Below are 57,671 nucleotides of genomic sequence, written 5' to 3' on the forward strand. Positions count from 1 at the left end.
TGGAGTGCAGGAACAAGCCGTTGTCGTATGCGACGGCTCCGTTCGACCCGGAACCGGCCACGTAGGTGTATCGCGTCTCGGTCGCGCTGTCGCCGGGTTCGTAAACGTCGCTCAGATACTCCGCTATGGCGTCGTCCACCGTGTAGACGCGGCACCACGCACCGATGAGGCCGAACTTCTCGCGCGGGTCCTCCATCTTCCGGTTCGGGTCCTGGACGGCGCGGGCCTTTTCCTCGCTCTGGTAGGGGAGTTGTGCGAAGTCGTCCCAGTTGGGGCACTCGGTCAGGAACTCGTCTCGATCCAGCACCTCGCCGTCGTTGCGGCGCAACCAATACTCCTGATCCTTCGAGATCGAAGGTTTGAACATGGTCTGCGTGTATCGGAACGACACCAGGTCGGGGATCTCGATGGCTTCTTCTGGATCGTCTGCCAGTTGCAGGGCCAAGAAGCGGGCAATTGCGTTGAACTGCACCTCGTCCATCCGGCCTTGTACCGGGAAGATCATGCGCACGCGCGGCTTCTCCGGGCAGTGCTTCCGACTCGTGTGCATCAACCACGCGTACTTGTTGATCGCCGCGTTGTGGATGATGTTGTCCAACTGTTCCGGTGTCACCGTGTCGATGTCATAAACGATCATAGTGCGGCCCAGATTGTGGGTCGCTTTGCGTCTGCCTTCCTTGAATAGCGCGGCCAGCCAGTTGCCCGGTGCGCGCTTCTTCTCAAGGGTCTCATCGTCGTTCAACTTGAGATACTGTGCATATGTGCATTCGGTATCCACGAGGATGTTCTCGCGCTCGAAGCGCTCATAGAATCGGTCCCATGTCGTGCACTTGGTCTTCACCTTGCCTAGGCCGGTTCCGACCCCATCGCTGTATTTGACGACATATTCTTCAAGCCCCACTGGGGCTGCGGTGTGCTCTGTCATGTTGGCCTCAAAGAAACAATTGAGCTTCCGAACTTGGGAGACAATTGACCGAGGCGCATCTCCAAAAAAAAGAAATTTTTGGGAGACGTTTACAGCCAGTCAGTTTCGTCGTCGTCAAAGGCTGCTACAACTTCAAGCCCAAAATAGTCGGCCATTTGTCGTCGCTTTTTCTTGTTTGACCAGAGTTTACCGACGGCTAGGGAGTTCATTTCCGGCATGTTGCACCGTAGTGCAGCTTCGGCGACGATTTCGCAGGCTGCGGTTCCAGTGTCGCGACGTTTTGATAAATCCTCTGTCGGCACAGCGCTGCGCGTTGGTTTTATCTCGTATGCCCTCAGCACTGCGCGCATGGCCATTAGAACAATGATATCACGATCCCACTTTTCAGGCCGACCAACGGGTTTTGCGGGTGGCTCTATTTCAACAGAAAGAACCTCATAAACCAGGTCTTTCAGTTGAGTAGGCCAATCAACGTTTGCTTCATGCCTCAACCTCGCAACCTCCAAGGCGAGGCGATATACGCCCCTTTCTCTTCTCGCGCGCGCGCACAGTTCACCAATTGATTCCGGGTTGAGCTTTGGATAGCTCCCGTCTTTGCCCGATAGATCGATGCCGAACTCGTTCATGGCATTCACATAGTTTTGACCATATGAAAGGTGAGAATCCTGCTGAAGCCTCCTGATTTCGTCATATGCAAGCTGAATTGCCTGCTCCCGTTCGGTGGAGCTGAGTTTCATTGATACCGTCTTCACCTTCCGTTCGAGCAACGCACTGCCATTGCAATACAAAGGCCGTGACACCTTAGCGCATTCACGAGGGGTACCTTGCTTGGAACCGCTACCAGCGCAATGAGTGATCGTGCGGCGCTAATTTACCCAACGAGGGCCCTGTTGGCTATCGATCCATCTGTTGGTACGGTTGTTGGTAAAACGATGCAGTTTTCTCTCAAAATTCTGTATTTGCAAAATAAATTATTCCGGTACTCGCCTCCAATTTATGAACTATCGTGTATGGTTTTGTTGGCTCGTCACGGAACTATGTTGCTTAGAACCTGCTCCTACCCTTTGTGGGTTGAACTTGCGATATCCGCGCACCAGCAGCTTTCACGTAGAAGACCGCCACTCTTCCTAAAAAGTCCCACAACAACCCCGGCAGCACTCCTGAGTTAAGCAACTGCAAAAAACTACTGCAAGTCCACCAGTCGCTCAAACAACGCCACCACGTGGTTGAAGCGAAACACAAAGAGCGCTCGCGTCGAGCGACGCTCCGGCAATAAGCGCGTCTTGGGTCAGTTCTGCCACAGCAGCGCGGGGCGTCTGCGCGTCACCAAGCGTGCCGGCAATATCTTCTTGGCTTAACGCAGTCGTCACCCCCGGAGACGCCAGCAGGAAAACGTCCCGCGGTTCCACTTGCCCAATCGCAATGGACGGAGTCGCGGTTTGGCCTGCGCCAAGCGCTTGCGTGACGACCCCGCGCAAGCGTGTGTCGATATGTGGACGGTTCAGCGCATAAAGCGTGCCCTGCCGAAACAGAAAAGCGCTGCAATGCCCCACCCAAAGCACCGCGTAACGTCGCGCTTGCACGAGCAGGACAACCGCTGCGGCGGCCACGGGGTCCTCGGTGGTTGTCGCCATGGCGCGGCGCGCCGCAAGGCGGGTGTTGGCCGACCCGAACTTTCCCTTCGCGACAGAGATCAAATCACTCATGGAAAATGGATCGGCAATGTCTTCGAAAACAGGCACTAGACCCTTGATCTGCGACGCCAACGACGGCGCCGCGCCAATGCCGCTGAGCAAAGAAAATGCCTGCGCGTCTTTGTTGACAGCAACCGTTTCCGTCAATGCGGCACTGCGTGCGCCGCGGAGGCACGCGCTTGCGTGATCAGCTGTCAGCAGTTGGACTGCTGCGCCCCGTTGTGCACGTACTGGTGTTTCGTTGTTCGTTTCTGTCAACTGCAATTGCGCCTGCGGCTCGGGCACATCTGCGGCGGCATCTGGCGGCCCCATGAACATGGCTGCAAAGTCTTGGGGTGCGGGCAAGGCGCGGGTCAAATGCGCGCGCGCACCATCCGTTCCAGTCCACCAATAGGCTGTGGGCGCATCGCCATCGGCATCATCCGGTGCCGCGAGGTTGGGCAAGGGGCCAAAGGGCAAGGCATCGACATCATGCGCGAGGCTGCCCGGAAGGTCGGAGGCCTGCAAACACGACATCACCAACGCCTCGGCTGCGTCAAAAAACAAAGGATCCTCTGTCAGCGCCATGGGATCGCGCCGTCCCAGGTCTGGCCGGGCCGCGGCCACGACAAGCGGGAAGTACCTACCGACGCGGTCAACCGAAGGCATCATGACGCCCGCGACGGGCTCGGACCCGTGGATCCCCGCCTCCAGCACAAATCGCCAGACCGGCGTGACCAGAAAGGCATCTAGCCAATTCCGGCCAAGTTTCATCTGGCTTTCGCGCATGGCCGCGCGCAGCCAGTTGTCGAAAGCCGTCTCGATATCACGCGGCAGGCCCGCGCTTACGAAATCACCAGCCTGCGGTATCTTGCCAAAAAACCCGCGCCAGCCTGTACGGACGGGATCCGGGGCAATCGACATGCTTCAAAAGCCCTCCGGGCATCGAAAAGAGGAAAGCGCGGGCAACATGAACGGGTTGTTCACGCTACCCGACGTGATGCGGAACGTTACAGGCCGCTGATCCACCACAAAGGTCGCGTCGAACCTGTTGTCGTCTCTCGGCGTTGTCCGGGCCATGTCCAAAAGGCGGAACGGCGCCCAGGTGCCTGTTGCAGTCGGTGCTGTCGTCCTGTCCCCCGGCAGAAGCATCACGCTTGCAATGTCACCACCCTTTTCCGGCGGCCATACCAGCCGCGTGCCGTCCGACAGGTTTTGGCGGAACGCGGCGCGCGCGCTTCCGACAAAGAAAAGGGCCACGTTGGCATCGTTCGCGATGTCAATCAGGTCGACAGACAATTCGACCCGCGGCTCTGCGATCCCGTTGGGAAAGAACGCGTTTCGAATTGCCGCCGCGCGCTGGAATTGCTGCAATGCTCCGGCAGTGTCAGTTGGCCCGGCCAGACCGCCGCTGAACGTCCAGGGATCGGTCGTCGTGTCCACGATCTGAGCGAGATGTTCGTCGAAGAACGTCTTGAAAAGCCCGGTCGGTCCAAACATGGCAATAAAATCGCTGCGCGTGACTTCTGCGGAGGCCGCTGCACTGAAAGGGTAACGGTCGCTGACGGCACGGCGGCACGCCGCTGCCCTTTCCGCGCGCCACTGACGGTTGGCTGCTGCACGGGCCTGCCCGACGGAGGCTTCGGCAACGCGCGACGCGATGGTCACGACCCATGTGTCAGCGGGCGCATCCAGTTGCCTGCCTGCGGCCATGAGCGATTGTGCCGCGTCCCGCAAACCACTTTCAGACGCCAGCGCCGTGGCTGCGGCGGGATCCGGCATATCCAGACGATTGAGTTGTTGAAAAACCTCGTCATAAAGCGGCGTGAGCGCCGAAAGCGCATCGACCTCATTTCCGGCCTCGTCCGTTGCGCTTTCGAGTGAGCGGCGCAGCGGACCAAACGGGTCTGGTGCGGCTATGGGGTCAAAGGGCAATTCCGCCAAGTTTACCCCGGCTCCGCTGGCAGCACCGGTCAGGTTCGTCTGCACAACGATGTCCCGCACCATACGTCCCAGAGGATCTGAGGCCGATGCGAGCGCCGACATCATGTCTGCGGCGTCCCCGAGGCTATTGGTTTCTGCCACGGTGGTGTTTGCGATGGCTTCACGCCAGCGCCGTTCGAACTCGCTGTAATAAAGCGCGATCGCATCCAGCGCGATGTCCGTGGGATCGGCGCGCGTCGCCGCACCGGGCCCACGCACCCAGTCTTCGCTCGCTGCGACTTCGGACAGATAACCAAGCTGCGGGATGACGACCTCGCGATATCCCGCTCGCGTATACAGGCCGTCAACGCGTACGCCCGTGATGGCACTCGTAAATACGTCACCGGATTGCGGTCCGGCCACACTTGCCGCGCGCCAATCAGTCAGGCCACGCGTCGCTTCACGCACGGAAAGTAGGTCAATCACCCGACGCGCCGGGCTGCGCTCTGCCACGGTCTCACGCACGTCGGCGACCAGATGATCGTCTATCTCGAGGACGGGCAGCGTTCCCTTATCCAGCATCGCTGTGATGTGATCCTGAAGTGCCACACGCGTCGATTCACGTCCGGCACCGGAATACAGCTCTGCAAAGATGCGCTCCGATTGTGCGAGCAGACCATCGCGATCAATCGGGCCAAGACCTGCCAGTGACAAATAGTGTTTAAGCGTCTCGAAAGCGCGCGCTTCGGATGTCTCGGGGTCTTTCAAGATGTTTTGCAAGGCAACCATGTAGCGGGGCAGCAGATAAGCCCCCAGCGCGCGTGAATAGGCGGTGGAATGTCCCCGTTCGATGCGTGGGCGCCGGTCCATACCCAACCCGGCGCGCTGCAGAGGCAACGGACCGACCTCAACTGTGTCAAAGGCATCTGGACTGCCCGCGAGACGTTCAAGGGCCGGCAGGATACGCAGAAAATCCTGGTCCTCCACCTCGCGCACGGGGATGGCGTTGGTCAGGGTTTCGTACTCCGCAAGGCGCGTGTCGATGGATGCCAAGGCTTGTCTGTTGGCCATGTACCCCAAGGTCCAGCTGGCAAGGAAGAAAGCGCCGATCAGGGCGGCAACCGCGGCACCGACCGTCGTTGCAATCCTTTGGCGCCGTCCCACACGTTCATCTCGGGACACCAGCGCAGCCTCACCCAGAATCACGTCGCGGAACAGTCGCTCGACGAAATAGGTGCGGTTCATGGACGAAGCGGTGCGGGGAACGCCCGGGACCGATGCCGCCTGCATGGCTCGCTCCTGAGTGGCCGACCCGAAGTAGATGCCGCGCAACAGCGGTTCGGATACGGCGCCGGTGCCCGAAGACAACTCTTCAATGATTTCGCGCAGGGCATCGTGCAAGGCCGCCACCTGTGCTGGAAAGCGAAAAATCCGCCCACGCTCTGCAATGTCGGTCTCTTGCTGCAGCCGTTCGATCAGCATCGCGTTCAAGCGGGCAAGCAAGCTGTGAAACTCGCGCGAGAAGACGTCCGCGAGGTTGCCGTTGGCGGATGCCCCGCGCGTTTCCTCCGCCTCTCCATAGGGAAAGGTGATGCCCCAGACCTGCCGCCGCCCTTCTTGCCCGAGGGCATCAAAGAAACGGCCAAACCCGGTGAGACGGTCCGCTTTTGTCAGCACGACATAGACCGGCACGCGGGCCCCCAGCGCCTCTTCCATCTCGGTCAGGCGCTGACGGATGGCACGGATGTCGCGCAGGCGCTCTTCGGGATCCTGTGCCAGAAGGTCGGTCAACGACAGCGTCAGGATCGCGCCGTTGATCGGTTGACGGCGGCGAGTCTTTCGCAGCATTCCAAGAAAACCAAGAAAGCCCTCGCGATCACGGGCGCGCCCCGTCTCCTGCGTGGTATAGCGACCAGCGGTGTCGATCAGCACAGCCCGGTCCGTAAACCACCAATTGCAATTGCGCGTGCCGCCGACGCCTTTGACAGGATCGGCACCCTCGGCATCACCAAGGGGAAACTTCAGGCCCGAATGTGTCAGCAAGGTCGTCTTGCCAGCACCAGGGGCACCCATCATCAGGTACCACGGGTATTCGTAGGCTGCGCCAAATCGCCGTTTTGCCAGCCTGCGCATGGTTTTCAGCGCTGTGCGCAATCGATCTCGGAGGGCGGCGATTTCTTCGCGCGTCTCACCCGCCTCGATCTCTTCGGGACTTTCCGCAATCGCGTCATCTTCGGCCCGCGCCCGACGGCGCTGGCGCAACCAGGTAACTGCGGCATAGATCAGCCAAATGCCAACAACAACAGCGATGGCGATCAGACGCGGACGGAGCGGCGCCAGTGGATATCCGCCTCCGTATGGCAGTCGCGGCCCAAACATCCAGATGATGGCGCAGATGGCACCGACCCAGACCAAAGAGACGAAACGCGGCCCAAGAACAGAGACATAGGACGAGATATTGGACCGGAGCGAGGTCCACATGCCAAGCGGGTTCATTGCAATGCCTCCTCTGGCGCGGTCAGGCTGTCAGGGTCCGGCAATCCTTCGGTCAAGAGACTGTCCGGAACCCGTGCACCGGGCTCAAGCACTAGGATTTCGGTACGTCGGTTCGCCTCCCGCCCGGCCTCGGTCTCGTTCGTGGCGATGGGACGATCGGGCCCAAGACCATCAATGCTGATGCGCTGCTCTTCGACATACGGCAGCAGCAGATCGCGCACGGCGCTCGCCCTTGCTTGACTAAGGAAATAATTGTTTGGAAACGGTGCTGCCCTGATACCCACATTGTCCGTATGACCCAGCACGGTCACATCGAATGTCTCGGCAGCGAGCGCTTGGCCGATCCGGTCAAAGACGTCCAGAAACGCGTCTTCGATGGTTGCACTGCCGGACCCAAAGGCGCCGTTGTTGGCAATACGGACAAGAACAGCATCCTCGGCACGCAAGAGGCGCACAAGCCCCTCGTCCACCTCGGGCTGCAGAAAGGCGACAAACTCTTCGATAGGCGGTGTCTGAGGCACGCTTTCCGGAACTGGCGCTGGGACAATGACCGGTTCCGGTGCTGGCTCCGGCTCCGGCGCCGGAGGCTCAGGCAAAAACAAAGAGGGCGGACCGTCGGGCGGCAAGACCGAAAGCCGCTCCAATGTGTCGTCGGCTGCACGGTTAAGAAGAGATGTGTAAACGATAAACACAATAAGGAGCGCCAGCACCCCTGCCCCACACAGGAGCCAGAGCAAAAGCCCCGCGCGTATGGGGCTATGTGCCGCCTCCTCGCCGCGCCATTGCGGCGACAGATCACGCTCGACGATATCGAACTGTGTGCGCAGGGTACGGAAGAGGTTCTCACGCACCAGGGCCAACTCTGCCAACCCGCGCGAGGACACACGGGCGCGCCCCTCAAAGCCAAGCGACAAGCACAGGTAGATCAGCAGAAGAAGATCGCGGTTGTTGCGTGGGGTCTGTTGGAAATGGTCAAGCAGGGCAAACACCTTATCCCCGCCCAACACATCGTGGTGAAAGGTTGAAACCAGCCCTTCAACGGCCCATTCACTGCCCCAGTCGGTGTTTCGGATCACGTCGTCCAGTGTTGCGCATACGACGTAGTGCGCCGCCCTTGCCTGATCCGGTAGTGTGCCTGCTGCGGCCAGCGCAGCCTCGTACCGGCGCGCGGCTGCAGTCAACTCTCTGCGGAGTTCGGCGATCGCGGGCGGATTTTGGCCTGCACGCAGCGCATGCGCGAGATTCAGGAGCGGTGCCGCTTTTGCGACCATCTCTGGCAAATCGCCGCCCGTGAAACGAAAGCCATCCAGAATGTCGCCGACGGAAAGCTCGGCCTCAGGCGCTGGTGGATCGACATCTACGGCCTGTGGCGCTGGTTCTGCCGGAGGACGTACACCGCCCGGCGTGGGCAATACGATACGTGGCGCCTCGTCATCTTGGTCCGGCAGACGACGCGCAGCCTGATCTTTGTTTTTTCGGGCTTCGTTCGTCACCCTCTGATACCCCACAATTCAAGATCAATACCTGGAATGTCCGCCGCAAGATGGATGGCAAGCGCCCCCCCTTCTGTTGCGGCAGCCCAAAGATCGTCGGACGTTTCAAGCTCGAAATAGACGGATCCGGCGCGGAACGGCAGCTGCCGGGGCGCAACCGGAGAGGGGCGGATCGGGATGCCTGGAAGGGCGACGTTCACCAGTTCGCTGATGCGCTCCACCGGGCCGATCTTGATCTGGTTGGGCAAGGTGCGCCGCAGTTGCTCCACCGGCAATTCCGACCGCGCCGCGAGCACCATCGCCGCATCGGATTTCAGCCCTGCATCTGCCAGCATACCCACCCGTACGCCGTGGCGGCGCATTTCCAGCGGAATGGGTGTCGCCGATTGGTCCAGAACGGCGGACAGAGCCCGCCGCAACTCGTCCATCACAGGAGCGAACGTTGTTTCGGGGTCCATGTGTCCATAGGGTGGCAACTCGGGCGCGAGGCTGTCAGCCGCCGTAAACGTCGCCAGCTCCCCGGCCAGACCAACCAGTGTCGCGAACACCCGTTCCGGATGGATCTGACCAGCCTGCGCGTCGAGATGTGCCAGATGCGGCGTCGCCCGGTTCAGAGTTTGCAGCATCATGTAGTCGCCGATTTCCGCAGCCCCCCGGATCGACGGATCGCCAATTCGGCGGGCGATTGCAGCCGACCGGTGCCGTAGAAGGCCCACCAACTCGGTCAGATACCCTTTTAAACGTGGCATTGCGCCAACCTGAATGGTCGGCGGGATCATCGTTTCGTCCAAAATGACAGAGAGGTCGGCGCCCGTCTCGATCACACGCGCGACAGGCAGGCATTCAAAGCCTTCACGCTCGTCACTGTCGGTCTTGAGGGACAACTCCAGCCTGCCCACCTCAATCGCGGCAGTAAAGGACGTGTCCGCATTTGCATCCTCAGCCTCGTATTCGACACGCTTGTGTCGGGCCGCCCCATCCCCGACCGGGCCATACTCATCCTGCCCGGCCTTCGCCATACGTACCGCCAGATAGACGGTTGTAGAGCCCGACCCCTCGGCCAGCTGAACGGGCGCAGGCAGATCGGCGATGTCCGGCGCGGATACAGGCGTGCCATCTGGCAAAACGCACGACAGCGTCGACAAAGCCACGCGCCCCACACCAAGCGCCGAGCGGTCAATTTCCAAACGGGTAAAACCCCACGAATATGGGCTCATCGCCGCCGTACGGTCGCGCAGCATACGCTCGGTCCATCGGTCAGCCTGCTGAAAATGCTGTACCTTGAGGAACATGCCCTCGGTCCAGGCGACACGGTTGTCAGTCTTCACGAAACGTCTTCTCCTGTCATTTGCGCGGCACACCGCCTGGTGTGGGCAACGGGAACGGGGTGTTATCAGGCGTCCCGTCCTGTTCTGCTGTATGATTGTGCGCGCGTATCGCGGCACTTAGCGCGCGGTCCGAAAGCGGCGGATCATCAGACCCACCAGCAAAGCGTTCTTCGTAAAGCGCCCAGGCGCGGGCGGCTGTCCCGACCCGAAGCGCATTGGTCGCTTGTGCGCGCAGGCTGTCTGGATCAAGCGCCACGCGCGCAGCGGCAGCAAAGGCATATGCACCATCATGCGTGGCCGCGTGCGTTCGCTCCACCGCATCCAGTCGGGCCGTCAGGTCTGACAACGCACCCCCGCCCGCTTGCGCCGCGCCCAGAAGCGTTCGCACCGCATCACGCGGGGTTGACGCGACGGCTTCGCTGTTGTGTTCGGCGCCGCGGTTCAGAGCACCGCGTTCCATGGCGACAAGGCTGTCGAGCGCGATCCGCAACATCGCCCCAAATGTGTGCATTGTGTCCTGTGTCAGATCTTCAAGCTCATTGGCTGACAACCCCGCCCCGCGCAGGAAGGCGACGCCGTCAGGCCCGATGCAACGCTCCTGCTGCGTGCTTTGGCTGACCGCCTTGGCTGCAACCACGTATCCCGTCGCGCGGGATTGGCCGGAGCGTGCGTCCGCATCAGAGGGCACCGCGTCAGCAGCGTCCATGTCCCAATCATCAGGCAAGAAGGCCCCGCCTGAACGCAAGGTGTCGAGCGGGATGTCCCGCTCACCTTTTTCCGCAGTCACCTCGGCGCGGTGTTCGAAGCCCCCTAACCGATCCCAATCGGGGCGTTTGGCCGTGCCTTCGCCCGTCAGCCGGGCAATCCAGTCATCATCAGATCGCGCGGGCACCAGGCTTTCTGCGGTGATACCGCCTGGTGCTACATCGGCGAGGATCGCGCTGATGGTAGGGGCAGCGGTGGCACGCGCATCGGTCAAGTCCTCACGAAAGCGCGCCGCAATTCGATGCGCGCCTAACCCGATCACGGCGCCATCGGCAACCGAACGCGCCTCACCCGCCGACAAGGCCCGTTGATCCAGATGGGCGATACCACGTACGAGAACAATGTTTGCACCGTGACTGTCTGCAGTCACACGCAACTCTCCACCGCCGTCCTTGCCACGGGGCGGCAGAGACCACGTGGCGTCCGGAAACGTGCTGAGGGTAAAGGGCTGCCCCGCCTGCACGATACGTCGGTCGCCCGCATCAAGATGTTCGAGCACCAACGTCATGCACTCATCGCCTCTCTGCCGTCTATGATGGCTTCAGAACTGTCGCGGGTCGCATCTGCATCCCGTGCCCAGCTGTTCCAACCCAACCGGGGTTGTGGCCCACTGCCGCCCAGCTGCGTTCGGGGGATGTCACGCCGGTCCAGAACAACCTGGATGTCAAAATCGAGAACAGGTCCAATCGCAAACCGCACGAGCTTTGCAAAGTCCTGCAAGCGTGGCTGGCCCAGCTCCAACGACATAAAGTCGGCGTAGCGCACCGGCCCCACGACCAACCGGATCTGCCCGGTACGGTCCCGTATCCATGACCCGGTAGTTGCATCCGATCCCAGGCTGCGGCTGCCATCCAAACGGGTCTGTTCCACGTCCGGAACCTGTCGCCAGCGAGGTTGGAACTGCTTGATCTGGACCGGCAGGCCAAGGTGCCTGCGCGCAATCGCACCAAGCGCCACGGCCGAGCGTGTCCGCCCGGCAAGCAGACCCGCATGCACAAGCGTCGCGTCTTGCGTCAACGGGGCGCGCGCCTCTAGTCCCGGCGTTGCAAGGCCAATCAGAGCATGGAGCGCAGTGAGCACCTGGTTGGCTCGGCGCGGTGTCCATTGCAGCAACACCGGTAGATCATATCTTGCCGCAGCTCGGGCAAACAGGATTGCCAGCCGAGCCGAAAACAGGTCAAGAAAGGCACTCAGACCTCCGGCACGGCGCCGACGGTCCGCAGCCGCCAATTCAGTCCAGGCCGGCGGAAGCGGCGACAGCGGACCGACAAGCCCGGCAAAGCTCGCTTCGATCCTTATCTCCCTCGCATCCGCGGAAATGCGCGTGATGGCCGTCGGTGCCAGCGTACCGGTCGGGGGCGCAGTGATCTGCAACGGCACGCCCCGTCGCTTTGCTTCTTTTTGCGCCAACCTGAGCGCCGTGAGGGGCTCAAAGACATGCGGCTCCTGACACAGACGATCAAAAAGTGGATTCGCGGACACCATGTTAGATCAAAGCCCCCTCGCCGGAGCGTGCCGGGAAATGCGCAAGCGTATCGAGCCGGTTCTTCAGCCGGACATGCAGTCTGGTGAAGGTGTTGAGCGTTGTGTAGCACCCAAAGAAACGGTCGAGCACCGAGGCAAACACAACCGCTTGCCCTACCGAAATACGGTTGTCATCAAATGTCAGCGTAATGTCCGTGCCCGTCACGTTCACGCCCTCGATCCGCGCAAGCCCCGTCGTGCTGTCGACACTGTCGATGGCATCGATCATCTGCGTGAACTCGGGTCCGTCACCGGGATCGTAAAGGCGTAAGATCTCGCGCAGCGTGGCGGCTCCGCCCGATTGCACGGACAGGTGGTTTAAGGACAGGTGCGACATCAACTGCCAAGCTCTGTCATCGTCCGACGCAGGCGCACGTGGCGGCGTCGGTGCACGCAGGCAGGTGACACCGGTCACGTGGTCGATGGGCGAGGACAGGGTGAGCCGGGGTTGACCCCCGCCAAAGGGCAGTTTGCGTGACAGCGTGCCGTTGGTCGCCAGAATATCCACACCAGCCGTCCCGGCATCACAGGTTGCGTCGACGCCGCGCCTATCCACGAACGCGAGTGTCGTTCGACCAAGGTGCCCGTCATCTTCCGGCGCGTGGCGACGCAGATGCCAATAGACCTCGCCCGCCCGGCGGTCCGTCAATCGATGAAACAACGGGGGTGCAATCTGGGTTGTGCCATCCGCTGCAGCGATGGTGACGCCTGTCACCGAATGCACCGCGCGCGTTTGCGGGCGCCGTGCGTCAGCAGCCAGCGGGTACGTTGTGCGGCTGCCATCAAGGGCAACCGGTTCCGCGCGCGCTGGGAACAGGTTCACGGCGGGTGTGGCATGCAAGGTGATCGACCCTGGCCCGACACGCGCCAGGGTGTCGTCCAGCGGACGGTCAAAAAAGAGATAGACGTCCAGCCTATCAGTTTCCCTCAAGGGGCCGAGGTCGATGTCGAAAAACAGGAATTTTTCAGGCAGTGCCGCAAACTCAGACAAGGTGCGGTAGCCTGCAAAACTGCCTTCGGGCCAGGGTGTCAAAGCCGTGTCTGCGTCAAAGCCCACCGGCCTTACGGATGTCGCAGGCATGCGGCGTGCGTCGGGGTCTGATGCATGGGCTGCCAGCGTTACCCCCAAAGTTGATTGCAACATCAACCGCGCCAACCCTTGCGCCTGCGCTGTCGGTCCGGACAGGAAAAGACGCAAGCGATCCAGCCCCATCTCGCGCAGTGGGACCGCGCCCATCGGTTCCACGGTGATGCGCAGACAGGCAGCCGCACCAGCTGGCGCAGGTGGCGCCTCAAAGGGCCGAGCGCGCAAACGTGTTTCGGTCAGCCGGATCGGAGCAAGGTCCACAATCTGGGTCGTCACAAATCGAACACGGTCACCGTCAATGGGTTCGGAGACCACCTCTGTTCCGCGCCCGACAGGCAACACGCCGTCCAGTGCCGGATCAGGAGACAGCGACAGGACGGTAAAGGCGGGCTGCGGTGCCAGATAGTGCGGGTAAAGCGTCTCCAGCAATCCATCCGTCAACTCTGGCAGACCATCCTCAAGCTTTTGACGCACGCGCGCAGCGGTATAGGAAAAAGACTGGATCAGCCGCTCGATATTCGGGTCATCCGCGGCATCACTCGACAAACGCAGACGTGCTGCAATCTTGGGATGCGCTGCGGCGAACCGGGCCGCGCGCTGCCGCAACGCCTCAAGCTCTGAGTTGTAAAAATCGAGAAATCTGTCAGCCATAGCGCCCGCCCCTCGCCGCTCCGCCCCCTATTGCGGCATCGCTGACGCTGAAGCGTCCGGCCACCGGGTCCATTGCCGTTTCGAATACGACCGGCGGCAACCCAGGGCGCGCCACGTGCCGCGCCTTGATCCGCAATCTCAAATGACGGCGTGACGGTATCGGGTCCGACGCAAGGTCCACGGTCAGATCAACCAACCGGGGCTCAAACTTCTCGATCCGTTTGCGGATCTCTTCGCAGAATGCGGCGCGCTGTGCCTGGGTCACCAACTCGGCTGAAAAGAAATCGCCCGTCCCGTAGCTCAGCGCACTGTCGCTCAGCGCATCCAGATGCGGCGGCAAATGTCGCGGGACAGTACGGGTGTTTAACAGCATTTCAAGGTCCCTGCGCAGCGCCGCGCGCAGACCGGCAATCGTTTCGGCCTCTGTCATTGCGGGGTCTTCCGACAGATCGGGATCAAGGTCGATCAAGCGATCAAGCAGGGCCGGTGCGACCCGCCTCTTGTGCGCCGTCGCATGTCGCCTCCCATCAGTCATTGAACACCACCGTCGCAGGGTCCAGCAGCCCGCCAAGCGTGTCGTTAAACACGAAGGATCGTTGCCCATATGCACGGGTCAGGCCGGGGGTCAGTTCCGAGAACTCGGTGATCCGTCCCAGTCTTTCGGCCTCCGTACGTGGCGCGTCATAGATCGCGACCAGCCGCAGGTCGCCGGTCGATCCATCGCGCAAGGCAACGCGCGCTCGCCGTGCCAGCACATCGAACGGGGCAACAATCGCTTGAAAATCGATCCTTTTGACCCGAGCGAGGTCGATCCAGAGATAGAACCCACCGGGCGTCAGCGCCTCTACCGCATGTGGTAGACGGTCATCGACATCACGCAAGTCTTCGACCTCAACGTCGTCCCAAACGGCAGGACGGGGCGCGCGGATGTCTTCCAATTTCCCGGCCAGCGCGGACGCCTCGATCAAGTCCCCTGCCCGCACCGCAACATGCAGTGCCATGGCGGCCGCATCGGCCGACGTCGGTTCACCGGGAAAGTCCGGTGCTGCCCCACCCTGCCACCATGCATCACGGGCATGCAAAGCCCGCAGGTACTGGCGAAATTCAGACAACGCCGTCGCACGTTTAACGTCCTGCGCCTGTGCCATTTTGGCGTGGGTTTCCGCCCGTTCCAAATCCCCCGACACGGCCAGCAACTGCGCCAGCGTGACCCGCAGATCGGTGTCCTGAGGCGTGGATTTGATGCCCGATACGGCAGCATCCACAGCCTCTGACACGGCGTCCTGATGCAGCAATTCGCGAACTGAAAGTCTCACGCGATGTTCCTTTCCATGCCAGCCGGAGCCTCGGAGACGAGATGAAAGCTGGTCGAAATGTCGTCGAGTTGAAAATGCGGTTGCAGCCGGATCGTGGCGGCATATGCGCCCGGTCGTCCCGGCAGGGGTGCGACCGTTACGGACGCGTTGCGCAGCGGATACTCCGCCTTGAGGGCCGCATCAGCATCCTCGTTGCCCAGGCAATGGGCCCGCAACCAGTCGTTCAGGCCTTTTTCAATTGCCTCAGGTGGCGCGACCGAACCGATTTCGTCCCGCATCAGGACTTTGAGGTAGTGGGCAAAGCGCGACGTGCAGAGGACGTATTGCAGCATGGCCGAGATGCGCGCGTTTTCGGTTGCGATCCCGGTGTCGAAACGGTTGGGCTGATGCAGCGATGGATTGGCGTTGAAAACAGCCGTTTCACTCAGTGGCAGCGTGCTGAGCGGTATGACACCGCGCGCGATCAACGCGTCCTCTTGCGTGGCTGTAAGGCGCAACGTTGCGGGGGGCTGGCGGGACAAGCCATGACGGTCCACATCCAGATCATGGCCGGGCCAGTTCGGAACGGTGCCACCGCCCTTCGCGTCATCTTCGGCACCACGAATGGCGGCAAACCACCCGGACCGCAGGTAGGCCGCCATGACAGTCGCCGCGAAGCCAAAGGCGCCGTTCACTGTCAGTGGCACACGTCGGTCCTCGTCAAAGGTAAAGCCATCCGCGCGTTCCGGTGACAGCCGGGTTCGCGGTGCACGGATGACAAGATCGGGCGCCACAAGCCCCAGAAAGCGGGTATCCTCCTGCTTGCGAAGCGCGGCCCATCGCATGGCTTGCACCTCTTCTCCACGCCCGGGGCGACGTTCGGACAAATCGGTGTGCGGCGCGATCCGGTCAAACGCCTCAACACCCAGCAGGTCGGCAGCAGCGCCCAACACGATTGGGCAAAAGGCGGCGGCACCGACCGCAGCCAAGCGCGCAAGGGTTTCTACCTGGTCACCACGTGTGCGGTCCGTAGCCGACGATACAGCATAGTCACCGACGATCAGACCGAATGGCACGCCGCCCGGCATCCCAAACTCGGCGTCATGCACAAGCCGGTGCATGTGGGACTGGTCAAATTCCACCGCACGGTCCAGATCGCGTACCAATTCCGGCCAGGCGACATCCAGCACACGCACCACGACCTGCCCGTCAGAGCCCGCATGCGTGACCAAGCGCGCAAGCGCGCGCCAGCGGGCTTCCAACGCACGAACCTCTGGTGCGCCAAGAATCGCGTTAACCTGACGTGTCAGGGCAGCGTCAATCGCAGAAATGAGCCTGTCCACCCGCGCCGCAACATGCGCTGCAGTCGCGTCCGGCTCATCAAACAACGCCGCCCCGGCATCACCCACGCGAGGCGGGGCGATGACGGTAGCGTCTGTCATGTCACTGTTTCTCCGGGATCCGCGCAACCATCCGCAGCGATGTGGTCAGCTCTTCCATCTGCAGCCAGGGCCGCAGCCATGCGACCGCATTGTAGCTGCCCGGTTTGCCCGGGATTTCCTCGACCGAAACGCGCGCATCGCGAAGTGGATAGGCCGCCCGCATCTCTGGGCCGGCATCGTCATTAGCGTTCACGTAGTTGTTGATCCAGCGATTCAGCCAGGCTTCGCAATCCTCGGGCTCCATAAAGGATCCAATCTTGTCGCGCCCAATGACCTTGAGGTAATGCGCAAAGCGCGATGTCGCCATCATGTACGGCAGTCTGGATGAAATCGCAGCGTTTGCCGTGGCCTCGGGCCGGTCGTACTTCTCTGGCTTGTGGGTGGTCTGTGCGCCAAAGAACACGGCGTAATCGTGGTTCTTGTAGTAGCACAGCGGAAGGAAACCCATCGCGCCCAGCTCGGCGTCGCGTCGGTCTGTGATTGCGATTTCAGTTGGACACTTGATGTCCGTATCGCCCCCGTCCGTCGAGAAAAGGTGCATGGGCAGTCCATCGACCTTGCCGCCGTTTTCAGCCCCACGGATGGCCGTGCACCATCCGGTTTGATTGAACGCCTCGGTCAGACTTGCCGCCATCGCATAGGCCGCGTTCATCCAGCAGTAATTGTTGTGCGGAATGCGGTCGCCTTCGTAGGACGCAGCCTCGTCATAACTGAATTCGTCGATGGTGCGTGTGGTCGGACCGTAGGGCATACGGGCAAGCACGCGCGGCATGGTCAGTGTTGCAAAACGGCTTTCGTCCGACGCGCGGAAATTCCGCCATTTCGAGTATTCCGACGCATCGAAGATCTTTGACAGATCGCGCGGCTTTGCCAGCTCGGTATAGTCGTCAAACCCAAAGAGCTGCGGGGCCGCTGCCGAAATAAACGGCGCAAACGCGGCCGCTGACACCTGGCTGATGCCCTGCAGACATTCGAGATCTTCGAAGCTGTTGTCGAACTCAAAGTCACCGATCATTGCGCCCAGCGGTTCACCACCCGGCGTGCCGAACTCGTCCTCGTAGATGGACTTGAACAGGCGGGACTGGTCAAATTCCACCGCCTTGGCCAAATCGCGTCCAATCTCTGTCTTGGAAGCATTGAGCACTCTGATCTTCAGATTGGCAGAGGTGTTCGAGTTCTGCACAAGATGCCACAGGCCGCGCCACGATCCCTCCAGCTTGGAAAACTCCGGGCTGTGCATGATCGCCGCCAGTTGAACTGAGATTTTCTCGTCCAGCGCATCGATCGCCTTGGTCAACGTAATCGTCAGGTTCCGATTGTAGCTGACGGTTCCATCCAACGCGGCGTCAGTGAGCGTCTTGAGCAGTTCCTTGGTGCGGTCCGGTTCGGTCTGCCGCGTCGCGCCAATCACGCTGTCGAGCAGTGACTGGTTTTCAACGGCTTCGGCTGCGCCCGCTTCGGTTTGAAATTCTGTACCCATTACTTATCCCCTTGTTCTGCGGTTTGCGCTTGAAGCTGATCGACCACGTCCTTGATGGCCGCGTCGTCTTGCAGAAGTTTCTCAAGCAACGTTTCAAGTTCTTCGGAGCGGTCGGCTTTGGACAGCAGATCGCGCAGTTGATTGCGGCTTTCGAGCAGGCTGTTCAAAGCGGGCACCTGGCTGACCACCTGCGCCGGTTCAAAATCTTCGAGACGGGAGAAGGACAATTGAACCTTCATCTCTTCGTCTGCATCGCTGAGCGTATTTTCGACCCGGAAGTTCAGGCCAGGCGTCATCTTTGCCATCACATCATCGAAGTTATCCTTGTCGATCTGGACAAATTTGCGCTCGCCAAACGGCTTCAGCTTTTCTGTAGGATCGCCGGAAAAGTCGCCCAGAACGCCGACCACGAAGGGCAATTCCTTTTCGACCATCGTGCCTTCTGTTTCGATCTCGTATTTGATGTGGACGCGCGGTTTGCGCACCTTGTCGAGTTTGTCGTGAATACTTGCCATTTTTTGGCCTCCTTAAATTCGGGTGTTGTTTCGAGGTTGAGCTGCATCTGCAGTTGAAATGCGTTTCGCGGATGTGTTGCGTGATCACGCGGCGGAGGTGCCGCCAGTTGTTTCGGGTCACTCTCCGTTCTGGTTGTTGTCGGGTCGTCGGCCGATGCCAGCCGTTGTCATCACCGCCGTGCGTGCATGCTCGTCCGGGATCAACTCGGCCAGCAGCGTCGCAAAGTCCATGCGTCCGCGCCGCACCAGCGTTTCGAGTGCGTCGGCAATAGGTGAGTGCGGTTCGGCCCGACGAAAGTATGCGGCGATCCGCAGCATCTGGCCGAAGGCGTCTTCGCGAGACGTGATGGCCGAGGACACATGCAGATCTGCGGGCGATGCGTCCGCACTGTCCGGCGTTTCCGTGGCTGGCACCGCGCTGCCAGGTGCACCTTCATTCAGGATGTCGGCGGCCAAGCTGCGTATCGTCCGCGCCGCTTCGTCCAACGCGTCCTCGATCTTGTTGAAGGGCGGGGCTTCCGGACCAAGCAAATCACCCAACAAACTGTCGCATCGCTCAAGGGCGCTGCTGGCCTGTTCTATGGCGCGAAGTTGCTCAGCAATTGCCGCTGATCCCGCCTGCTCCAGAGCAATTGCAACCGCAGCGGCAGCACCGCCGTCGGTCACGTTCCAGACGCCGTGCTCACCATAATTGCCGTCAGGCGCCAGCGGCACGAGGCGCAGCGGAGCGATCAAGGTGCCTTCCCGACCCACGCCGTTTAAGGCTCCTATTATATCGAACGGACGGTCGAGCGCGTCTTCGGGTTGTGGGTGAAGGTCAGCGCCATGCGCCTCAACCATGTCGGCAAGACGCACGAGTGATTCGCCCAGTCCGGAAAATCCGGAAAGGCGCGTCCGCGCCTCAATCAGCCACACGGTGACTTCTATATCCAGGCCAATATGGTCCAGCAGATGCGCTGCCGTATCGGCGACTTCCAGCCAATGTGGCGCGATCTTCAGCACCCGTTTTGCGGGTTCTGCCCCCTCCTGTCGGCGCTCTTCCGCTCGCGCCGCTGACCTTGCGTCCCTGAGGCGGCGATAATCCGCTAACCCCGAATTGGATTCCCGCGGGTTCTCGCCAATCGGGAGGGCCGTTTGAGGAAGCCTACTGTCATCGGGCACCGGGTTTGTCTCCTACGGGCAATCATGTTTTTCCAATAAAAACCGAGACTTAATAGGTAGCTTATCTCGATTCGTATAAAACCGTACCTGAGCAATTCCGGAATTCCGAATGGATAATATGCTTGAAGAATGGCTGACCGGCTGAAAACTTTAAGGGTGTAAGCGGCGCCTGGGCGTCGGGCTTCAGCGGGACAAAATCAGCTTGTTTCCGTCGTCCATGCTTGCAACCTAAAAGTGTGTTTCAACGCGTGAATTCTGGCGCGGTAACTGTGAGCTAGTCGATTTGATTGATGTGTACTGATGTCCGAAATTGATCTGCATGTTTTGATTTCACGGCTGGCCCCCGATGTGGCCGCAACCCTGGAAACAGCTGCGGGAATCGCTGTCCGGAATGGCCACGGAACGATTGAGCCGGAACATTGGATCGTCGCGTTGTGCGACGCGAACAACGCAGCAGCGGCAATCGAAGCGGCCGGCGTAAACCCGGCCGCCGTCCGGGCAGAAGCGCAGCGCACCATCGACGCATTGCCGCGCGGCACAGCCGCGACACCGACGATGGCCGCCTCTGTCGTCGACCTTGCGCGCGAAAGCTGGACGGCCACCAGTCTGAGGTTCGCCCAGCGCATGGTGACAGCCGACATCCTGCTGCATGTGCTCACAAACGACACGGCGTTGAGAGCAGCCGTGCGGCGCGCAGCCCCCTCTCTGCTTCAATTGGACAAATCCGTTCTTGAGGACCGGATTGCAGCAACCGCAGACACAGATGCATCGGGCGACACCCGGCCAGCGACCAGCGGCGAAGACTTCATCGCGCTTTACACCCACGACCTGACGGCACAGGCCCGCGAAGGAAAAATCGACCGCATCGTCGGACGTGATGCCGAGTTGCGCCAGATGGTCGACATCCTGCTGCGGCGGCGACAGAACAACCCGATCCTGCTGGGTGAAGCCGGGGTCGGCAAGACCGCCGTTGTCGAAGCTTTCGCGATGATGATCGCCGACGGAACAGCGCCGAAACCGCTGAAAGAGATGACGCTCTATGCGCTGGACCTCAACCTGCTTCAAGCAGGCGCCGGAGTGAAGGGCGAGTTCGAACGCCGCCTGACCGGCATATTGGATCAGGTCAAGGCTACAGCCAGCCCGGTGATTTTGTTCATCGACGAAGCACACGGTTTGATCGGCGCCGGTGGGCAGGCTGGGCAAGGCGATGCAGCCAATATTCTGAAACCAGCGCTGGCGCGCGGCGAATTGCGCACCATCGCGGCGACCACTTGGGGTGAGTACAAGAAATACTTCGAAAAGGATGCGGCCCTGACGCGTCGGTTCCAACCGATCAAGGTTGACGAGCCGGACATTGAAACGGCCGTGCGGATGATGCGCGCCGTTGCGGTCAAATTCGAGGCACATCATGGGGTGTCTATCCGCGAAAGCGCATTGCGCGCCGCGGTCGACCTGTCCGCGCGCTACCTGCCTGAGCGGCACTTGCCCGACAAGGCGGTCAGCGTCATCGACACGGCTGCTGCAGCGGTCCGACTGTCCCGCGACATTGATCCCGAGGCGCTGGAACGGCACAGGATCGAAGCCCGCCACCTGTCGGCAGAAATCGAGCGGCTGGAAAGCGAACCCGCAGCCTCAGGTGCGCAAGACAACAGCCTGAAGTCACTGCGCACAGCCCATGCTGTCGAAGAAAGCGCCGCAAAAACCGTTGCGCTGGAACTTGAAAAGCAGCGCGCGTTGGCTGCCAAAGCGGACGCTGTGGCCGCCGCCGGGCAAGCAAACCTGCCCGAACTGGCCGAAGCGGAACAGGCCCTCGCCAAAGCTGGCGGCGAAAATCCCCTTGTCCATCGCGTAGTGGATGCCGAGGCCGTCGCGCAAGTGATTGGCCGCTGGACCGGAGTGCCGACCGGACGCCTAATGCGCAATCAGATTGACGCGGTGGGCTCCCTGAATCAGCGCCTGAAGGCGCGCGTGCTGGGCCAGGACGCCGCGATCGACGCGCTGTGCAAGGCGATGCGCGTGGCGCGTGCACGGCTTGGTGATGTGCGCCGACCGCAGGGCGTTTTCCTACTGGCTGGCATGTCTGGCGTGGGCAAAACCGAAACCGCTCTGGCGCTGGCGGATGAGCTTTATGGCGGTCAGCAAGCGCTGAGTGTCATCAACATGTCGGAGTTCAAAGAAGAGCATAAAGTCTCTCTGCTGATGGGCTCGCCCCCCGGCTATGTCGGCTACGGCGAGGGCGGCGTGCTGACAGAAGCCGTGCGGCGCAGGCCCTACGGCGTGTTGCTTCTGGACGAAATTGACAAGGCACATCCAGCGGTTCAGGACATTTTCTATCAAGTGTTCGACAAGGGCGTGCTGCGCGACGGCGAAGGCCGCGACGTGGATTTCCGAAACACGACAATCCTGATGACGGCGAACACCGGAACAGAAACCCTTGCGATGCTTGCTGAGGATCCGGATGCGATGCCTGCGCCCGACACGCTGCCAGACCTGATCCGGCCCGAACTTCTGTCCCATTTCAAACCTGCCTTTCTGGGGCGGGTGACGGTCGTGCCCTACCAGCCGCTGGACAGCGATACGCTGAACGGCATCGTTGATATGCAAATCACCCGCATCGCAGAAAGGTTGGCCGCCAACTACGAGGCCCAGCTCAAGGTCACGGATGCCGCCCGCGACACACTCGGCGCGCACGCCAAGTCTAGCGAAACGGGTGCGCGCGCCATTGAGGCGATGCTTTCACAAAAGGTTCTACCCTTGTTGGCGGACCTTTTCCTGGATTCGATCACGCGCGGTCTGGTGCCGCGCGCGGTCGAAATGGACGTCGATGAGAACGGCGAAATTACAGTCGCCGCGATCGGAAAGAGGAGACGTCTGGCAAGCTAGCCGCCGCTGTGCTTGCCGCAACCTAAGCCACGAACGACTGCAACCAAATTGACCCAAGGAGCAATACAAAATGCCAATCTACATGCAACTGGACGGTGTGCCTGGTGATGCGACCCACGAGACCCACCGTGAGTGGATGGATATCGAAACACTGCACTGGAATGTTGCACGCAACATGAACACGCAGGCCGGTTCCACCGCGAACCGCGAAGCCTCCGAACCGACGGTCAGCGAAGTGGTTCTGACCAAGGTCACGGACAGTTCCTCGACCAAACTCTTTGCCGAGGCCTGCACCGGTCGCACAGGCAAGCTGTGCACCATTCACCTTGTCACCACCGGCAACCCCGGTGACACCTATGTCGAGTACAAGCTGACCAACACGCTTGTATCCAACTATTCGGTGGATACGTCCGGGGATCGTCCGGTTGAAACCATTCGTCTGAACTTCACCAAGATGGAAGTAAAGTACATCCCGCACGACGAAAACCACAGCCCGCAGTCGCCAATGATCGCATCCTACGATCTGACCACGACCAAGGCCGCTTAACGCGCCTCTGGCCGGTTCCCGCAATCGTGGGGACCGGCCCTGCCTTTTCCGTCCGAACTCCTGTTGTCAGCGAAACGAGGGGCGCCACATCATGGCCACCGATGCAAAAACGAGGCTGGAAGCGCACGCGCGACGCCTTGGTTCGATTAAATCCGATTACTATGGGCATGTCTTTCAGGCAGTCGCCGGGGCATACTCGGACGCTTTTGATGCGTTCAACAAGAAACTGGACGAACAAAAGGCCGCCGATGACCTGAAGATGGAACTGGCGATGACGGTTCTGATCGTAGCTGCGGTGGCCGCGGCCCCGATTGCCGCGGGCAGCGCGGTGACGATCCTGGCCGGAACCGCTGTGGGCAAAACCATGGCAACCTATTCGGCGCGGGTCGCATCATCCGGCCTTGCCTCGTCCAAAGTAGCGAGATGGGCGGTGTCACAAGGCGGAGCGCTGCACTCTGCCACGAACCAGTTGTCAAACCGAACTGTCGTGAAAGCGATCTGGGCGCCGGTCCGGTCCGAGGTAGCAAGTTACGTGCGCAAACAAGCGGCCAAGCAGGCGACAAGAGTCACGGCCGACGTACCCGGTCTCGAGATCCAAACTGGCAACCCGAGTTCCCTGCTGCTTGCGATGACTGCGTATGTAAAAAACTCCTATGCCTACCTCGAAGCGCAGATTGAGGCAGCGATTGCCGGTGACGGCTCCGAAGACATCCTCGCGGCGTTTGCCGATGATCTGGACAAACATCCGTTTCTGAAACGCCCTCCGACAATTGATGAGGCGACGCTGGTCACGATGCGCCGGCGCTTTGAACTGGCCCTGTTCCTCGACTACCTGATGCAATTCGACCGGCTGGAGGTCACAAAGTTCAGCCACCACACGCGGAAGGATGCCATCGCCGTCTACACAACGACCTCGTCCGCGATTGAGGCGCTTCCAGGCTCTCCAGATTATCCGCGGAACAGATCCAGACAGTATTCACAAGAAGGCCAACGGGTCGTCTACCGCGATCCGGGCAATAAGGTCGAAGACCGCATCAACGAGTTGATGGCCGACGAACTGGACGCGAAAGATACGCTTGTGCAGCTGAAAGGTCTGCCGCGCGACCTGATCCGCGACCGCTCTTTCTTCGAGACGGGCCCGTTTGGTTCTGACGTCGATGCCACAGCCATGCGCAACAGCGCAAAAGCGCTGCGCGCGCTGAACGATGCGTCGCCGCTCGTGAACAGGATCCCGGCGCAGGCCGCGGCTGGATAGCAGACCCCGACGCGACACGCCTGACCCGCGTGTGCATGTGGGCCAATGGCGAAGGCCTACCTACAGGGCAGTCGGCAGGCTGAACGCGCCATGCATTTGATCGTGGCAGGGCTGTAAGCTGCCTCCGGAGGGCTACCCGCCGATAAGCGACGGCAAGGTCAACGAGATCGCGGGGACAAAGGTGATCAGCATCAGCGCGATCAGGATGGCGATATAGAACGGCCAGATCGTCCTGACTGCCTTTTCCATCGGCAGTTTTCCTACGGCACATCCAACGAACAGGCATGACCCCACAGGCGGTGTGCACAGCCCGAGGCCCAAGTTGACAAGAAGGATCATGCCAAATTGCAACGGGTCGATGCCAAGGCTGTTGGCCACAGGCAAGAAGATCGGCGTGCAGATCAGGATAAGCGCCGCCATGTCCATGATCATGCCGAGGATCAGCAGGACCAGGTTGATCATCAATAGGATCAGGATCGGATTTTCCGTCAGCCCGGTCAGCAGGTCCACCGTTTTCGCAGGGACGCGGTAGAATGTCAGCATGTATGCAAACGCACCAGCGCACGCGATCAGAATCATGACCATCGCGGTCGTGCGAACCGATTGCAGCACTGCCGTCTTGAACTTGTCGAAGGTGATGGATCTGTACACCAGCAAAGTCACAAGAAAGGCGTAGATCGCGCCGAACGCACCGGATTCCGTCACAGTGAATACGCCCGACAGGACCCCGCCCACGATGATCACTGCCGTCAAAAGCCCCGGTATCGCGCCCAGAAAGGCCATCAGGAGTGCGGTCATTCCGGGAAACTTCTCGGCGCTGTAGCCGCGCTTGACCGCCACGATGTAAGCCGCCGCTGCAAGGCAAGCACACATCAGAATGCCGGGCACCACGCCTGCCAGAAACAGCTTCGAAATTGAAATCCCGCCGCCCGCAGCAATCGCAAAGATGATCATGTTGTGGCTGGGTGGGATGATGATGCCCGCAATCGAGGACGTCACCGTGACATTCACAGCATAATCCGCGTCATACCCCTTTTCCTTCATCACCGGCACCAGGATCGAACCAAGCGCTGAAATGTCGGCGATGGCCGAGCCAGAGATGCCGCCAAAGAGCATCGAGGAAAACACGTTCACGATGCCCAGACCGCCCCGGACCGCCCCAACAGCCGCTTGGGCAAAACGCACGAGGCGCATGGCGATGCCGCCATGGAACATCAACTCTCCCGCAAAGATGAAAAATGGGATCGCCATAAGCGCAAAGACGTTGATCCCGCTGATGATCCGCTGGAAACCGATCATCAGCGGCAGCCCTTCGAACCAGAAGGCCGCGATGGCCGAGATACCAAGAGCGAACGCGACGGGCGTGCCAATCAGCACGCAGAAGGCAAAGGCCCCCAGAAGGACGGCAATTCCCATGATCAGATCCTATTCGATACTGTCGCTGCGTTCGTCCGCACCCAGAAACAGGCGGATGAGATGGCCAAGAGAGAATAGCAGGATCAAGGCGCCCCCGACCGTAAGCGGCAATGAGCGTAAGCCCTCTGGCACCTGGATCAGCGGGATCAGCGATCCCCATTTGAAGAGGGTCAGCTGCCACCCATACCACAGCATCAGCCCCCCAAATGCCGCCATTGAGATGTCCGAGATGACAACCAAGGCGGAGCGCACGCGGCGTGGCACCGAGCTGCGGACGATGGAAACCGACAGATGCGTGTGTTCATGCACCCCTACTGCAGCGCCGAGAAACGCGATCAACATGACCAGCAAAAGGGCCACCTGCTCTACCCAAGTGGGCGTTGCGTTCAGCACGTAGCGACCGAACACAAGCCAGCCGAAAATGACCGTCAGCACCACAAGTGCGATGCCCGTCGCAACCTTGCACACGAGCGCAAGCGCATCGAGCGCCCGTGACATACGCCGCAAGTGTATTGATCCGCGCAGTGCGTCACTCATCGTTGGACCCTCAGGACAAGTCACCCGGCTCCGATGATACGGAGCCGGGCGGTTAAAGCATCTTCAGACAGCAACCTATTCAGTGGCCTGGATCAGCTCGACCAAAGAGCGCAGGCCCGGGTTGGTCTCGAAATATGCCTCGTAAACAGGAGCCATCGCGTCCTGGAAAGGTCCCTTGTCCGCGACTTCGTTCACGACCACGCCACCGGCTTCCACGGCTTCGCGGCTCGCCGCTTCGCGCGCGGCCCACAGTTCCCGCTGCAGGATCGCAGATTCCTGTGCAGCTTCGGTCACGGCGGCCTGCATATCAGCGGACAGAGCGTCGAACGCCGCCGTATTCACGCAAATGCACTCAGGGATGATCAGATGCTGCGACAGTGAGTAATAGCCCGCAACCTCGAAGTGACCGGTGGATTCGTAGGAGGGCCAGTTGTTTTCCGCGCCATCTACGACGCCGGTTTTCAGGGCCTGGTACACTTCGGCAAAGGCCATCGGTGACGGATTGCCACCCAGTTCTGCGATCATTCCGGTGAACAGGTCGTTGTTCATGACCCGGACCTTCATGCCTTCGACATCCGCAGGCGTGTTGATCGGCTTTTCACCGTTGTAAAATGAACGCGCCCCGGCGTCATACCAAGCCAGTGGCTTGAGCCCCTTGGCCGCCATGCCCTCGGCGATGGCTGCGCCGCCCTCGCTTTCGAGAACGCGGAACATGTGTGCGACATCCTTGAAGATAAACGGCAGCGAAACCACATTCGCCTCGGCCACGATCGGGCCAATCGGGCCCAGGTTGAAGTTGCCCACCTCAAGCGCACCGGCGCGCACCTGCTCAACCGCGTCTGGCTGGCTGCCCAAAGTCCCGCCGTGGAACATCTGCAATGTGACTTCCCCGCCGGTCTTTTCCGCCAGCAATTCGGCGAATTTGTCCATGGCGACCGTATTTGGATATCCGTCCGTATGGATATTCCATCCGCGCCAATCCGCAGCATGGACCGAGACGGCCATAACAGCCACCGCCGCCGCGCCGACCAGTGATTTCGTGACATTCTGGAACATGGTTTCCTCCCTAAAGACCAGAGCCAAATTCTTGTCTCGCCGTGTCTTGCCTCGGGCACCCGAGCCTCCCGGCCACCAAGGGAAAAACGACGGTTTGGCATTTTGATGCCCCAAAGGAGTACTAGTATACCAGTTTTGTCAACTGAAATGTTTTCCTTCAATCGCAGGTCGAAACCACGTCATGCGCAGATGGCGTTACGCCAAACCCCTAACGGGGCGATCATTCTCGATATTGAAGGTCATTCCGTCCAGCAGTTCAGCAAGATCCGGACGAGCGGCAGGACCGTTTGAGATATCGACAAGCATCAGTGTTCCGTCGGGCCGAATGCCGAAGGCGCCCGGTTCGGAAAACCGGTCCGATGTCTCCGCTTCCGACAACGGGTCGGACACGTACAGACCCAGGGACCGCATCTGGTCCTCGGTCAGACCGTATGCAAGGTCGAACCCCCACCCGAACTCATCCTGATCCTGCTGCGCTTTTTCGACCGTATCTGCGGACACCACCACGACATCCATGATCGCCGTCCAGTCGCTGAGCATATCATCCAGTTTGTTCAGAAACCTTTTGCAGCGCGGGCAGTGCCGCCCGCGATACACAAACAGCATTGTCCAACGATCCTTGGGATGTCCGACAGAGACCGTACCGGACCCGACGGTCAGAAACTCCATGGGTGCGACGGGTTCCCCCACACGTGGCTTTTTAGTCATCCTGCATCCTTCTGGCCTAGACGTCTTCGGGCATAAAATAGTTCGCGTTCGTTTCCCAAATCCGGTCGATGGTCTCGTCCAGTCGCGACAGGTGGTGAACACCGGCTTTCACCGCGCTTGTGGCATCGCGCGTGCGCAGTGCGGTTGCGATGGACCGGTGATCTTCAACCAGTTCGGGCATGCGATCCCCTTTCGACAGGCTGAGCGTACACAAACGGTCCACTTTCGACTTTTCCGACAAGATGACGTCAAAGGCGAAGTCCGACCTTGCAATCCGGCAAATCAGTTTGTGAAACGTGTAGTCGAGCGCATTGAACCGCTCGACATCGCGATCCCGAACAGAACGCTCCTGCTCTTCCAGTGCGGCGTCAAGCTGTGCTGCATCCTCCGCGTCACACAGCGTCGCCGCGCGCAGCAGAACCTCTTTTTCGACTGCAAGCCGCACAAACCGCGATTTGACAATCTCGCGCATTGAAAACCGCTTCACTTCGGTTGCGCGTTGCGGACGGATCAGCAACAGGTCCAGCGTCGCCAGTCGGTTGAATGCATCGCGCACAGGTTGCCGGGACACACCGAACTTCGTGGCGATGTCGGCCTCGGAAATCTTGTCACCCGGTCGCAAGCGCAAGGCCGCAATCTCTTCGTAAAGATAGGCATAGATATCATCCACGCTGGTGCGCCGCGCACCTATTTGAGTTGCCTGCGCCATATGCCGGCCTCCGTCTTTTCGTCTTTGGCTCGGTCTACTGAGTTTGCTGCATGACGAACACTCAAATTGTGAACCAATTGACCAGGCCACGCCAAAGGCTGTGACCGCTGTACTGATTGACTAGTATACCAGTTTCAGCCAAAAGAGAATGCGAATCTCGATGCAACCCGCTGGCTACCACATGTCACGGCTGCGTCAGCGGACGGAACGGACCAAGGACATTGACCATGAAACTCTCCGGACAAACAGCCATTGTGACGGGGGGCGGTCGCGATATCGGCCTTGCCGCCGCGCTCAAACTCGCGTCCGAGGGCGCCAGGGTCGCCATCAACTACTACTCAAGCAGCGCAGGCGCAGATGCCGCCGTTGCCAAGATCAAGGAACAAGGCGGTGATGCCTTTGCCCTGCAGGGCGATCTGACCCAGCAAAGCGATGTCGATGCCCTTGTGTCCAAGACTGTCGAGGCCTTTGGCGACATCAACATCCTCGTCAATAATGCGGGCGGACTGATCGCGAGGAAATCCATCGCCGAGATGGAATTGGACCATTGGAACGCCGTTATGGATCTCAACCTGACAAGCGTGTTCATGGTCACCAAAGCGTGCCTTGCGCACATGAAAACCGGCGCAATCGTGAACCTCGCCAGCCAGGCTGCGCGCGACGGAGGCGGTGCGGGCGCCGTGGCCTACGCCGCGTCCAAGGGTGCAATCACGACGATGACCCGCGGCCTCGCCAAAGAGCTTGGGCCGGACATACGCGTGAACGCCCTATGTCCGGGCATGATCGACACCGATTTTCATAACGTGCACACCGCAGACGCAGCGCGCCGTGGATACGAAGCGGCGGTGCCGGTCAAACGGCAGGGGACCGTGGAGGATACGGCCAACCTGATCCTCTTTCTCGCCTGCGACGACTCCGCATTCATCACGGGGGCCAATATCGACATCAACGGCGGGATTCTGTTTTCATGACGCATCCGGGGTCCGTTTGAGATGAGCACGTTTCCCATCATCCCGACCGCAGAGGGCGTCACCCGGCAGGTTCTGGCAGATCATCCCGAGCTCATGGTCGTCGCCTTTCGTTTCGACCATGAAGGCGCCGTTGGTGCACTCCATGATCATCCGCATGTGCAATCGACCTATGTGGAACGAGGGCGGTTTCGGTTCACCATCGGCACGGAAGAACGCGAGGTCGGACCCGGTCACGGCTTTGTCATCCCGACCGGAATTACACACGGATGCGTATGCTTGGAACCGGGCACCCTGATCGACTGCTTCACCCCACGGCGCGACGACTTCCTCTGACTGTAACCGAATGATCGCAAGACAGCCCCGGCGTCGTCAAATGCCGCCGCTCAACCAGACAGCAGTTCAAGAAGCCAAGAGCGGAAGGCGACTGCTGCCGGAATGCTCTCGTTCACGGATAGAAAGTATCCCTCCTGGCTCGCAATTGAACCGGGATAGGCAAGCTCCAGCACGCCTGACCTGCGCGCATGCCCGGTCAAAAGCGCGCTGACCAAAGCAACGCCATTTCCATGTGCCGCCAATTGTAGCGCCATGCCGTACGTATCCGTATACAACGTGGGCTGCGGGGCGGCGCAGACCTCGGCCTGCCACGCCTTCCATCCTCCTGACGTCCCCACGGTTTCAATCAAGGGAAGATCCTCAAGCCGCCCGTGCAGACGGGGCGCCTTCATCGGCACCAGCCTGTCAGGCGCAAGCGCCTCAGCCCCCTCGCCCACCTGTTTTTCCGATCCAAAGCGAATTTCCACATCGGCACGGGACGTGTGAAAATCATCGGGCCAGACCGCGCTCAGCAGTCGGATCCGGATATCCGGGTAGCGCGATGCAAATGACGGCAGGTGCGGGGTGATCAGCCATTGCGCAACGCTGACCGACGTCGCCACAGTCAACAGGTTGGCAGAGGTGCCAGTGTCAAACGCACCGGCCGCCGATGCAAGCGTATCAAGCGCGGCACCCACTTGCGGTAAAAGGCGGCGCCCGTCATCGGTCAGCGACAGACCACGGGGGCGGCGCACGAAAAGTGGCACGCCAAGCCGCAGTTCCAGCGATCTGACCTGCTGGCTGACGGCCGATTGTGTCAGGCCAATCTCCTCGGCGGCCGCCGTGAAACTGAGCGTCCGCGCGGCGGCTTCGAACGACCGGAACCATGTCAGTGGCGGCAGCGATTTACCCATGGGTCAAATAAGTCATTAGCTTAGCTAATAGCTAAGCCTCTGATTCATTCGTTTGTCAAAATTTTTGCCCCTTCCTACCATCCGTGCGGGCGTCGAGGAGGGAATGATGCAGCCGGAGATCCGCAAGTTCGTCACCTATGACGAAGAGGTTTTGATCGAAGGCTTTCGCGCGGCAAAGACACCGTGGCGCATGTTTGCTGTCGCCGCTGTGGTCAAAAATCCCTGGGCCGGGCGTTACATCGAGAACCTGACACCAGAGATACAGGCCTTTGGTCCGATCCTAGGCGAGGCGTTGACCGAACGGATCATCGCGCTGGCACGGTCCGGTGACGCCATCGAGGCCTATGGCAAAGCGGCCGTGGTCGGCCTGGACGGCGAAATCGAGCATGCGTCGGGCCTCATTCACACCCTGCGTTTCGGCAATCACTTTCGGCACGCTGTCGATGCGAAATCCTATCTGTCTTTCACAAACACGCGCGGCGGCGCGAACGCTCCGATCATGGTGCCCATGATCGACAAGAACGACGCCGGGCGCAGGTCTCATTATCTCACCATTCAATTCGCCATTCCCGACGCACCGCGTGACGACGAGGTCGTCGTGGTGCTTGGCGCGGCCACCTCGGGACGGCCGCACCACAGAATTGGTGACCGATATCAGGACCTAAAGGATCTGGGCCATGACGTGGACAACCCGGCGGCGGTCTGACATCGGCGCTCTGCGCGCTGTCACAGCGGGTGCAGGCCCCCATATCGTGCTTTTGCATGGCGTTGGGCTGAGGGCAGAGGCTTGGGGCGCACAACTGGATGCGCTTGCTGACGTCGCCCACGTGATCGCGTTGGACATGCCCGGCCATGGCGACAGCGTGATGCCGGTGCCGCACATGGGTTTCGAGGATTTCAAGGATGTCGCGGCGGCGGCCATTGCAGCGCTTGATGGCCCGGCTGTGCTGGCGGGCCACTCCATGGGCGCGATGCTCGCTCTGGAATTGGCCGCAGACATGCCGGACCGGGTATGCGGCGTCGCCGCCTTGAATGCCGTGTTCGAACGCAGCGATGCGGCGGCTCACGCCGTCCAAGCCCGCGCCGCGCAACTCGACGGCCAAAACCCAACAGATCCAAGCCGGACGCTTGAACGATGGTTCGGCGCCTGCCAATCGCCTGAACGGAACGCTTGTCGCGACTGGCTGCTGTCCGTGGATTCGGCGGCCTACAAATGCGCCTACACCGCATTTGCAGAAAGCGGTTCACCCCAGCGACGAGCGTTGGAACACTTGCAGTGCCCGGCGCTGTTCATGACCGGCAGTCTGGATCCGAATTCAACGCCGGACATGTCCCGCGCAATGGCCGACCTGGCGCCATACGGCAAAGCGGTCATTGTAGAAGGGTCGGCGCACATGATGCCGATGACCCACAGCGATGAAGTCAATCGCGCCTTGCGGGGCCTCCTGCAGGACGCACGTCAATGACGACGTGGACAACAATACCCCGCCCCATGCCGCCGTCAGAGGCTCGTAGTTTGCTCGTAACAGTCCCAAGCCTGGCGGGCCGCGATGATGTAGGACCGCACGTCGCCGACATGCCGATGCGCGATGCTCAGAAGGTGCAAACGCACGACTTCTCATTGTATCCGAGCACTGCGCAAACCGGCGATGTACATCCTCTTTCAGACAGGAGCTGACCCGTGGAATTCTCTCTTTTCTTGCACATGGAACGCCTGGACGCAGCAGAACCGCAGGCCCGGTTGCACGAACAGTTCATTGAACTGTGTCAGATGGCTGATGACGCCGGCATGCGGGCCATCTGGACGGGCGAGCATCACGGCATGGATTTCACGATTGCGCCCAACCCGCTGATGTCCCTCGTAAACTTGGCGCACCACACCAAGAGCATCCGCCTGGGCACGGGCACCGTCATCGCACCCTTCTGGCACCCGATAAAACTGGCGGGCGAAGCGGCGTCTGCCGATCTGATGACGGGCGGCAGGATCGAACTTGGCATTGCGCGCGGCGCCTATTCCTATGAATACGAACGTCTGATGCCGGGCATGGACGCATGGGAGGCCGGTCAACGCATGCGAGAGATTGCGCCCTTGCTCCCGAAGCTCTGGGCAGGGGATTGCGGGCATGACGGCGCATTCTTTCAGTTCCCGCCCACGACCTCTGCCCCTAAGCCGCTGCAGGACGGCGGCCCACCGATCTGGATTGCCGCGCGGGACCCAAACAGTCATGAATTTGGCGTGCACAACGGATTCAATATTCAGGTGACACCGCTCTGGCAGGGGATGGACGAGATCGAAACGCTCATGGAGCGCTTTGACCACGCCTGTGCGAATTACAACGGACCACGCCCCAAGATCATGCTGCTTCACCACACCTATGTTGCGGCGGACGATGCAGATACGGCGCAGGCGGCCGGTGAATTGTCCCGCTTCTACAATCACTTCGGCGCTTGGTTCCGGAACAAGCGTCCGGTCAAACAAGGCATGATCGCAGCGGTGACCGAAGACGAAATTGCAAGCAATCACATGATGGCGCCCGAAAACATGGCGCGTGACCTGACCATCGGCACCGCAGATGCCGTCACCGACCGGCTCAGGCGCTATGAGGATCTCGGGTTCGACGAATACGCGTTGTGGATTGACAGCGGCATGAGTTTTGAGCGCAAGCGCGCCTCGCTTGCGCGGTTCATCGACGACGTCATGCCAAGATTTCACTAAGAGACGCCCATGGATCAAAAACCGCACTACCAACTCTTTATTGATGGCGCATGGACCGACGGAGCCGGGGGTCAGGTCATGACATCCCAAAACCCTGCAACGGGCGAAGATTGGGCCAGTTTTGCCTGCGCGGCACCGTCAGATGTGGATCGGGCAGTGGCGGCGGCCCGGCGTGCGTTGGATGATCCGGAATGGCGCGACATGACGCAGACGCAGCGGGGCAAGCTGCTCTACCGGCTCGCCGATCTGATCGAGGTGAACGCAGCCCGTATCGGTGAGATCGAGACCACTGACAGCGGCAAGTTGTTGGCCGAAACCGCCAGTCAGACGGCATATGTCGGGGACTACTATCGCTATTACGCCGGGCTCGCCGACAAGATCGAAGGGGCCGTCCTGCCCATCGACAAGCCGGACATGCACGTTTTCACCCGGCGCGAGCCCATCGGTGTCGTCGTCGCGATCGTGCCGTGGAACGCGCAGATGTTCTTGACCGCGACGAAACTTGGACCCGCGCTCGCGGCGGGTTGCACGGTCGTGTTGAAAGCCTCTGAAATCGCACCCGCACCGATGCTGGAATTCGCCCGGTTGATCGAAGCGGCAGGCTTTCCCCGTGGCGTTGTCTCGGTCCTGACCGGCGACGCCGACAACTGCGCGATCCCCCTGACCCGCCATGCAGACGTGGACCGTATCGCCTTTACCGGAGGGCCTGACACAGCGCGTCACGTCGTGCGCAATTCGGCAGAGAATTTCGCGGTCACGACGCTTGAACTGGGTGGAAAATCCCCCATCCTCGTTTTTGAAGACGCCGACTTCGACGGCGCCGCGAACGGGCTGATTGCAGGCAATTTCGGCGCATCAGGTCAAAGTTGCGTGGCAGGATCACGCGGGCTTGTTCACAGGTCCATCTTCGACGCGCTCGCGGCCCGGATCGAGGATAAGATGAAGGATGTCATCGTCGGCGATCCGCTGAGGGCTGATACCCATGTGGGACCATTGTGCACCCAAGCGCAGGTTGCGCGGATCCAGGAAACTCTGGAACGAGCAAAGCAACAGGGGGCGCGCATTCGGTTTGGCGGCGCGCTGTTGGCACGTGCGGGGCACTACTTTGCTCCGACATTGGTGGAATGCGCGCACAATGACACCGAAACCCTGAAGGTCGAGATGTTTGGCCCGGTCATGTCCTTGCTGCAATTCGACACCGAAGACGAAGCGATTGCCCTTGCAAACGCGACACCGTTCGGCCTGGGGTCAGGTGTCTTTACCCAGAATATCGCGCGCGCGCATCGCGTGTCGGCCCGCCTGCGCGCAGGTATCTGTTGGGTCAACACATACCGCGCCGTGTCGCCAATCGCTCCGTTTGGCGGATACAATCAGTCCGGTTATGGACGAGAGGCCGGGATCGAAGCGATCCGTGACTATACGCGCACCAAGACTGTCTGGATAAACACGTCTGATGCACCGATGGCGAACCCGTTCGTCATGCGCTGAGCGCACCATTGGGATTTGCGCCATCGGACTGTCAGATCCCCGCAGCAACCCGCGGCATTGCGCTAGTCTTCGCCCGCCGCCATCTCGGCCAACAAGCAAGGATCGCGCACAATGATTGTTTGCGCGCCATCCAGCGACATCACCCCCGCCTTGCGCAACGTCGTAAAGGCCCGGCTGACGGTTTCCGTCGTCAGGCCCAGAAAGTCTGCAATGTCGCTGCGAGACATGGGCAGATCAATCCGGCGATACACACCCGCGTCCTCCCCGTAACAGGTCGTCAGCACGTTGAGGAAGGACGCAACACGCTCCAGCGCTGACTTGCGGCCAAGCATCATGACGTGATCCTGCATCGCGCTGATCTCACGCAGGGCTGCCTCAAGCAGGGCAAGGTGCAGTTCCGGGTCCCCCTCCCCGGTGTCGAGCGCCGCGCGACGATACGCGTACAGCGTTGTATCGACCAAAGCATCGCAATCGGTGTGGTGGCGACCATCTGCGGGAAATCCGATGATATCACCGGGATACCCGAATGAGATGACTTGGCGCCGCCCGTCTTCCAACATGCGGGTGAGCCTGACGACACCGTTCGAGACCTGGTAAAGGCGTTCAACCTCATCGCCTTCACGGTAAAGATGCTGTCCGGACTTCACCAGTGTCGGCAATCCCGCAGCCGAGGCACCTTGAGCGGAAAGAGGGCCGTGGGCGGGACGGTTTTCCGCAGACAGCGTGACGTACATCTTTAGCCCCCCGGATTGCGCACAGGGTCTTGGTGAACGACATGTGTATTCCTACATATGGTTGTACCTGTGCGGTTTGTATCAATTTGTAATTTCGCCCAGCAGACTTCGGGTCTACGGGCCTGTCGTGCATCTGCACCAATTCGCTGGAGCGCAAGTTGGACCAAAGACCGTCCACACTCATTGTCGAAGACGACCCCAAGGTGCGCGCCGTGCTGCGCAACCTTCTCGAAGATGACGGCTTTCAGGTGATGGAAGCCACGTCGTCTGCCGAAACTCTGGAGTGTATCGCGTCACAAGACCTGAGCCTTGTGACCCTCGACATCCATTTGGGCGCCGAAAGTGGTCTGGATCTGGCGCGGCAAATCCGCAAGTTGTCGACTGTTCCGATGGTCATGGTCACGGGCAAGGACGACATCATCGACCGGATCGTCGGTCTGGAAGTGGGCGCCGATGACTACATCACCAAGCCGTTTCACGTGCGAGAAGTCATCGCACGCATCCGGGCTGTCCTGCGTCGGCACCAGTTCGCCGCAGAGGACGCGCACAAGACGACCATAGCGTCGGGTGCGAGCACTGAAAGCGCCGCCGCCTTCCATTTCGACGGTGTCATCGCTGTCCCGGACCGCATGCAGGTCATTGACCGCTGTGGGAGTGACTGCGCCCTGACGAGCGGAGATTTCAATCTGCTCAAGGTGTTTCTGGAACGGCCCATGCGGGTCTTGTCGCGCGACCAGCTCATGGATCTGACGCAGGGCGCCACGTGGTCGCCGCTGGATCGCACCGTGGACAACCAGGTGGCCCGCCTGCGCAAGAAGATCGAGCGCAATCCGTCTGAGCCGCGCTTGATCAAGACGGTGCGCGGCGTGGGCTACACCTTTGCCTGCGCGGTTGAACGCAAGCCTTTGGAAGACGCGCATTACAAAAGCGCCTGAAGCCGTTCCGCGAGGTCAGACTGCCTGTATGGCTTGTGCAGCACATCGTAGTCCGACGTGCCCCCCAGCTTGCTCGTGACAACATCGCTGGCATAGCCGGAGGTCAGCAAAATCCGCACGGTGGGAAATTCGGCACGCACTTTCGCCGCCAAATCATACCCGTTGAGCGTTCCGGGCATCACGAGATCGGAAAAGATGATGTCCACTTCGATCCCCGATTGCAGCAGCACATAAGCGTCATCGCCATTTGGCGCCTCTAACGTCCGGTAGCCCAGATCGCGGATGCGTTCGATGGAGAGTTTGCGCACACGGGGATTGTCTTCGACCACCAGAACGACCTCGGCGCTGCCGCGGGGTATCGGGTCCGATGTCACAACTTTCATTGCATCCTCGGCGGACCTGGCATCGCGTACAGCCGGGAAATAAAGACCAAAGCTCGTCCCATGGCCCAACTCACTATAGAGCGTGATGTGACCGCCCGATTGCCGCACAAATCCGTACACCATAGCCAGCCCCAGTCCGGTGCCGCCCCGATTTGCCTTGGTCGTAAAGAAGGGCTCAAATGCCTTGCGCTGCGCTTCGAGCGTCATGCCCGCCCCATCATCACTGATGAAAAGCCGCACATACTCACCCGGAACGATGTCCGTTTCCTGCGCCATGTAGTCGTCGTCGATGATCACGTCTGCAATCGAAATCAGGAATTCGCCCCCGTCAGGCATCGCATCACGCGCATTCAGCGCCAGATTGATCAGCGCCGATTGCAACTGCACCGGATCAATCATCACCTTGCTGACGCGCGGCGCAAAATCCGTCCGGATGGTATAGCGTGCGCCAATCGTCCGGCTCAGCAGGGCCAGCGCATCCTGACACTGCTCGCGCAAATCCACCTGGACCGGCTTCAGTTTCCCCTTCCGCGCAAAGACCAGCAGCCGGGATGTCAGATCGGCCCCCAGTTCGGCAGAAGCAAGCGCATCATCAATCAACCCGCGCTGCCGCTCGTCCGCACCGCGCATCTGCAAAAGTTCCAGATTGCCGATGATGACCGTCAGCAGATTGTTAAAATCATGCGCAATGCCCCCCGTCAGCTGGCCCACCGCGTCCAGACGCTGAGACCGGGCCAGCACCTCTTCAGCAATGTGGCGCTCGGTCAGGTCATGCAAGATGCCTATGAAAACCGGTTCTCCATCAATGTCTGCGCGCCCCACCGATAAGTGCAGCGGAAAGATCGTGCCATCCTGACGCTTACCCTCGACATTGCGGCCTTTGCCGATGATCCGCTGCTCGCCCGTGGCAAGGTGATGCGCCATAAACCCGTCATGCAGATCTGCTAGCGCCGCTGGCATCAGAATATTGACCCGCTCCCCGACAAGCGCCCCTTCAGAATAGCCAAAAAGGCGCGCCGTAGCAGGATTGGCACGCATGATACGGCCATGTTGATCGGCAATGATGACGGCATCGGCCGCGGCTTCCATTAGGGCTGTCAGCAGGGCGGGGTCACTGGCAGGCGTCACGTGGCAAAGACCTTGTTGAAATGACGTTCAAATACGCTTTGAGCCCCGCGGCCCCTGGCCGGTCAAGCGTTGACGGGGTCACGGGTGAACCTCGCCCGTGTTTGGCGTGTTTCTGCCGATGCGGGTCAGCAATCCAAGCTGACGGGTCAGGTCGGACAGGCTCACCACCCCCATAAGGTGCCCACGCTCCACCACCATGAATTTCCGGTGGCCGGTCTCCGCGATCTTTTCAAACAGCTCGAGCACGGGCATGTCCGGCACAATACAGACGCTGTTGCTGACCTTCACATAGACGTCGCCGACTGTCGTGCTGGCCCAGTTCTCCCGGTCAATGCTTTGCAGAACATCCGTATCCATGTGGCCCAACACACGCCCATCCTCGACCACGGGGACAAAACTGACACGCTGCGCCAGCATCACCCGGTTCACCAGCGCTGCGAGGGTCATCTCGGGTGCGGTGGTCACGGCTGGCGCGGACATCAGCGATTGCACCGGACGATGCCCCATCAACGCCCTGATCCGCTGACTTTCAACCGACGTGTTGGCAGCACCCAAAATGAAAAGGCCGATCAAAATCTGCCAGAAGCCACCGACAATCATACCCTGGAACAAACCCAAAAGCCCCAGTCCCATCAAGCCATACGCCAGAATGCGTCCGGTATTCGCGGCTGTTTCGGTTGCGGACAGCATGTCGCCGCCCCGCCACCACAACCAGGCGCGCAGGATGCGCCCGCCGTCCAGTGGAAACGCCGGCAACAGGTTGAACACGGCAAGAACCACGTTCACGAGCGCCAGATAGTGCAGCACGGCAACCATCGCGCCCTCCCCAACCGTCGCACCGACAAGCGCGGCCAGAAGTGCGAAAAACGCTGCGAGTACGAGGCTCATTACGGGTCCAGCCAGTGCAATCCAGAACTCATGCAAGGCCTTTGAAGGCTCGCGCGCAAGCTCGGCCACACCTCCGAACAGAAAAAGCGTAATGCTGCGCGTTTGTACCCCAAACCTTTTAGCGGCGAGCCCATGTGCCAATTCATGCCCCAAGAGCGACGCAAAAAAGAGGCCCGCGCCAACGACCGCCAAACCCGCATAGGTCCATTGCGACAGGCCGGGCACCGCTGCGGGAAAGCTGTATGTGGCCAGGCTCCACGTGATCAGGGCCGCAATCAAAATCCAGCTTGGATCGATCCGAATGTTGAAGCCGAACAGGGTCACGATGGTGCGGGCATTTGCAAACATGGCGACAATCCTTTCACCGCCAACACTACCCGTTCGGGGCAGGAATTTGTTGATATGGCTCAACCCGCTCACGCTATCCGTGCAAGGCGAGAGGCCCGAGGTCGATGGGCAAAGGTTGACAATTCTCAACATAACCCGGCGCGAACACCGTAACCTGACACGGACACAGTCTTGGAGTGGTCAATGGATATCCTCGCGACCCCGCGCGTCCCGGACGACCTGCAGATGCTGTCCCGCTATGCGACGCTGACCTCATGTGTCGCGGGCGACATGATCGAAATTGCACGCCACGCAGACCTCGCATTGATCGCTTCGGGTCAGGTGCACATGGAGCGGGCGCATGGTCCGTCCCTCACGCTGACCGCACCATCCGTTCTGCTTCGGTCCGAGGCGGAGTGCGCAAGCGCGACGGCGTTGCAGGACCTGTACATGTTGCCTTTGAGCTATGAGACCTGCGCAAGCCTCGTGGCGCGGCACAAGGTATGCCGTGACCTGTTCTTTGCCGCCATGACCGGGCGTATCCGGTTGTTTCACACCCACCAGTCGCCATTGATCCCGGCCTATCCAGCGGTCTTGCATTGACCGCGCGAGGGGGCGCGCATGAAACCAAACATCGGACATCTCGATAGACTGCTTCGGTCTACTTCGGGCCTCTTGCTGCTGCTGTCTGGAACCGAACTGATACCCGCCATATGGCCGGATATGCCGATTGCCCCGCTTCTTCTGGTCCTCGGCGGCTACTTGATTGCCACATCCCTCTTCCGGTTCTGCCCGGTCTACTGGCTGCTTGGGGTGTCAAGCCACAGGGTGTGACGACGTCGCTGGCGCCCGCTACTTCTGGATGGTTTCAAGGTAGGCAGACAGTGCAATCAGGTCAGACGGTATTGGTGTGGACACCCCGTCTTCCTCCACTTGCACCAAAGGTCCCAGATCTTCGTTCCCAAACTCCGGCATAGCGGAACTCGGATGATCGCGCCGGTTGAAACCATCAATGACACTCATGACAAAGTCTTCGGGATACACGCCGTCATTGCGTTCGGTCAGCGTCGTCAGGTCCGGCGGCGGCCCGCCCAATCCCAAAGATGCAACGCCCGCACCAGTGCCATCCCCGGCATGGCACACTGCGCAATCCTGCATGAACAGACGCGCGCCGTGTGCGGCACTCACATCGGGTTCACGCATCTCTGGCGCACAGCCAACTGCAAGGAAGGCAGCCACCGCCGGGATCATTCTGTTTTTGAATATCATTTTTATGCTCGCCTCTTTTTGTTGTCGGCAAGCGTAACGACGCACCGGGCGATGCCCTTTGACATACCTCAATCCACAGGTCTTTGCCGTCAGGGCGCTCTCAAGTGCGTCGTTCAAATCTCCAGAACGACCCGCCCTTCGATCTGTCCGGCTTTCATCCGGTCGAAAATGGCGTTGATGTTTTCCAGCCGATCCCATTCGAAATGCGTGGTCACGCGGTCATCGGCCGCGAGGCTCAGCGCTTCGGTCAGATCAAGGCGCGTGCCGACAATCGAGCCGCGGATCGTCAGACGTTTGAGCACGACGTCAAAGATCGGCAACGGGAACGTGCCGGGCGGCAGCCCGACAAGGCTCATGGTGCCGTGACGCCGCAGCATGCCGGTGGCCTGTGCAAAGGCTTCGGTGCTGACAGCAGTCACAAGCGCACCGTGGACACCGCCGAGATGCGCGTTCACTTCCTTGACCGGGTCAACCTCGCGCGCATTGATGGCGACATCCGCCCCAAGCGTCTTGGCCAGCGCCAGCTTGTCATCGGCCACATCGACGGCCACCACGTGCATGCCCATGGCCTTGGCATATTGGACAGCCATGTGACCAAGGCCCCCGATGCCGCTGATGGCAACCCATTGACCGGGGCGCACTTCGGTCTCTTTAAGCCCCTTGTAGACGGTCACACCGGCACACAGCACGGGAGAGGCGGGGCCGTACTCCATCGCTGCTGGCAACTGCCCAACATAATCCGCATCGGCCCGGACAAATTCAGCATAGCCGCCATCCACGGAATAGCCTGTGTTCTGCTGGCCCTCGCACAGTGTTTCCCACCCGCCCGAACAGTGTTCACAACGGCCACAGGCGGTGTGCAACCATGGCACGCCAACGCGGTCGCCTTCCTTCAAATGCGTGACATCGCGGCCCAGCGCGGCCACCTCCCCCACCCCTTCATGACCCGGAATGAACGGCGCAGTGGGCTTGACCGGCCAGTCGCCCATCGCGGCATGCAGATCGGTATGGCAGACACCGGACGCACGCACCCGAACAAGCACGTCACCCGGCCCGATCTCGGGCACCGGCACCTCTCGGATATCGAGCGGCTGGCCGAGTTTCGTCACAACGGCGGCTTTCATGGTCTTTGGCAGCGTATCGAGCATGTGCAACGTCCTTGCGCAGTGGGTCTGCCACATGACTGCCACGGGCAACCGCAGCCCCTTTTGACATTGGTCAATCTGCAAAAGCGGCGGGCACGCTAAGCAGTTGGCAGACGGAGCCGAACCCATGCCTGCCAAGACACCGCCAGCCATCTACTGCTTTTCCAAGGGCGGCCACAGCCGACATGCCGCCTGGAACCTCGCCAAGCACACAGGGGCCGAGGTGATGGCGGTCGACGTGACCCGCTACCGGGTGCCCATGTTCTGGATCATACGCGCGATCTGGGACGCAGGGCGCAAGAATGCGCCGCCGCTGAAAACCGGCAACATACTTCCGGCGGCGCGCCCATGGATCGTTGTGGCCGGACCGGTTTGGGCCGACCTGCCCGCGGCACCGATGCGCAGTGTTCTCAAGGAATTGGCCCAGTCGGACATCCCGGTCGGCGTCTTGCTCACCTGTGGTCGCAAGAAAGAGCAACAGTCCAGTATAACCGCGTGCGAAGCCGTCTTGCGCCGTCCGCTTGCCGGATCCGTGACGATCCCCAACCACATCGAAAACACCGAAGAGATGGAGACAAGGCTGGGCGCATTTGCGTCGGCCATGTCCAACCAAGCGGCACAAGGGGCGGCCTAACTGGCGATGAAACCAACGTTCTAAAGAACGCGCATCCGAAACCTCCCCTTTGATGCATTGCCGAGCTCACGCACCGAAAGGCTGCGCGCCGCGCGACCAGCACGCCATCACTTTTCAACCATACATGGTGGCAGCGCCCGCTCCCGCCCCTATCTCATCTTGTACCGACATCCATCAGGGAGAGTAGGCATGGCAATTTCACTAAAACTGAACGGTCAGGACCAAACGGTCGAAGCGGAGCCCGGCACACCGCTGCTGTGGGTCATTCGCGATGAATTGAAAATGACGGGCACGAAATTCGGCTGCGGGGTCGCCTCATGCGGCGCGTGCACTGTCCACCTGAACGGTGAACCGGTAAGGTCCTGCCAGACATATATCGAAGACGTGGAAGGAGCCGAGATCACCACGATCGAGGCCATGAGCGAGAACGAAATCGGCGCCGCCGTCCAGCAGGCATGGATCGAGATGGACGTGGTGCAATGCGGCTACTGCCAATCCGGGCAGATCATGTCGGCCGTCGGTCTCTTGGCCGAGAACCCAAAGCCATCGCCGCAGGAAATCGACGACTACATGTGGGGCAACGCCTGCCGCTGCGCGACCTATCAACGTATCCGTGCGGGCATCCAGCGCGCCGCTGAAATTCTGGAGGCGTGATCATGACCATCAACACATCCCGCCGTGGTTTCCTCAAAAGCGCCGCCGCTGCAGGTGCCGTCCTCGTCATTGGCGTGCGTCCCGACGGGGCGCTTGCGGCCTCCGGCTCGCCCGCGATGCTGAACCCGTTCGTCCAGATCGGCAGCGACGGGTCCGTCACCGCCATCGTCAAGCATTTCGAGATGGGCCAAGGTCCCTCGACGGGCCTCGCCACCCTCATCGCGGAAGAGATGGGGCTGAGCATGGACCAGATCGGCTACGACTTTGCGCCGTCTGATCCGCAGGTCTACAACAACACCCTCTTCGGTCCGATGCAGGGCACAGGTGGCTCAACTGCAATGGCCAACTCGTTCACGCAGTACCGCCAGGCCGGTGCCGCAGCGCGCGAAATGCTGCTGCAAGCCGCAGCACAGTCATGGGGTACCGAAGCCTCCGCGTTGACGCTGCAAGACGGCGTGATTTCAGGTGCGGGCAACTCCGCCCCGCTGGGCGAGTTTGTCGCAGCCGCTGCCCGGCTTGACGCGCCTGCGGACCCGCCGCTCAAGGACCCGTCCGAGTTCCGCCTCATCGGCAAGACCGATGTGCGCCGCCTTGATGGTGAGGCCAAAGGCAACGGCACCGCCATGTTCGCCATGGACATCGTGCGCCCAAATCAGATGATCGCCATGATCGCCCGCCCGGAACAGCAACGCGCAACTGCCGTCAGCGTGGATGCGAGCGGAGCAACTGACATCACCGGCTTCATCGACGCGCAAATCCTGCCCAACGCAGCAGGTGTCGCCGTCTTCGCAGAAACCACATGGGCTGCTATGCAGGCGCGCAACGCCATCTCGGTCGAATGGGACACGTCGAACGCCGAAACCCGCAGTTCATCGGATATCGAGGCGGAAATCCGCACCGCCCTCGACGCAGAGCCCACCTACAACGTCAACGAAGCAGACGTTGAAGCGGTGCGCGCGGCAGTGGACGGCGCCGACACGGTGATCGAGGAAACCTTTTACTTCCCCCTCCTCGCCCACGCCCCGATGGAGCCGCTGAATTGCACGATCGAAGAAACGGCCGAAGGCGTTATCCTGCTGCATGACGGCTGCCAGTTCCCCACCATCCCGCACGGGGCTATTGCGGAATTCTTTGGCATCCCGTTCGAGAACGTGCAGATCAACACAGTCCTCGCCGGTGGCTCGTTCGGGCGGCGCGCGACACCGCAGGCCGACTACCAGATGGAAGCCGCGATGGCGTTTTCCCTGACAGACCGGTCGCGCCCTGTGCACCTGGTCTGGTCGCGCGAAGATGACCTGCGCTCGGGCCAGTACCGCCCGGCCATGGGCCACAAGGTCCGCGTGGGCCTTGACGCGTCCGGCACCATCGTCGGTTGGGAACATCGCATCGCAGGCCAGTCGATTCTCAAGGGCACGCCGTTCGAGGCGATGCTGGTCCAAAACGGCATCGACTTTGCGTCGGTCGAAGGGACGTTCGACAGCCCCTACCAGATCCCCACCGCCTCCTTTGGCCTGACGGACACACCAAAGGCGACCAGCACCCTCTGGTGGCGCGCGGTCGGTCACACCCACACGGCCTATGTGATGGAGGTGATGATGGACATGGCAGCGAAGGCTGCAGGCATCGACCCGGTGGAGTTCCGCCTTGCCTACCTGACCGGCGACGGCGCGGACCAGACACGCAAGGCCGGTGTCCTGCGACTGGCCGCCGAAAAGGCCAATTGGGGCAACGCCCCCGAAGGTCGAAGCCAGGGGATCGCGGTCCACAAATCCTTCAACTCCTACGTGGCCGAGGTTGTTGAAATCTCCGGCACGCCGGAGGACGGCATCAGGATCGAAAAGATCACCTGTGCCGTCGATTGTGGAATCCCTGTGAACCCCGAGATCATCAAATCGCAGATGGAGGGCGGGATCGGCTACGGCATCGGGCACAACATGCGCGACCAGATCACGCTGACGGGCGGGGTCGTGGACCAATTCAACTTCCCCGATTACGAGCCGCTGCGTATCAGCGACATTGGCGCGATCGAAGTGCATATCGTCCCCTCTGCCGAAGCGCCCACCGGCGTGGGTGAACCGGGCACGCCACCCGCGGCCCCTGCGCTGGCCAACGCCATCGCAGCCGCCAGCGACCTGCGGGTTGCATCGCTGCCAATGGACGACAACGGCGTCTTTTTCGTCTGAACCCATCGCCCCGGCATCAGCGCCGGGGCACCCTCTCTTGCCCTTTGGTCCACGATGCCCATGATGGCGCAAACATCAAAGCACAGGAGAGCCTTATGCCCACCACAACCGCTGTCATCGGTCTTGGCTCCATGGGCTACGGGATGGCGCAATCCTGTCTGGCCGCAGGACATGTTACGCACGGTTTCGACATCAATCCGGACCAGATAGAGCGCTTCCGCGAGGAAGGCGGGGCTCCGGGCACATTAGCAGACGTCGCGCCAAACCTCGACACGGTGGTCGTGGTCGTCTTGAACGCCGCCCAAACCGAAGCCGTTCTGTTCGGCGACGCAGGCGTCGTTCCCCACCTCAAACCCGGCGCGGTGGTCATGGCCTGCGCAACGGTGCCACCCGACTTCGCCCGCGACATGGAAGCGCGCTGCAAGACCCACGGCGTCCACTACCTCGACGCACCCATCTCCGGTGGGTCGATCAAAGCGGCCCAAGGCGCGCTGTCAATTATGGCCGCAGGCACGCCCGAGGCCTTCGCCGCAGCCCGCCATGCCCTCGACGCCATGGCCGAAACCGTTTTTGAACTGGGCGACCACGCAGGCCCCGGCTCTGCCATGAAGGCCGTCAACCAACTGCTCGCCGGTGTCCACATCGCAACAATGGCCGAAGCACTCACCTTTGGCATGACCCAAGGCGTCGCGCCGGAGCAATTCCTCAACGTGATCGCGAAATGCGCAGGCAGCAGCTGGATGCTCGAAAACCGCGCCCCGCATATTGTGGCAGGCGATTACACGCCTCACTCCTCCGTCAACATCTGGCCCAAGGATCTGGGCATCGTCCTCGACATCGCCAAATCCGCCAGCTTCTCGGCCCCCATCACCGCTGCCGCCCTGCAACAATTCATCGCTGCCGCAGGCATGGGACTGGGCGCCGAAGACGACGCAGCAGTAGCAAAGGTCTATGCCCGCAATGCAGGTCTGACGCTGCCCGGAGAGGACATATGAAGTTCTCCGCCAATCTCGGCTTTCTCTGGAATGACCGCCCCCTGCCCGACGCCATCCACGCGGCCAAGGCGGCAGGCTTCGACGCAGTCGAATGCCACTGGCCGTATGACACCCCTGCCGAAGACGTGCGCGCAGCACTTGATGCCATAGGCCTGCCGATGCTCGGCCTCAACACCTCACGCGGAGATGTAAGCGCAGGCGAAAATGGCCTCGCCGCCTTGCCGGACCGTGTTGCAGACGCACGCGACACCATCGACCAAGCCATCGGCTACGCCGACATCGTGGACGCAGGCGCAATCCACGTCATGTGCGGTTTCGCGAGCGGCGCTGAAGCCCACACGACGTTCATCGACAACCTGCGCTACGCCAGCGACGCCACAAGCCGATCGATCCTGATCGAACCGCTGAACCGGCACGATGCCCCCGGCTATTTCCTGCAAACAACGGACCAGGCTCGCGACATCATCACCGAGGTCGCCGCCCCCAACCTCAAGCTGATGTTCGACTGCTATCACGTTGGCCGGACCGAGGGCGACATCCTCACCCGCCTCACCGACCTCAACGACATCATCGGTCACATCCAATTCGCCTCCGTCCCCGACCGTGGCGCGCCGGATCACGGAGAGCTGGACTATGCCACCATCTTCGACGCCCTCACCGACTGGCCCGCCCCTTTGGGTGCGGAATACAAACCCGGTGGCGACACCGACGCTACGCTGGGCTGGATGCAGCGCTTTCGTTGATGCGGCCAATCGAAAGCCAACTCAGCAGGATCATCACCGCCGCTGTCGCAAGACAAAGTGGCACCCCGCCCAGCTGGTAGGTCAAGCCCGATAGCACGGTGCCGATCAGCCGGCCGGCCGCATTTGCCATGTAGTAAAACCCAACATCCATCGTGACCCGCTTGGCATCTGTAAAGGCGAGGATCAGATAGGAATGCAGCGACGAGTTGATGGCGAACAGCACACCAAACACCAGCAGTCCAAGCACAATGAACCCGGTCAGCCAGAACGTCGGTGCCCCCACCACCCAAACGGCAAAAGCCAGCACCGTCGGAACAAAAAACAGTGTCCCGACCCAGAAGCGCGCAGCGCTCGACATATCAGCCTCTGATCGTCGCGCACTGCCAAGCATAACAGGGGCCTTGGCCTGCACGGCACCATACAGAATGACCCAAACGGCCATGAAAATCCCGATCATGAAAAACGCCGCGCGCTGCCCCTCCGGACTCCCGTCGCTCAGCACCGAATAGAAATAGATCGGGATGCCGACTACGAACCACACGTCGCGGGCGCCGAACAGGAAAACGCGCGCTGCACTCAGCCAATTGACGCGCGGGTTCTTCGAAAACACCTCTTTGAATTTCGCGTCCTTGCGCCCCGCAGGCAGACCGGCAGGCATGCGCAGCAGAACAACCAACAGGATCAGAGCAAGAACCGCCGCCATGCCCAAAACGGACGGCACGAACCCGAACAGCGCCAGCGCCCCTGCCCCAACAAGAAAGCCAAAACCCTTCACCGCATTCTTCGACCCGGTCAGCAACGCCACCCAGCGGAACAGCCCATCACCTTCGGCTGGCGCCAGCAGCTTCACCGCCGATTTTGACGACATCTTGGCCAGATCCTTGGCCACACCCGACAGCCCCTGCACCGCCATCACGAACACAACCGACGCCGCGACAGACCACGCCGGGTCAAGCTGCGCCAGTGCCAGCAACGCGACGACCTGCAGTCCAAGGCCCACATACAAGGTCGAGGTCAGCCCAAACCGCGCCGCGATCCACCCCGCGCTCAGGTTCGTGACAACCCCAGCAATTTCATAAAGAACAAAGAGATAGGCCAACTGCACCGGCGAAAAGCCCAGCGTGTTGAAGTGCAAAAGCACCAACATGCGCAACGCCCCATCGGTCAGCATGAACGCCCAATAGGCCGCCGTCACAGCGACATATGCAGCAAAGCCGTCCGGTCGGCTCACAGGCTGGCGCCCACCATCTGCGCCACATCGACCAGCCGGTGGGCATAGCCCCACTCGTTGTCATACCAGGCATAGACCTTTACCTGCGTCCCGTTCACGACCATGGTCGAGGGCGCATCCACAATGCTTGACCGCGGATCGTTGGTGTAATCCGTCGACACCAAAGGCCGGGTTTCATAGCCGAGAATACCCTTGAGCGGACCCTCAGCCGCGGCTTCAAACAGCGCGTTCACTTCGTCCACGGTGGTCGCGCGATCCACCTCGAACACACAATCCGTCAGCGACGCATTGAGCAGCGGCACCCGCACCGCGTGCCCGTTCAGCTTGCCCGCCAATTCGGGGTAAATCAGCGTGATCGCCGTGGCCGATCCGGTGGTCGTCGGGATCAGCGAATTCAACGCCGACCGCGCACGCCGCCAGTCCTTGGCCGGGCGGTCCACGATAGTCTGCGTGTTGGTCACATCGTGGATCGTCGTGATCATCCCATGCCGGATACCCAACCCCTCGTGGATCACCTTCACCACCGGCGCGAGGCAATTGGTTGTGCAGGAAGCCGCCGTCACAATCGACTGCCCGGTATAGGCCTCATTGTTCACACCATAGACGATGTTCGCCGCACCCCCGTCTTTGACCGGTGCCGACACCACAACCTTCTTTACCCCGGCGGCGAAATACGGGGAGAGCGTCACTTCGGTCTTGAACGCGCCCGTGCAGTCGATGACCACATCCACCCCGTCCAACGGCAGCTGCTCAATGCTCCCCACCGACAGCGCAGGGATCCGTGTCCCGTCAATCGTGATGCTCTCGTCATCTGCAGCAAAAACCGCATCCCACCGTCCGTGCACGGTGTCAAACTCCAGCAGATGGGCGTGCATCGCGGGATCGCCGACAGCATCGTTAACAAAGGCGATCTCGCAGCCGCGCTCCAACAACGGCTTGAGCGCGAGTTTCCCGATGCGGCCCAGGCCGTTCAGTGCATAGGTGGTCATTCAGTCTTCCTTGGTCCGGCCGATCTCATCGACCTCTTGTTGCAGGGATGCGCGGCTTAGCGTGTGGAGCGGCAGATTGGCAAAAGCGAGAATACGGTTGCGCATCGCGCCATAGGTCTGTTGAAAGGCCAGTCGCTTTTCAGCATCTGTTCCCTCGGCCTTGACCGGGTCCGGCAGGCCCCAATGGGCGCTGATTGGTTGCCCCTCCCACGGGGCGCACTCTTCGTTCGCGGCCAGATCGCAGACCGTGAACACGAAATCCAGATGCGGCGCGTCATCGCCCTGAAATTCCGCCACGTTCTTGGCGCGCAGATCGCTGGTGTCGATCCCCTTCTGCTGCAGCATCTCCACCGCAAAGGGGTTCAGTTCAGATGACGGCTTGGTGCCCGCGGAAAATACATTGAACCGTTCGCTCGCCTCGCTGCGCATGATCGCCTCGGCAAAGATCGACCTGGCCGAATTGCCGGTACAGATGAACAGAACATCGTGCTTTTGGTCAGACATGGATTCAATCCTTGTGCTGGGATCGACCATTGCAGGCGGGCACAGGTCCGGTCGGCCATTGCAACAGTCCAGAAACAGCTGCGCCACCATCTCTCGCGCGCCGTGCAAATCCACTGCATAGCGCAGCGACGTGCCCACGCGCGTCTGACCGATCAACCCCACCTTCTGGAGAGCCGACAGATAGACGGACGTTGTCGATGGCTTGAACCCCAACACATCTGCCACCTCGCCTGCCGGAACGGCATCCGGACAGCGCCGCATCAGCAGGCGAAACACACGCATCCGTTCGGGATGGCTAAGGGTTGAAAGTTGGTCCAGCAGCATGATGCACGTCTATTTCATGATTTTATGAAATATATATGACAGAGCACCCGACGAGGCGCAACGCGCCTACCGCATCTTCCGCAAGACACCCGCGGCGCGCAGCTCCTGCCCGTCCACCTTCACAGGCCGATCCGAGTAATTAAACCAGAACCGCTCGACCCCGGTGTCACGACGCCGCACGCCCTCAGGCATCCGCTCAGTCCCCAGATCAGTCGCCAGCGTCTCGATCAGACGCATATGCACGGCATCATCGCCCCAGCCGCCGACATAGGTGACATGCGGCGCGCAACGCACGGCCAAAGGCGCGCCCTCATCCGTGGCCAGAACCACCTCACCCCCGCCCTCAAGCTGCTCGAGATAGCGCGAGACGTACCCGCCCCCGTGCACGGGCACCGGCAGATCGGGGCGCATTGACTGGACGCGCGACACGGTCAGATCACTTCCAGGCCACGCAGGCGGCAACGGCACAGGGATGTTGAAATCGGCATCCCGTGCGCCGGTACGCGGCCCTAAAACCACCTCTGCATCAGCGGTTTGCAAGGCCGCCTTCAAGTCATCGGGCATGTGCATCACGCCCGGCACCAAAACCAAAGCATACCCCGCAAAGTCCCGCGTGCCGGGCGGCAGGATATCGACCGACAGCCCCAGCTTGCGGCACGCGCGGTACCAGTCAAAGACAAGCCCAAAATAGCTGAGCCCTTCCCCATGCGGCTGCACCGACCACGCCCAATCGGCATCGTAGTCGAACACAATCGCGACCGGCGCTTGAGCGGGCGACACGTCCGGTGCATCGGCCAACTCGGCCATCACCTCTGCTGCCTCACCGAAGGCTTCGGCCTCGACCGAGTCAGGGCGCAGAAGGCCCGCGTGCATCTGCTCCTGCGCAAAGGGGGCCTGCCGCCAGCGGAAGTAGCATACCGCCTCCGCCCCATGGGCAAACGCCTCCCACGACCACAGACGCACCATGCCGGGCAGTGGCGACGGGTTGTAGGGCGCCCAGTTCACTGGCCCCGGTTGCTGCTCCATGATCCACCACCGGCCCTTGCCGACGGCGCGATACAGATCATGGTGAAAGGCCTGAAAATCCGGATCGCCTTGCCGAGCGTAGGCGCGTTGGTGCGCCGCATCGGCGCCCACACGGTCCTCCAGAAAGCCCAGCGGATAGCTGTCCCACGACGCGATCTCCAGATCGTCGCCCACCTTGAAATGGTCGAACTCGGTCACGCGGCCCATGTAGTTGTGGGCAATCGGCGCGTCCGAGAACTGCCGGATGATCTCGACCTGCGCACGGTTGAACGCCACCACTTCGTCCGACGCAAACCGCCGAAAAGCATGCGCATGCGCCGGGTTTGGTTCAGTTACCGTCAGGTTGGGCAATCCAACCTCGTCAAAATCATCATAGTCCATCGACCAGAACACATTGCCCCAGGCCGCGTTCAGCGCGTCGATGTCTCCGTGATTGCCCTGCCCCGGGAACTGCCCGCGCAACCACTCCTGAAACCGCGTCCTTGCCGCGTCCGAATAGCTGAGCACCGTGTCGTGACAGCCATACTCGTTGTCGGTCTGCCATGCGGCCACATGGGGATTGCGACCATAACGTTCGGCCACGGCCCGCACGATCTTGCGGCTTTCCCCCAGAAATCCCTGATGCGAGAAGCAATAGTGACGACGCGAACCATAGCCGCGCACATGCCCGTTCTCATCGACGGCAAACATATCCGGATGCTTTTTGCAGACCCATTTGGGCGGCGTCGCCGTGGGCGTGCCCAGCACAACCTTCAGCCCGGCAGCCCCCAGCGTCTCGATCGCCCGGTCCAGCCAGCTCCAGTCGTATTCGCCCTCGCGCGGCTCCATCCGCTTCCACGCAAATTCGCCAATCCGCACCCAGGTCAGGCCCAGATCGGCCATGCGCCGGGCGTCCTCGGCCCATTGCGCTTCGGGCCAGTGTTCGGGGTAATAGCAGACCCCAAGTGTTCGCTTCATAGGATCACCCGATGTTCACGCTGGCCTGCCACGCCCGCAGGCCCGTAAAAGGTTTTCCCTCCCTCCGCCTCGTCCAGCCCGACTGCTGCGGTGGTAACGAAAAGCGTTGTCGCATCCGGCCCGCCAAAGGCCGGGCAGCTTGATTGGCTGACCGGGACGTCAACCGCGCGCAAGAACGTCCCGTCCGGGCCGTAACACGCCACACGACCGACGCCCCACTGCGCATTCCAAAGGTTACCATCGGCATCGATAACCGCTCCATCCGGGTTCAAACCCTCAGGCTTCAGATCAACAAACACCTGCGGCTCACCTGCGGGCCAGCCTTCATCATCCAACTCAACACTCTGAATTTGCTGTGAAAATGTATCCGCAAAATGGGCCCGAGTGCCGTCCGGAGCAAACGAGATCGCGTTCGAGATGGTGATCCGATCAAACAGCCTGCGTAACTCGCCCTTGTACAAGCGATAGATCGCCCCGGCATACGGCTCAGCATCCAAACCCATGGTCCCAATCCAGAACCCGCCCTGCGGATCCGCCCGCCCGTCATTCGAGCGCGTGACCGGATTGTCCGCTTCAAGCGCCGTCACTAGCTCCCTGTCTCCTGTCGGAATGTCGAACCGCCACAGCCCCGAGGCCGACGCCATCAACAGCGTGTCCCGATCCACCCAGCCGCAGGCCGAGACATGCTCGTCAAACTCCCACTCCCGCCGCTGCGCCCCGCGCGAAAACATGCGCTTGCCCAGAATGTCGAACCAGAACAGTTCGCCCCGCTCCGGATGCCACATGGGCCCCTCTCCCAATTGACACGGCGTATCATCGAAAACCTGCACTACGCGCCCGCGTCGTAAGCTGCCACCATATCCGCCGCACGGCTGGCAACATCGGGCACGGACATGCCTGGCTTGTAGAGAGCCGAGCCGATGCCAAACCCGGTGATGCCAGCAGCGAACCATTCGGCAAAGTTCGCAGACCCGACACCGCCCACGGCATAGGTCTTGGTCCCCGCAGGCAGCACCGCACCAATAGCTTTCAGCCCCTCAACGCCCAACAGGGACGCCGGAAACAGCTTCAGCCCATCGGCCCCCGCCTGAAGCGCCGCAAAGCATTCCGTCGGCGTCATCACACCGGGAAAAGACATCATCCCCGCCTGTTTCGTCGCCACAATGACAAGGGCATTTGCATCCGGCGACACCACCATATGCGCACCCATCTCGTGCAGGCGCTCCACGTCCCGCACATCCAACACGGTGCCCGCCCCGATCATCGCATGATCCGCGTGCGCCTCCAGCATTTTCCCAATGCTATCAAAGGGATCAGGCGAGTTCAGCGGCACCTCGATCCGGGTGATCCCCGCATCGACCAGTGCATCGGCCACCGGCACAGCCTCGTCCGGGGTGATGCCGCGCAGAATGGCAATGATCTCTCGGCTCATGCGGCCTCTCCGTAAATCTGTGTGTAGGCGGCGGTCAGGCCCGCCAATGTCATCTCTTCCGCACCGGCCATCTGCGTCGGCACACCTTGGGTCTTCAGCGCATCGGCATAGGCCTGCGACAACGCCTCAGCCCCGATCAAAGCAACCTGCTGACCCAACCAATAGGGCCGCATTGACGCCAGTTCCGCCCCAACCAACAGCCCCGACAACCGCGCCCGCGCGGCATTACCGGACAATCCGTGCAACAACCCCTCCGCCCGCAAGGAAAACAGCGCCGCCGCCAGCCCCTCGGGCCGGGACAAGGACTGATCAACCCCCGCCGCAAAGCTCTCGGCATCCCAGCCGTCGCCCATGGAATGGCGCAGCACCGACCGCTCCGACAAAAGTGCAAACATCTCACCCGTCATCGCCGTGCGGAAACTCACAATCTCGCCCGCGCTCACATGCGCCCACTTGGTATGCGTCCCCGGCAGGCAGATCACACCATCAAAGCCCGGCGACGTGGCAAGGAACCCCGCTATCTGCGTTTCTTCCCCGCGCATCACATCCGCAGGCTTCACCTGCTTCACACCGGGCAGAATGCGCACATCGAGATCAGTACCCGCCACCCGCACGGCCTCCGCCGCGGCAGGCGGGGCACAAGGCACGGCAGCATAGGGCGCCTCCGCCCAGCCCTGCCGCGACCCGACCATACCGCAGGCCAGCACCGGCGCAGGCAAGGCATCGCCAATGAGTTCCCGCAACGCAGGCTCAAACCCGGACCGCTCCAACGCGCCCATGCCCCGCGCCGACGACCGCCGATCCACAACCGTGCCATCGGCGCGCATCAACCATGCGCGCACATGCGACGTCCCCCAATCCACAGCGATCCAGGCCACATCCCCCATCAGCCAGTCACCACAACGCCGCCATCGACGACCACCGATTGCCCTGTCATCATCCGACTTGTCCCCGAGGCGAGAAACAGCGTGGCCCCAACAATATCATCCGGCTCCAGATGGTCCTTCAGGCACTGCCGCTCCATATGTGCCGCCAACCCCTCGGGCGTGGCCCACTGGTCCAACTGCTTCTGCGTCAACACCCAACCAGGGGCCAGCGCATTCACCCGGATCTTGTCCGGCCCAAATTCGCGCGCCAGCGACCGGGTCATCCCGTTGATGCCACTATTCGACCCCGTATAAATCGGATAGCCCGCATTCCCCATCATGTAGCTGATGGAGGAAAAGTTGATGATCGACCCGCCACCCGCAGCCTGCATGCCAGGAATGACCGCCTGACAAGCAAAGAAATAGGCCTTGAGGTTGATGGCGATCATCCAGTCCCACAGCTCTTCATCCACATCCATCGTCGCATGGCGTTTGTCATTGGCTGCGTTGTTCACCAGCGTCGTGACCGGCCCATGCGCCTCCGCCGCCTGATCAATGCACGCCTTCAAATGCGCCGTATCCGTGATGTCGCACTGCATGAAGAGCGGACGCACGCCGTGCTTGGCCTCCATCTCGTCACAGAACGCCGTCGCGTCCGACCGCCCGACAAAAGCAACCTGCGCACCCTGATCCATGAACCCGTCCGTCAGCGACGCGCCAATGCCCGAGCCACCCCCGGTGATGAACACCGATGCGCCCTTCAGATCGTGAAATGTGGCTGTTTCTTTCATGGCATCATGTCCTTCTCGGGGCTTAGGCGAGATCGCCTTTGATCACCCACATCCGTTCCGGGAAACTCCATGGCAGCGTCAGGCCATGGTACATCAAATAGGCCCCGCTCACCACGATAGGGCCGGTCTTCAGCGCGTTCTGGCCGCGCGACAAATGGCTCGCATCCTCACGATTGATCAGCTCCACGCGGTACTTGGCATCGGGTGTCAGGCGCGTCAGACGCAGGGGGCGCGGCGCGATCTGATCACTCGTCGCCGCCTTGCCCGCAAAGACAACAAACTGGCCCCCGCCAAGCTCCAGATGCTGCTCGGCAAAGACGGCAGGGTCGGCGCTGTCCAGACGCAGAATATCGGCGCCATACATCCAGTCGCGGTTGTGCTTCCACCAGCCAGTCACGTCGGTCAGCACTTGGGCTTCTTCATCGGTCAACTCACGCGGGTCCATCTCGAAGCCCATGTGGCGCTGCGCGGCCACCCAAACCCGAAACCGGATGTCGAGCGTTCGGCCGGACGTATGACATGTCCGCGGACCCACATGACTGCCCGTCACCGCCATAGGCAAAAAGATCGACGCGTTGTGCTGAATGCGCAGCCGCTCAACGGCGTCGTTCGAGTCGCTCAGCCACACACGCTGCGTCCGCTCCATGATCCCGAAATCGATCCGACCCCCACCCGAGGCGCAACTTTCAATCTCCACATCCGGGAACCTCTGCCGCAACCGGTCGAGCAGCGTGTAAGACCCGCGCGTCTGTGCGGCATCGGGCATCGGCAGCACGCGGTTGTGGTCCCACTTCACATATTCGATGTCATGGCGGCCCAGAATGTCGCTGATGCGTTCAAACAGGAACGACTGCACGGCAGGCAGCGCCATGTTGAGCGCCATCTGCTGACGCCCCATGATCTGGTCCTCACCCCCCAAAGCCCAATCGGGATGGGCGCGGAAGATGTCGGAGTTCTGGTTGATCATCTCCGGCTCGAACCAGATGCCGAAGGTCATGCCCAGCGACTTCACGTGATCAATCAGCGGGGTCAGCCCATCCGGATATTTCCGCGGATCAACCTCCCAATCGCTCAGGGCCTGCGTGTCATCATCGCGATTGCCGAACCAGCCATCATCCAGAACAAACCGCTCCGCCCCCAGCTTGGCGGCACGCTCCGCGATGTCCTTCAACTCATCCAGATTGTGGTCGAAATAGACGGCTTCCCAGCAATTGTAGTGCACGGGCCGCGGCGCATCCGGGCGCGGGAAAGTCACGATCCGATCCCGCAGATGCCGCTGGAACGCCACCGCGCAGCCGTTCAGACCATCATCCGAGAACACGGCATAGAGCTTGCCCGTTGCAAACCGCTTCTGCGCCGATCCCTCGACCCGCGCCGCATGTCCAAACTGGATCTGCCGCCGCCCGTCCGGTAATTCCTCGGCCACCATACGGTGCCCACCGGACCACCCGTAATGAAAGGCATAAGCATGGCCCGAGGCGTTCGACGCCCCCTGAACCGGCACGATCAGCCCCGGAAAATGCTCATGCCCCGTACGCCCGGTCCGGTTCTCGCGGTAGCGAATGCCGGGCGACCAAGGCGTGCGGTTCATCTGGAACTCACCACACCAGCGGCCTGCAAAGTCGATCATCTCGTCGGCCAGTTGCGGCGCGGGAAAGACCGGAGCCGACAGCCAGTGCAGGTGCATCGGCTCCAGCGCGTCCAACTCGGCGCTCGCCTCGATCATGTGCGTGTCCGGGTCGATCGCAAAGCGCGCGCGGTAGGTCAGCACGCGGTCCTCGTCCATATAGGTCAGGATCAGCACGTTCTCGGCCAGGTCGGACCGCTCAAGGCAGAACTTGGGCAGGAACGGCGTCCCGTCACCGTGCCGAATGATCAGACCTGGCTGCCCAGGAAAGGACCGAGTCGCCTCCGGGCAGATGCTGAGTTCGGGATTTGCATCGAGCATCCCGCCCGTCACATCGAGGGTATAGGCCTCATAAAGCGTCGTCAGATCTTCTTCGTCCGGCAGGCGCGGTCCCCAATAGACAACCTCCGCCAACCGGCCCCTGTCGGAGCCGAGGACCAAAGTCTGACGCCCGTCATCGAGGCGCCAACATCGTATCACTTTACAGCCCCCAAGGTCAGACCGGCAATGAAGTGCCGTTGCATCAGGAAGAAACACACGACGGGTGGAATAGCGGCCAGCAAGGACGCCGCCGACACGAGGTGCCAGTTGTTCACGAACTGCCCGTTGAGCGCCCGCACCCCCGCCGTGATCGGC

The 57,671-nt window shown here is 61.0% G+C and carries 53 protein-coding genes (1 of these 53 running past the window's edge); 17 read left to right on the top strand and 36 right to left on the bottom strand.

The features are described from left to right. From FD715_RS08620 to FD715_RS08690, 15 genes are all read right to left on the bottom strand, one after another. Nucleotides 1-925, bottom strand: a 925-nt coding sequence (locus tag FD715_RS08620; protein WP_223274795.1) for a hypothetical protein, incomplete at its 3' end; no start/stop codon positions are given. Between the two features lie 89 nt (nucleotides 926-1,014). After that, nucleotides 1,015-1,662 (bottom strand): hypothetical protein, encoded by a 648-nt coding sequence (locus tag FD715_RS08625; RefSeq protein ID WP_147108212.1) that lies wholly within the window; start codon nucleotides 1,660-1,662, stop codon nucleotides 1,015-1,017. A 468-nt stretch (nucleotides 1,663-2,130) separates the two neighbouring features. Beyond that, complete coding sequence (tagF, locus tag FD715_RS08630; RefSeq protein WP_147108215.1) at nucleotides 2,131-3,522, bottom strand: type VI secretion system-associated protein TagF; 1,392 nt, start codon at nucleotides 3,520-3,522, stop codon at nucleotides 2,131-2,133. 3 nt (nucleotides 3,523-3,525) lie between these two features. Next, the gene (gene tssM / locus FD715_RS08635) at nucleotides 3,526-7,017 is read right to left on the bottom strand and encodes a type VI secretion system membrane subunit TssM (protein WP_147108218.1); all 3,492 of its coding nucleotides are present in this window, start codon (nucleotides 7,015-7,017) and stop codon (nucleotides 3,526-3,528) included. Then, complete coding sequence (tssL, locus tag FD715_RS08640; protein ID WP_147108221.1) at nucleotides 7,014-8,510, bottom strand: type VI secretion system protein TssL, long form; 1,497 nt, start codon at nucleotides 8,508-8,510, stop codon at nucleotides 7,014-7,016. The genes tssM and tssL overlap by 4 nt, the downstream gene beginning before the upstream one ends. Next, nucleotides 8,507-9,838, bottom strand: a complete 1,332-nt coding sequence (gene tssK / locus FD715_RS08645; RefSeq protein WP_147108224.1) for a type VI secretion system baseplate subunit TssK — start codon at nucleotides 9,836-9,838, stop codon at nucleotides 8,507-8,509. Before tssK ends, tssL begins: the two co-directional genes overlap by 4 nt. Before the next feature lie 16 nt (nucleotides 9,839-9,854). Beyond that, complete coding sequence (locus FD715_RS08650) at nucleotides 9,855-11,111, bottom strand: hypothetical protein (RefSeq protein WP_147108226.1); 1,257 nt, start codon at nucleotides 11,109-11,111, stop codon at nucleotides 9,855-9,857. Continuing rightward, entirely contained in the window at nucleotides 11,108-12,088 is a 981-nt protein-coding gene (gene tssG, locus FD715_RS08655) for a type VI secretion system baseplate subunit TssG (protein ID WP_147108229.1), read from the bottom strand. The genes FD715_RS08650 and tssG overlap by 4 nt, the downstream gene beginning before the upstream one ends. A gap of 1 nt (nucleotide 12,089) precedes the next feature. Then, nucleotides 12,090-13,865, bottom strand: coding sequence for a type VI secretion system baseplate subunit TssF (gene tssF, locus FD715_RS08660; RefSeq protein ID WP_147108232.1), 1,776 nt, complete (start codon nucleotides 13,863-13,865; stop codon nucleotides 12,090-12,092). Beyond that, on the bottom strand, nucleotides 13,858-14,400 hold the full coding sequence (gene tssE / locus FD715_RS08665; protein ID WP_189799446.1) for a type VI secretion system baseplate subunit TssE: 543 nt from the start codon (nucleotides 14,398-14,400) through the stop codon (nucleotides 13,858-13,860). The genes tssF and tssE overlap by 8 nt, the downstream gene beginning before the upstream one ends. Next, the gene (locus FD715_RS08670) at nucleotides 14,393-15,181 is read right to left on the bottom strand and encodes a type VI secretion system accessory protein TagJ (RefSeq protein WP_147108238.1); all 789 of its coding nucleotides are present in this window, start codon (nucleotides 15,179-15,181) and stop codon (nucleotides 14,393-14,395) included. Before FD715_RS08670 ends, tssE begins: the two co-directional genes overlap by 8 nt. Further along, the gene (tssC, locus tag FD715_RS08675) at nucleotides 15,178-16,602 is read right to left on the bottom strand and encodes a type VI secretion system contractile sheath large subunit (protein WP_147108241.1); all 1,425 of its coding nucleotides are present in this window, start codon (nucleotides 16,600-16,602) and stop codon (nucleotides 15,178-15,180) included. The genes FD715_RS08670 and tssC (FD715_RS08675) overlap by 4 nt, the downstream gene beginning before the upstream one ends. A gap of 1 nt (nucleotide 16,603) precedes the next feature. Beyond that, the gene (gene tssC, locus FD715_RS08680; protein ID WP_147108244.1) at nucleotides 16,604-18,082 is read right to left on the bottom strand and encodes a type VI secretion system contractile sheath large subunit; all 1,479 of its coding nucleotides are present in this window, start codon (nucleotides 18,080-18,082) and stop codon (nucleotides 16,604-16,606) included. Then, on the bottom strand, nucleotides 18,082-18,597 hold the full coding sequence (gene tssB / locus FD715_RS08685; RefSeq protein ID WP_147108247.1) for a type VI secretion system contractile sheath small subunit: 516 nt from the start codon (nucleotides 18,595-18,597) through the stop codon (nucleotides 18,082-18,084). Before tssB ends, tssC (FD715_RS08680) begins: the two co-directional genes overlap by 1 nt. A gap of 117 nt (nucleotides 18,598-18,714) precedes the next feature. Then, nucleotides 18,715-19,758, bottom strand: coding sequence for an ImpA family type VI secretion system protein (locus FD715_RS08690; protein WP_147108250.1), 1,044 nt, complete (start codon nucleotides 19,756-19,758; stop codon nucleotides 18,715-18,717). Nucleotides 19,759-20,058: 300 nt separating this feature from the next. On the opposite strand from FD715_RS08690, the gene tssH reads away from it, so the two are divergent. The 3 genes from tssH to FD715_RS08705 all read left to right on the top strand — a co-directional run bounded on the left by tssH (nucleotide 20,059) and on the right by FD715_RS08705 (nucleotide 24,443). Continuing rightward, nucleotides 20,059-22,641 carry a type VI secretion system ATPase TssH gene (gene tssH, locus FD715_RS08695; protein ID WP_147108253.1) on the top strand — a complete coding sequence of 861 codons (2,583 nt, stop codon included), beginning with the start codon at nucleotides 20,059-20,061 and terminating at the stop codon, nucleotides 22,639-22,641. Nucleotides 22,642-22,711: 70 nt separating this feature from the next. Then, on the top strand, nucleotides 22,712-23,188 hold the full coding sequence (locus FD715_RS08700) for a type VI secretion system tube protein Hcp (RefSeq protein WP_076627972.1): 477 nt from the start codon (nucleotides 22,712-22,714) through the stop codon (nucleotides 23,186-23,188). Between the two features lie 91 nt (nucleotides 23,189-23,279). Beyond that, nucleotides 23,280-24,443, top strand: a complete 1,164-nt coding sequence (locus FD715_RS08705) for a hypothetical protein (RefSeq protein ID WP_147108256.1) — start codon at nucleotides 23,280-23,282, stop codon at nucleotides 24,441-24,443. A 132-nt stretch (nucleotides 24,444-24,575) separates the two neighbouring features. Here FD715_RS08705 and FD715_RS08710 read toward each other — a convergent pair whose 3' ends face one another. From FD715_RS08710 to FD715_RS08730, 5 genes are all read right to left on the bottom strand, one after another. After that, a complete protein-coding gene (locus tag FD715_RS08710; RefSeq protein WP_147108259.1) occupies nucleotides 24,576-25,859 on the bottom strand; it encodes a TRAP transporter large permease in 1,284 nt (427 codons plus the stop codon). A gap of 9 nt (nucleotides 25,860-25,868) precedes the next feature. After that, entirely contained in the window at nucleotides 25,869-26,396 is a 528-nt protein-coding gene (locus FD715_RS08715) for a TRAP transporter small permease (protein ID WP_147108262.1), read from the bottom strand. Nucleotides 26,397-26,471: 75 nt separating this feature from the next. Beyond that, complete coding sequence (locus tag FD715_RS08720; RefSeq protein ID WP_147108265.1) at nucleotides 26,472-27,452, bottom strand: TRAP transporter substrate-binding protein; 981 nt, start codon at nucleotides 27,450-27,452, stop codon at nucleotides 26,472-26,474. A gap of 195 nt (nucleotides 27,453-27,647) precedes the next feature. Then, nucleotides 27,648-28,160 carry a redoxin domain-containing protein gene (locus FD715_RS08725; protein ID WP_147108268.1) on the bottom strand — a complete coding sequence of 171 codons (513 nt, stop codon included), beginning with the start codon at nucleotides 28,158-28,160 and terminating at the stop codon, nucleotides 27,648-27,650. A gap of 16 nt (nucleotides 28,161-28,176) precedes the next feature. Next, the gene (locus FD715_RS08730; protein WP_147108271.1) at nucleotides 28,177-28,869 is read right to left on the bottom strand and encodes a GntR family transcriptional regulator; all 693 of its coding nucleotides are present in this window, start codon (nucleotides 28,867-28,869) and stop codon (nucleotides 28,177-28,179) included. A gap of 227 nt (nucleotides 28,870-29,096) precedes the next feature. Here FD715_RS08730 and FD715_RS08735 point away from each other — a divergent pair, with 227 nt between their 5' ends. Together FD715_RS08735 and FD715_RS08740 are read left to right on the top strand one after the other, a co-directional pair. Next, the gene (locus FD715_RS08735; RefSeq protein WP_147108274.1) at nucleotides 29,097-29,840 is read left to right on the top strand and encodes an SDR family NAD(P)-dependent oxidoreductase; all 744 of its coding nucleotides are present in this window, start codon (nucleotides 29,097-29,099) and stop codon (nucleotides 29,838-29,840) included. A 21-nt stretch (nucleotides 29,841-29,861) separates the two neighbouring features. Then, nucleotides 29,862-30,173 (top strand): cupin domain-containing protein, encoded by a 312-nt coding sequence (locus FD715_RS08740; protein WP_147108277.1) that lies wholly within the window; start codon nucleotides 29,862-29,864, stop codon nucleotides 30,171-30,173. A gap of 50 nt (nucleotides 30,174-30,223) precedes the next feature. Here the strand turns inward: FD715_RS08740 and FD715_RS08745 are convergent, their stop codons facing one another. Beyond that, nucleotides 30,224-31,066, bottom strand: coding sequence for a LysR family transcriptional regulator (locus tag FD715_RS08745; RefSeq protein ID WP_147108280.1), 843 nt, complete (start codon nucleotides 31,064-31,066; stop codon nucleotides 30,224-30,226). 106 nt (nucleotides 31,067-31,172) lie between these two features. Here FD715_RS08745 and FD715_RS08750 point away from each other — a divergent pair, with 106 nt between their 5' ends. The 4 genes from FD715_RS08750 (at nucleotide 31,173) to FD715_RS08765 (ending at nucleotide 35,270) form a co-directional block, all read left to right on the top strand. Beyond that, nucleotides 31,173-31,772 carry an amino acid synthesis family protein gene (locus FD715_RS08750; RefSeq protein WP_147109279.1) on the top strand — a complete coding sequence of 200 codons (600 nt, stop codon included), beginning with the start codon at nucleotides 31,173-31,175 and terminating at the stop codon, nucleotides 31,770-31,772. Further along, a complete protein-coding gene (locus tag FD715_RS08755) occupies nucleotides 31,744-32,532 on the top strand; it encodes an alpha/beta fold hydrolase (protein WP_147108283.1) in 789 nt (262 codons plus the stop codon). The genes FD715_RS08750 and FD715_RS08755 overlap by 29 nt, the downstream gene beginning before the upstream one ends. A gap of 215 nt (nucleotides 32,533-32,747) precedes the next feature. Beyond that, nucleotides 32,748-33,782, top strand: a complete 1,035-nt coding sequence (locus tag FD715_RS08760) for an LLM class flavin-dependent oxidoreductase (protein ID WP_147108287.1) — start codon at nucleotides 32,748-32,750, stop codon at nucleotides 33,780-33,782. A gap of 9 nt (nucleotides 33,783-33,791) precedes the next feature. Then, complete coding sequence (locus tag FD715_RS08765; RefSeq protein ID WP_147108291.1) at nucleotides 33,792-35,270, top strand: aldehyde dehydrogenase; 1,479 nt, start codon at nucleotides 33,792-33,794, stop codon at nucleotides 35,268-35,270. A gap of 62 nt (nucleotides 35,271-35,332) precedes the next feature. Here the strand turns inward: FD715_RS08765 and FD715_RS08770 are convergent, their stop codons facing one another. Beyond that, nucleotides 35,333-36,004: a helix-turn-helix domain-containing protein gene (locus tag FD715_RS08770; protein WP_147108294.1), complete on the bottom strand. Its 672-nt coding sequence runs from the start codon at nucleotides 36,002-36,004 to the stop codon at nucleotides 35,333-35,335. 158 nt (nucleotides 36,005-36,162) lie between these two features. Here FD715_RS08770 and FD715_RS08775 point away from each other — a divergent pair, with 158 nt between their 5' ends. Continuing rightward, complete coding sequence (locus tag FD715_RS08775) at nucleotides 36,163-36,939, top strand: response regulator (RefSeq protein WP_223274800.1); 777 nt, start codon at nucleotides 36,163-36,165, stop codon at nucleotides 36,937-36,939. Here FD715_RS08775 and FD715_RS08780 read toward each other — a convergent pair. After that, the gene (locus FD715_RS08780) at nucleotides 36,924-38,450 is read right to left on the bottom strand and encodes a PAS domain S-box protein (protein WP_223274802.1); all 1,527 of its coding nucleotides are present in this window, start codon (nucleotides 38,448-38,450) and stop codon (nucleotides 36,924-36,926) included. The two genes, FD715_RS08775 and FD715_RS08780, sit on opposite strands and share 16 nt — an antisense overlap. A gap of 78 nt (nucleotides 38,451-38,528) precedes the next feature. Continuing rightward, nucleotides 38,529-39,686 carry a site-2 protease family protein gene (locus FD715_RS08785; protein WP_147108297.1) on the bottom strand — a complete coding sequence of 386 codons (1,158 nt, stop codon included), beginning with the start codon at nucleotides 39,684-39,686 and terminating at the stop codon, nucleotides 38,529-38,531. 183 nt (nucleotides 39,687-39,869) lie between these two features. Between FD715_RS08785 and FD715_RS08790 the strand changes: the two genes are divergently transcribed. Continuing rightward, the gene (locus tag FD715_RS08790; protein WP_147108300.1) at nucleotides 39,870-40,268 is read left to right on the top strand and encodes a hypothetical protein; all 399 of its coding nucleotides are present in this window, start codon (nucleotides 39,870-39,872) and stop codon (nucleotides 40,266-40,268) included. Between the two features lie 18 nt (nucleotides 40,269-40,286). Continuing rightward, nucleotides 40,287-40,499 carry a DUF2892 domain-containing protein gene (locus FD715_RS08795; protein ID WP_147108303.1) on the top strand — a complete coding sequence of 71 codons (213 nt, stop codon included), beginning with the start codon at nucleotides 40,287-40,289 and terminating at the stop codon, nucleotides 40,497-40,499. 18 nt (nucleotides 40,500-40,517) lie between these two features. On the opposite strand, the gene FD715_RS08800 is transcribed toward FD715_RS08795, so the two are convergent. Next, nucleotides 40,518-40,934, bottom strand: a complete 417-nt coding sequence (locus tag FD715_RS08800; RefSeq protein ID WP_223274804.1) for a cytochrome c — start codon at nucleotides 40,932-40,934, stop codon at nucleotides 40,518-40,520. Nucleotides 40,935-41,047: 113 nt separating this feature from the next. After that, nucleotides 41,048-42,082, bottom strand: a complete 1,035-nt coding sequence (gene adhP, locus FD715_RS08805; RefSeq protein ID WP_223274806.1) for an alcohol dehydrogenase AdhP — start codon at nucleotides 42,080-42,082, stop codon at nucleotides 41,048-41,050. A 124-nt stretch (nucleotides 42,083-42,206) separates the two neighbouring features. On the opposite strand from adhP, the gene FD715_RS08810 reads away from it, so the two are divergent. The 5 genes from FD715_RS08810 (at nucleotide 42,207) to FD715_RS08830 (ending at nucleotide 47,288) form a co-directional block, all read left to right on the top strand. Continuing rightward, entirely contained in the window at nucleotides 42,207-42,713 is a 507-nt protein-coding gene (locus FD715_RS08810) for a hypothetical protein (RefSeq protein WP_147108306.1), read from the top strand. A gap of 189 nt (nucleotides 42,714-42,902) precedes the next feature. Continuing rightward, nucleotides 42,903-43,367 carry a (2Fe-2S)-binding protein gene (locus FD715_RS08815; RefSeq protein ID WP_147108310.1) on the top strand — a complete coding sequence of 155 codons (465 nt, stop codon included), beginning with the start codon at nucleotides 42,903-42,905 and terminating at the stop codon, nucleotides 43,365-43,367. Nucleotides 43,368-43,369: 2 nt separating this feature from the next. Next, complete coding sequence (locus FD715_RS08820; protein ID WP_147108313.1) at nucleotides 43,370-45,550, top strand: xanthine dehydrogenase family protein molybdopterin-binding subunit; 2,181 nt, start codon at nucleotides 43,370-43,372, stop codon at nucleotides 45,548-45,550. A 95-nt stretch (nucleotides 45,551-45,645) separates the two neighbouring features. Then, nucleotides 45,646-46,545, top strand: a complete 900-nt coding sequence (gene ltnD, locus FD715_RS08825) for an L-threonate dehydrogenase (protein WP_147108315.1) — start codon at nucleotides 45,646-45,648, stop codon at nucleotides 46,543-46,545. Beyond that, on the top strand, nucleotides 46,542-47,288 hold the full coding sequence (locus FD715_RS08830) for a hydroxypyruvate isomerase family protein (protein WP_147108318.1): 747 nt from the start codon (nucleotides 46,542-46,544) through the stop codon (nucleotides 47,286-47,288). Before ltnD ends, FD715_RS08830 begins: the two co-directional genes overlap by 4 nt. Here FD715_RS08830 and arsJ read toward each other — a convergent pair. The 10 genes from arsJ to FD715_RS08880 form a co-directional block, all read right to left on the bottom strand. Then, entirely contained in the window at nucleotides 47,257-48,519 is a 1,263-nt protein-coding gene (arsJ, locus tag FD715_RS08835) for an organoarsenical effux MFS transporter ArsJ (RefSeq protein ID WP_147108321.1), read from the bottom strand. The genes FD715_RS08830 and arsJ overlap by 32 nt on opposite strands. Further along, nucleotides 48,516-49,508, bottom strand: a complete 993-nt coding sequence (locus FD715_RS08840) for an ArsJ-associated glyceraldehyde-3-phosphate dehydrogenase (protein WP_147108324.1) — start codon at nucleotides 49,506-49,508, stop codon at nucleotides 48,516-48,518. The genes arsJ and FD715_RS08840 overlap by 4 nt, the downstream gene beginning before the upstream one ends. Beyond that, entirely contained in the window at nucleotides 49,509-50,336 is an 828-nt protein-coding gene (locus FD715_RS08845) for a helix-turn-helix domain-containing protein (RefSeq protein ID WP_147108327.1), read from the bottom strand. It lies immediately after the preceding gene. A gap of 66 nt (nucleotides 50,337-50,402) precedes the next feature. After that, on the bottom strand, nucleotides 50,403-52,319 hold the full coding sequence (locus FD715_RS08850; protein WP_147108330.1) for a beta-galactosidase: 1,917 nt from the start codon (nucleotides 52,317-52,319) through the stop codon (nucleotides 50,403-50,405). Next, complete coding sequence (locus FD715_RS08855; RefSeq protein WP_370455373.1) at nucleotides 52,316-53,149, bottom strand: SMP-30/gluconolactonase/LRE family protein; 834 nt, start codon at nucleotides 53,147-53,149, stop codon at nucleotides 52,316-52,318. Before FD715_RS08855 ends, FD715_RS08850 begins: the two co-directional genes overlap by 4 nt. Beyond that, entirely contained in the window at nucleotides 53,149-53,751 is a 603-nt protein-coding gene (locus FD715_RS08860; protein WP_147108336.1) for a 2-dehydro-3-deoxy-6-phosphogalactonate aldolase, read from the bottom strand. The genes FD715_RS08855 and FD715_RS08860 overlap by 1 nt, the downstream gene beginning before the upstream one ends. Further along, nucleotides 53,748-54,638: a 2-dehydro-3-deoxygalactonokinase gene (locus FD715_RS08865; RefSeq protein ID WP_147108338.1), complete on the bottom strand. Its 891-nt coding sequence runs from the start codon at nucleotides 54,636-54,638 to the stop codon at nucleotides 53,748-53,750. Before FD715_RS08865 ends, FD715_RS08860 begins: the two co-directional genes overlap by 4 nt. Beyond that, nucleotides 54,638-55,408 carry an SDR family NAD(P)-dependent oxidoreductase gene (locus FD715_RS08870; protein ID WP_147108340.1) on the bottom strand — a complete coding sequence of 257 codons (771 nt, stop codon included), beginning with the start codon at nucleotides 55,406-55,408 and terminating at the stop codon, nucleotides 54,638-54,640. The genes FD715_RS08865 and FD715_RS08870 overlap by 1 nt, the downstream gene beginning before the upstream one ends. Before the next feature lie 22 nt (nucleotides 55,409-55,430). Continuing rightward, complete coding sequence (locus FD715_RS08875; RefSeq protein WP_147108343.1) at nucleotides 55,431-57,515, bottom strand: alpha-galactosidase; 2,085 nt, start codon at nucleotides 57,513-57,515, stop codon at nucleotides 55,431-55,433. Continuing rightward, a protein-coding gene (locus tag FD715_RS08880) for a carbohydrate ABC transporter permease (protein ID WP_147108345.1) crosses the window boundary here: on the bottom strand, nucleotides 57,512-57,671 show its final stretch. 689 nt of this gene lie beyond the right edge of the window; 160 of the gene's 849 nt are visible here — the last part of the coding sequence; the start codon falls outside the window, past its right edge — the gene reads right to left on this strand; its stop codon occupies nucleotides 57,512-57,514. The genes FD715_RS08875 and FD715_RS08880 overlap by 4 nt, the downstream gene beginning before the upstream one ends.

Source organism: Tateyamaria sp. syn59, assembly GCF_007995245.1.
Taxonomy (GTDB): Bacteria; Pseudomonadota; Alphaproteobacteria; order Rhodobacterales; family Rhodobacteraceae; genus Tateyamaria.

Excerpts from the sequence above, each read along its gene's own strand:
- FD715_RS08625 (WP_147108212.1), bottom strand. The coding sequence starts at position 1,662 with ATGAAACTCAGCTCCACCGAACGGGAGCAGGCAATTCAGCTTGCATAT.
- tagF (WP_147108215.1), bottom strand. The coding sequence starts at position 3,522 with ATGTCGATTGCCCCGGATCCCGTCCGTACAGGCTGGCGCGGGTTTTTT.
- tssM (WP_147108218.1), bottom strand. The coding sequence starts at position 7,017 with ATGAACCCGCTTGGCATGTGGACCTCGCTCCGGTCCAATATCTCGTCC.
- FD715_RS08650 (WP_147108226.1), bottom strand. The coding sequence starts at position 11,111 with ATGACGTTGGTGCTCGAACATCTTGATGCGGGCGACCGACGTATCGTG.
- tssG (WP_147108229.1), bottom strand. The coding sequence starts at position 12,088 with ATGGTGTCCGCGAATCCACTTTTTGATCGTCTGTGTCAGGAGCCGCAT.
- tssF (WP_147108232.1), bottom strand. The coding sequence starts at position 13,865 with ATGGCTGACAGATTTCTCGATTTTTACAACTCAGAGCTTGAGGCGTTG.
- tssE (WP_189799446.1), bottom strand. The coding sequence starts at position 14,400 with ATGACTGATGGGAGGCGACATGCGACGGCGCACAAGAGGCGGGTCGCA.
- tssC (WP_147108241.1), bottom strand. The coding sequence starts at position 16,602 with ATGACAGACGCTACCGTCATCGCCCCGCCTCGCGTGGGTGATGCCGGG.
- tssC (WP_147108244.1), bottom strand. The coding sequence starts at position 18,082 with ATGGGTACAGAATTTCAAACCGAAGCGGGCGCAGCCGAAGCCGTTGAA.
- tssB (WP_147108247.1), bottom strand. The coding sequence starts at position 18,597 with ATGGCAAGTATTCACGACAAACTCGACAAGGTGCGCAAACCGCGCGTC.
- tssH (WP_147108253.1), top strand. The coding sequence starts at position 20,059 with ATGTCCGAAATTGATCTGCATGTTTTGATTTCACGGCTGGCCCCCGAT.
- FD715_RS08700 (WP_076627972.1), top strand. The coding sequence starts at position 22,712 with ATGCCAATCTACATGCAACTGGACGGTGTGCCTGGTGATGCGACCCAC.
- FD715_RS08705 (WP_147108256.1), top strand. The coding sequence starts at position 23,280 with ATGGCCACCGATGCAAAAACGAGGCTGGAAGCGCACGCGCGACGCCTT.
- FD715_RS08710 (WP_147108259.1), bottom strand. The coding sequence starts at position 25,859 with ATGGGAATTGCCGTCCTTCTGGGGGCCTTTGCCTTCTGCGTGCTGATT.
- FD715_RS08715 (WP_147108262.1), bottom strand. The coding sequence starts at position 26,396 with ATGAGTGACGCACTGCGCGGATCAATACACTTGCGGCGTATGTCACGG.
- FD715_RS08720 (WP_147108265.1), bottom strand. The coding sequence starts at position 27,452 with ATGTTCCAGAATGTCACGAAATCACTGGTCGGCGCGGCGGCGGTGGCT.
- FD715_RS08725 (WP_147108268.1), bottom strand. The coding sequence starts at position 28,160 with ATGACTAAAAAGCCACGTGTGGGGGAACCCGTCGCACCCATGGAGTTT.
- FD715_RS08730 (WP_147108271.1), bottom strand. The coding sequence starts at position 28,869 with ATGGCGCAGGCAACTCAAATAGGTGCGCGGCGCACCAGCGTGGATGAT.
- FD715_RS08735 (WP_147108274.1), top strand. The coding sequence starts at position 29,097 with ATGAAACTCTCCGGACAAACAGCCATTGTGACGGGGGGCGGTCGCGAT.
- FD715_RS08740 (WP_147108277.1), top strand. The coding sequence starts at position 29,862 with ATGAGCACGTTTCCCATCATCCCGACCGCAGAGGGCGTCACCCGGCAG.
- FD715_RS08745 (WP_147108280.1), bottom strand. The coding sequence starts at position 31,066 with ATGGGTAAATCGCTGCCGCCACTGACATGGTTCCGGTCGTTCGAAGCC.
- FD715_RS08750 (WP_147109279.1), top strand. The coding sequence starts at position 31,173 with ATGCAGCCGGAGATCCGCAAGTTCGTCACCTATGACGAAGAGGTTTTG.
- FD715_RS08755 (WP_147108283.1), top strand. The coding sequence starts at position 31,744 with ATGACGTGGACAACCCGGCGGCGGTCTGACATCGGCGCTCTGCGCGCT.
- FD715_RS08765 (WP_147108291.1), top strand. The coding sequence starts at position 33,792 with ATGGATCAAAAACCGCACTACCAACTCTTTATTGATGGCGCATGGACC.
- FD715_RS08770 (WP_147108294.1), bottom strand. The coding sequence starts at position 36,004 with ATGTACGTCACGCTGTCTGCGGAAAACCGTCCCGCCCACGGCCCTCTT.
- FD715_RS08785 (WP_147108297.1), bottom strand. The coding sequence starts at position 39,686 with ATGTTTGCAAATGCCCGCACCATCGTGACCCTGTTCGGCTTCAACATT.
- FD715_RS08790 (WP_147108300.1), top strand. The coding sequence starts at position 39,870 with ATGGATATCCTCGCGACCCCGCGCGTCCCGGACGACCTGCAGATGCTG.
- FD715_RS08795 (WP_147108303.1), top strand. The coding sequence starts at position 40,287 with ATGAAACCAAACATCGGACATCTCGATAGACTGCTTCGGTCTACTTCG.
- FD715_RS08800 (WP_223274804.1), bottom strand. The coding sequence starts at position 40,934 with ATGATATTCAAAAACAGAATGATCCCGGCGGTGGCTGCCTTCCTTGCA.
- adhP (WP_223274806.1), bottom strand. The coding sequence starts at position 42,082 with ATGCTCGATACGCTGCCAAAGACCATGAAAGCCGCCGTTGTGACGAAA.
- FD715_RS08810 (WP_147108306.1), top strand. The coding sequence starts at position 42,207 with ATGCCTGCCAAGACACCGCCAGCCATCTACTGCTTTTCCAAGGGCGGC.
- FD715_RS08815 (WP_147108310.1), top strand. The coding sequence starts at position 42,903 with ATGGCAATTTCACTAAAACTGAACGGTCAGGACCAAACGGTCGAAGCG.
- FD715_RS08820 (WP_147108313.1), top strand. The coding sequence starts at position 43,370 with ATGACCATCAACACATCCCGCCGTGGTTTCCTCAAAAGCGCCGCCGCT.
- ltnD (WP_147108315.1), top strand. The coding sequence starts at position 45,646 with ATGCCCACCACAACCGCTGTCATCGGTCTTGGCTCCATGGGCTACGGG.
- FD715_RS08830 (WP_147108318.1), top strand. The coding sequence starts at position 46,542 with ATGAAGTTCTCCGCCAATCTCGGCTTTCTCTGGAATGACCGCCCCCTG.
- FD715_RS08840 (WP_147108324.1), bottom strand. The coding sequence starts at position 49,508 with ATGACCACCTATGCACTGAACGGCCTGGGCCGCATCGGGAAACTCGCG.
- FD715_RS08845 (WP_147108327.1), bottom strand. The coding sequence starts at position 50,336 with ATGCTGCTGGACCAACTTTCAACCCTTAGCCATCCCGAACGGATGCGT.
- FD715_RS08850 (WP_147108330.1), bottom strand. The coding sequence starts at position 52,319 with ATGAAGCGAACACTTGGGGTCTGCTATTACCCCGAACACTGGCCCGAA.
- FD715_RS08860 (WP_147108336.1), bottom strand. The coding sequence starts at position 53,751 with ATGAGCCGAGAGATCATTGCCATTCTGCGCGGCATCACCCCGGACGAG.
- FD715_RS08865 (WP_147108338.1), bottom strand. The coding sequence starts at position 54,638 with ATGGGGGATGTGGCCTGGATCGCTGTGGATTGGGGGACGTCGCATGTG.
- FD715_RS08870 (WP_147108340.1), bottom strand. The coding sequence starts at position 55,408 with ATGAAAGAAACAGCCACATTTCACGATCTGAAGGGCGCATCGGTGTTC.